Genomic DNA, 57,237 nt, shown 5'->3' on the forward strand with positions numbered 1-57,237 from the left:
TTGTCGCCCAGCGCGTAGTCGGTGCGGAACAGCACATTGGTCGCCTCGGCGTCGTACTTTTGCCACTCGCCTGCGAGGTTGGTGCGGGCGTCCGGGATGCTCGGCAGGGTGATCGTTCCGTCAGCATTCGGGGCCATCACCTTGATCGCAGCCTGCTCGGAGACGTCCTTGCGGTAGTGTTCCACGTCGAGCTTGAACGAAAGCGCGTCGGTGGCCTGCCAGTCGAAGGCTACCGCACCGAGGGAGCGGTCGCCGGAATAGTTGTCGACGCCGATATCCTCGCGCCCGGCGAGCATATTGACGCGGGCGCCGAACTGCTGCGCGCTGCCGAAGCGGCGCGCCACGTCGGCGTGCACGTTCGCGCTGCCGTACTGGTTCGCCGATACCGTCAGATCGGAGACCGGATCCTTGCCGGCGCGCTTGGCCACCAGATTGACGATGCCCGAGGGCGGCACAAAGCCGTAATAGAGCGACGACGCGCCCTTGAGCACTTCGACGCGCTCCTTGTTTTCCAGCGGGACGTCGATCAGGTTGATGATCGGCAATGAGCCGTTGAGGCGGTAATTGCCGCGGTTCTCGACCAGGATGCCGCGGATGGCGATGTTGTCGTAGGTGGAGCCGTTCAGCTGCGAGCGCGTGACGCCGGCGGTATTGCGCAAGGCGCCGAAAAGAGTCGATGCCGCCTGCGCATCGAGCACTTCGCGTGTGACGACGTTGCTGGTCTGCGGTACGTCGAGCGGCGAGGCCTCGCGGAAAGTGCCGATCTGGACGGTATCGGCCTTGAAGCTTCCCGAGTACTCCGAAGCGACGGTCACGGTGGCGAGTTCCTCGGCCGCCTGGGTGTTCCGCGGCGTCTGAGCGTTTACTGACGGGACCGAAAACGCAAGCGAAAGCGCGCCTGCCAGCGCAGATAGACAAAATTTCATGGATCTAACCTTTTTTGTCGTTGGGAAATGGAAGTCGGCCGAAAAGCAAAACGCTGGCTGGGATCCATCCCCGCGGTGGGACGAGGTCAGTGGCTGGCAGGGTGTCTCAAGCGCCCGGACAGTTCAGCTCAGGCAATCGAGGCGATGCGAATAATAATAGTTCCTATTATCTAGGTCAATGCGCTCGGGGGACTTGTGCCGCGTTCCATTCACGTCGGTTGCCCCGCGATCGTGGCCAAACGGGGAGCGGGCACCGCAATGCCCGGGCTTCACTTGGCGAAATATCCCAGCATGATCTCCGGCGGCGGCTCCGCTTCGTGTGCCGTCATTACCTGAACGTCATGAGGTGGGCCTTGAGCGCCCGGAAGCTCACGCCCCGGTCATCTCCCAGCAAATACGCCTGCACTTCGCGCTTCTTCCAGGCGGCCGCCTGGTCGGGGGCTCGCGGGATGGCGCAAAATGGAATATTGTGGCGCCGGCAGCGTGCTGAAATCTTCTTGATGGCGTCTTGCACGATCGGGTGCTGCGCTTGCCCCGGCACGCCGCAGGACTGCGACAGGTCGATTGCGCCTTCGAGCACCATGTCGATGCCTGCGACAGACAGGATGGCATCCAGGTTGTCGACGCCTTCCCTGTCTTCGATCATGGCCACCACCATGATTTCCGAATTGGCGCGCGCGAAATAGGTCGGCAGGTCGAGGGTGCCGAAGCCCGTGGTGCGGCCGCCGCTGATGCCGCGCGTCCCGAGCGGGGAGTAGCGGCTCGCCGCAACGGCCTGCGCGGCCTCCGCGGCGTTGCGCACGTGCGGCACGACGATGCCCTGCGCGCCGCAATCCAGAGCCTGCAGGATGGCTTCGGGCGCAGCGTTCGGCACTCGCACCAGCGGCGTGACCCCGGCGTATTCGGCCGCCCGTACCATGTTTTCGAGCGTTTCCGGATTGACGCAAACGTGTTCCATATCCAGGATGACGAAATCGTAGCCGGCATAGCCGATCATTTCGACCAGTAACGGCGACGGAATCGAATTGAGCAGCCCGAATACGGTTTTTCCCTCGGCCAGCGCGCGTTTAAGTTGATTGGTTTGCAGCATGCTATTGTCATTCCACGGATAAATACCATTGCGCGGGGTGCGGGTGGCGCAAAAAGTCGTGATGCGAAATATGCCAGGCATAGGCGCCCGCATAAGGAAACACCAGCAAGTCATTACAGCGCACCGTTCCGACCGGGGCGTCGAACGCCAGCACGTCTTTCGGCGTGCATAACTGCCCTACTATGCTTACCCTGTCGTTTGAAGTTTCCGGACGGGGAAACGGATACGGCCACGCATCGATCGGTAGCACGTGGAACGGATGGCTGTGGCCTTGCGCATAGGGCGTGCGAAAGTGATGCGAGCCGCCCCGGCCGATCACAAAAGTCTTGCCGTAGCTGCGCTTGATGTCGATGACCTGCATCGCGTAGTAGCCGCAGGCCGCGCTGATATAACGCCCTAACTCGAAGCGCACGCGGATCCCGGGCAAACCGTCATTTCTTAACAACGCCGTCAAACCGGCGCTGAAAGCCGTCCAGTCGAACTGCTGTTCGGGCTGCCGGTAATTGATGCCGATGCCGCCGCCGACATTGATATGATCGATTTCCAGTTCATATTCGTCGCACCACCGCCGTACCTGAGTCAGATACGCCGCCACCAGTTGCAGATGGGCCTGGGCGTCAAGCTGATGCGATAACAGGTGAAAATGAAAACCGCGCAGCCGGATTTCGGGATGCGCACGCAGCCATTCCAGGCATTCGCGCAGTTGCTGGACAGGAATCCCGAACGGCGTGGGTTTTCCGCCCATCATCAAGCCGGTTTCAGCCAGGTTGCCGACGGTCAGGTTGATGCGTAACAACACCGCCGCCGCTTTGCCGGTTTGGCTGACAATCCCGGCCAACCGCCGCAATTCGTTAAGACTTTCGACATGCAGGCAATCGACGTTCTGCTCGATCGCTCCACTGAGTTCGTGGTCCAGTTTGCCGGGACCGCTAAAAATCACCGGCACATCGGTAAAGTGTGCGCGTACCCAGGCCAGTTCGCCGCCCGACGACACCTCGAAACCATCAACGAGCGGTGCCAGTGCCTGCAAAATCGGCAGATCGGAATTGGCTTTAATCGCGTAAAACAGCTCGCAGCCCTCCGGCAAAGTGCTGACCAGATATGCCGCATGTCGGCGCAAGGCCACCAGGTCATACACGTAGGCGCACAACGGCTCATCGACTTTGGCTTGCACCGCCCGAATGCTTTCAAATACTTCAGCTAATCTTAGCTCCACGTACCGTCCTCCCCCAGCGCACCCAGCGGGTTGTTGACAGGCAAATACCCGGAAGCGCGATCCGGCCGCTTGAAGAAGCGGTTGATCAGATTTGCTTTTCCTGGAAACGGCTCGCCGCTAAGCAAGGCGTTAATGCGCCGTGCCGAGACGTCATCCCCGTAATGACTCTGGTAGGCATGCAGATGGTGCCGCACCACCGCCCACAGGCGGTTTTGCAATGCCGGTTTACCCGCACCGATCTGGCTGATCGCCTCGCAGAAGTTGTTGACAAACAGGCAGTAGGCGATCCGTTTCCATCCCTGTTCGTTGCTGTACCAGAGCGCTTCGCGGGCGCGCGGGCTGACGGCTTCCAGTTGCTTTTCACTGTAGCGCTCTTGCACCAGCTTGACGCCCTCGAAATCGCGCAGGAATACCTGTCGCGGCCCACCATCGGCCACGCCGATCACGACGTTCTGCAAGTGTGGCTCGAAGATGACGCCGTGCGCGAAATAGCAGTACAGCACCGGGTACATGAGCTCGGCGACGTAATGCGAAAACCACTGTTCGGCCGTCTCTTCGAGCGGCAATCCGCCATGCTGTCCCATGGCTGCCAGCAACTCGCGGATGCGCGCTTCGCCGTAGATGTGGTTGCCGAACAGCGCGCCGGCCAAAAGCGGCGTTACGCCGGGAAGCAGCACGTCGTCGAAGCCTCGCCGCAGGATCATGCCGAAGCCTTCGGTCACTTCTTTGTCAGCCTGCATCTCGCCCGTTTTCAAGTCTACCGAGATGAACCCCGGCTCCTCCATGACCCGAAGGCTCGGAAATTGCTGTTGAAGCTGCGGCATCAAGCTACGCATGATCCGGGTTACCTGCAGCGCGCCCTCGAGTTCGTAAACCGCGTTTTTACGGACGCAGTTGGTGATGCGGACGTTTAACGAACACTTATAGAAATACGGGTTTTGCGGATGGAACAGGGTGCGGATCGACGAGGTCGGATAATAATGCTCGCCATGCTGCCCAAGATCGCGGATACGGCCGCCTCGAATCGCCGCCGCGACGCTTGGATGGCCGAGCAGATGGCGTGCCTGCCACGGATGCGTCGGAATCAGGGAAAACGCCTCGTCTGCGGCAAGACCGGCAGGCGCCTGCGCCGCGACGATCCGATCGCACGGCTCGGCGAGCACTGATTGTTGCAGCACGTATTCGCGGCGCACCGCGAAAAAATGCAGCGCAAAGCGCGTCCCCATTTCCGGCGAATAGCGCTGCATCTCCTCATGGGATATGCCCTGGCGGCTTTTCGGGGCGGGGTGGAACGGATGGCCGAAAACCAGTGACTGTTCGGATTCGATGAACGCCTGTAACGGTTCCCGCGAAAAACGTCCGGGGCGGGATGCGCTCAGCACAGCCGAGGTGACCGCAACGCTGTCGTGAATCTGTTGCATCAGTTCGCCGTTCGCAGGCAGTTCGTACTTCAAGGACAATTCGCGCAGCAAAAGCCCTGCCAGGGCCTGCCAGTCGAGCAAGCCCCAGGGTTTCCCCGTGGATTTGCAATAGAACGGCGATTGGTAGCGGTAATTGCCCGTGGCGGAAGCGCCGTCGACTACCGTCAGCAGACGTTCGTCCGTAAGCGGCAAGCGAATGTGCATGATACGGCCGCCGCTGCGCTGCAAGGCCAGGCGCACGGATGCTGGACTATCATTTTGGCCGAATAAAGGCCCCACGCTTAACTGCCCCTCCGGGCCTGCCACCTCACGGCAATAACAGTTAAGTAGCGTTTCCATGGAGCGCCGGCCAGCTTCTTGCAGCGCCAACGACTCCGAGTCGGTGGCGCCCGCCAGATTGTGTATGTGCATGATTCCTCCTCTTGCTAAGAATTGCGTAGGCGTAAACGATCAAACACCAGGCCGGCCAGATAACAACCGGCGGCGAGCATCGTCAACGCGCCAATAAAAAAAGGTGCGCGCAAATCGAGCGCCTGCACGCCCGTACCTGCAATCAATCCGGCGATAACAGCGCCCCACTTGGCATTGCTTTCAAACCAGCCGAAGGTACGCCCGGCGTTGTCGCTGTTTACGATGCCCGCGATCAGCGCGTGCAAACCGATGAAACTGACGGTCATGCTGAGCCCCATTAAGACGCGCCAGGCAGCCACGGCAGGCAACGACGGAAACAGCGCCTGACCGAACAGAGAGATAGCGAGCAACAGGTACGACAGCAACAGCATGAACACCAGGTCGCGTTGCCCCAGATAGCGACTCAATGGCACTGCGCACAATAGATAGATCAAGTGCGGGAGCCCGAACAACAGCCCGGCAATAGCTGGCGAAACTGAGCCGGAACCTGCTTGAATGAAGGGAACGAAATAAGGAAAGGTAATCACGGTGGCGAATACGAACGCGAACTGCAACGCGTAGATTTGCATGGGCGTAACTTCTATCGCTTCACCCTTGGCCTGCATCGGCGCTTTGGTCGCCGCTGGCACTTGGCAAGTTGGCAGCCGTCCGATGAGCAGCGCCGCGATGAGCGGCAGCAGCGCCAAGTAGCGGTATAACTCAAGCGGGGATTCAATCGTCATCAACAGGCCCAATCCTACCGGTGCGATCACCAGCGCCGCCCGTGCCGACCATTGCATCAGCGTCAAACTATGGGTTAGCGCTGTGCCGCTGACCACGGTTGCCAAATAAGCGTTGGAGGCTGCGAAGGTGCCGCCGAGCAGGCCTTGCAACGCCAAGGCAACGAAAAACACCCACGCATTGGGGGCAAAGCCGGCGAGCAGGAAACTGCCCGCCAATCCCAGTTGAGCGCGCAGCAATAGCGGCTTCTTGCCGTATTTATCCGCCAGCCTGCCCCACCACGGACTGCTCATCGCGGTAAAAAACGTCGGCACGACATACAACCACCCGGCCAGATAGGCGGCTTCGCTGTGCAGCGATTTATCGAGTATCAACGTAAAAAACGGCGGCATGCCGAGCGCGGCGAAAGCTGCGATAAAGTGGCAAACCATGATGGTGGCGACGATGCGGCGCCGATCAGTGGTCATAGCGCCCTCAAGAAATTAGGCGCGCTGCGGCCATAGAACTTGTTGACGTCGGTAGCGCCCGTCTCGGTTTTTTCAGCCAGGGTGGCGGCGATCAGCAAGTATTTGATATAGAGCCGATCATCTTCGAGCAGCAACCGGCGCGCCAGCGCAATGTCCTCGCCATCCGCCGCCAATTCCGCCAGCACGGCTTCGATTCGTAGCCTGATGCGGGAATACAGCGCAGTGGCAGGCAAGCCGAGAATAGCCGCGAAGCGCTCGGTCAATACCGCGATATTGAGCTGCAAGGTGATCGTCGTGAACATTTGTGCCAGCGGCAACGGGTCTGTGACGACAATGCGCCGATCCTGCAATTCGGCAACATGAGACGCCAGATTCGGCCAACGCCGAGCGAGATAGTCGAGATGGATGCGCGCCGCGTCGTTGTCTTTGAGCAACAAGCGTAGCCGGGGCGCTTCCCGGCTTAATACAACGACGGAGTTCTGCTGGTTCGATTCAAGGGCTATGCCATAGCGCAGCCACAACAGCAAATGCAGGCGCAGTGTTAGATCGAAGTAATCGTTGGAAAACGTTTCAAGATCGCCGCCGTAGAATTGCGCCGCAGCTTCCTCGGCAACCGTGTTTCCAGCCGGCGTTTGCGCCAATAGCGCCGCCACCGGGATCAGCGTGCTTTCGCCCAGCGCGTCGACCGGATAACGGCGCAGGATATAAGCGAGAAACATCCGGTTATCGACGTGTCCGCCGCAATCTTCGGATGTCAGCAGCAGACGGCCGGCGATCGACGGTTCACGCGCGGCAATATCGGCAAGCAGGGTCTGGATGCGATGGCCGTCGTGGATCGTGCTCGGCTTGATGGTGCGAATGTTCTTCGCACCCAGGGTGCGGATCGTCAGCGGCAACTTCACATGCCATTCCGGCGCATCAAGCAGCACAACGGTGCGCACCGACAGCGTCGGCGTCACCGCGAGACAAGGCCGCGGTGCGCGAACCACCTCGCGTAATCCGGCCTCGTCAAGGAGGTCATCGAGTTGCTGCGCCCATACGAACGGATGTACCGGAACCAGGGCATGCGTGTCCGCCATCACGGCAGGCAGGCCGACGGCTTCGAAACTGGGCCATAGCGGCGACAGGCCAGGTTCGTCGCGGCTACTCGGATGGTAAAGGGCGCGCGGTACCGCCAGCCAGCGCAACAGGAAAGGACGCTGAAATTCCGGGCCGTAAGCGGCGAGCGCGTCGGCATCGAAACCGAGCTTGGCGCGCGCGGTCGGATAAAACGGATGATCGAGAAACGCACCGAGCCGGTCGTAGTGCAACAGGCGCGAGTGCCAATTCGGCAACCGGGCGCCGGCCGCCGTGCCATGCAGCGTGCGGAACTCGGCAAACCAGCGTTCGCGTTCTGTTTCGCTGACATGGCGATGCTCGACGGCCACCTGGCATTCCCCGGCAAACGCGTCGAACGGAGCCGCTGCGGCCGGAGGCAGTCCGCGCGCGAAACAGGCCAGAATATCCGCTACTGCATACAGCGCTCTGACCTGCCCATCCGCCTGCCACAGCAGCGGCGATCCGGCCGCGCGCCAATCTTGCATGAAGAAGGATCGGGCTACCGGAATCCACAGGCAGCCGTCGCCGAAATGGCTCACCCTGAGCCAGGCGTCGCCAGGCTCCGCATGCTTGCCGAGTGCTGCCGGCAACGCGGCGTTTGGCATAACCGCCGAACGGCTCACGCACTCGCGTACGTCTTCACGCAACAGGGCATCCACCACGCGACGGCAAATGTAGTCCGCGTGTGCGCCGTCAGCGTGCGTCATGCCGGTATCGACGGCGGTTCCGGGCGCGGTCGCCTTCATGCGCCGATCGTCCATGCCAGGCCGCTGCTGATACGGTCCATCTCCCGGCCCAGGCGGTCCGCATCCGAACCCGCACCGCGCAATACGCCGAGATAGTCCTTGTTGGAATGGGTCAGCGTAACCGTATCGCCAATTGTGCGTAGGGGCTTGAACGTGATCTGGATGTCGTCCGCATGCCGGACAAAGGCTTCGGGCGCGTGGGTCAGGCGGCCTGCAGACTGCGCGGTGAAGTAACGAATCAGGGCGGCACCCGGCGCGATGCTCAGCTGTGGGAGAGGTTCGCCGGAATAGAGGCGCAACACGATTTCGAATAAGGGAATGCCGAGCGTGTCCTGCAGCAGGAACTCGCGGTAATCGCCGATGCTGCGATAGTTGATTTCGACCAGACGGGGACCGGACTCGGTCATGACGAACTCTGTGTGGCATGCGCCGAAGCCGACGCCGAAGCGGCGAATGAGGTCGACCACCCGGGCTTCCTGCTCGGCCGTCAATCCCGTCCCCCAGCTGGCCTCAAGCTCGACAAAATGCGGCGGCGGCGACAATTTCACCTGAAAGCCCCCGAGCACGCAGAGCTTCTCGTCATCACCGAGGGTTTCCAGCGTGTAGAGCGGGCCTGCGATGTATTCTTCGAGGAGTAAGGGCTGCCCAGGCTGATTGCTCCACGCCGCGGCGCATTGCGCCGCGAGTTCGGCGTGGTTGCGGGCCAGGCTGACCTGCTGGCTGGCAACGCCTTCGCGCGGTTTGACGATGCACGGGAACGGCACGCTATCCAGCACGCGCGCGAGCGCCGCCTTATCGCAGACAACGGCGTGCCAGAGCACGTCGAGGCCGCGGGTTTGCAGGTCGTTGCGCATTTCCGCCTTGTTTTTGGCGCGATATGTGACGTGCCAGTCTTTCCGCGGCAACCTGAAATACTCGGCGGCGATCGCCGTGCCGGTCTGCAGGTGGTCACTGTTGGAAAAAATGGCCGCCGGTATCTGTTCACGGCAGGTAATGGCGTCGATGACCGCGAGCGGATTGAATACGTCACACGCGACAATTTCATGGGGATAAGCCGCAAGCCCTGCCTGACTGAAATAGTGCCGATGCGTCTCGGCGTGGTCGGTCAACAGCACGACGGATAAACCCAGGCGTTGTGCCGCCGGAATAAAGCCGACGTTGACCGAATCGGTTGGTACGTGCGCCAGTATCACAATCTCTCGCATGGCGGCTCCTGTTACATGTCCATCTGCAGCGTCACGAGGGCAGCGCGGCCCGGCGCCGGCATCCGGCCCTGGCTGAAGTCGACGCCACGGAAGTAGTAATCCCGGTCGAACAGGTTGTTGATCGCCAGTCCCGCCTTCATTTTTGTGCTGTTCCAGCTGAAGTCACGGGTGACTTGCGCGTTCCATACCGAATAGGATGGGATTTTTCCCACTGAGCCGGATGCATTTTCGGCAACCGTGTTGGCGCCGTCGGAGAATGCCGCGCTCTGGTAGAGGCCATTCACATTCCAGTTCCAGGCGCCGCTGCGGTAGTTGGTCTGGAGATTGACCTGATGATGCGGCGCCAGGGGCAGTTCGTTGCCCTCGAACTGGCCGGAAAGCTGCTCGGTGTCGACATAGGTATAGGCGGTCTTGAATTCGAGCCCGCGGACCTGCTTCGGCCGCCAGGCGAGTTCCGCCTCGATGCCCTGGTGGCGCGCTTCGCCGAGATTGCGGAACCCCGCTGTTGCGCTCACGAATTCGATCTTGTTGTCGAAATCGAAGCGGAAGGCGGTAAGACCGGCGTCGACGTTCCGCGTCGGGCTCAGGCGAATGCCTGCTTCGTAGTTCTTCGCGCGCTCGGCGGCCAGATCGCCACCAAACGTGATTTGCGTGAACTGGACCGGGCGCAGGGATTTGTGGAAATTGGCGAACAGGAACAGCGCGTCGTTCACCTGATAGCCGATGTCCACCCCGGGCAGCCAGTCACGGGTCGGGTTGCTCGTTTCGGCTCCGGTGAGGTTGTTGCGGTAGGTGAGGTCGACCTTCTCATGGCGGATGCCAGGGGTGATCTTCAGCTTGTCGTCGAGCAGGGAAAAGGTATCGCTGACGTAGGCGGCGACAGCATCGTTCTCGAAGCGCCAGTCGCGTGTAACGGCGTAGGCATTTGTCGCGACGTTGCGCGAATCGACGACATAGTCGACTTCTTCACGCATGTAACGTGCGCCGATAGCAATTTTCTGCTTGATGGCGCCGTCGATGTCGAAGGTGAAGCGCGGCTCGCTGCCATATACCCAGAACCCCCGCGGAGACGACATTTCCAGTGTCGATGGCGTGTCGGCGTTGCTGGCGTTGCCGAAGAAAAACTGGCGGTTGCTGCGATGGGCAAAATTGCTCCAGCTCAGTTCAGCGCCGTTATCGAAATACTGGTTGTAGACCAGGTGCCCCCGCAGGGTGTCGCCGTCGAAGCGGTCGAGCGGCCGGGTGGACTGGTCGCGGTCCTGCTCGTAGGACTGCGGCGTCAAGGCGCCGGGCATTTCGTTTTCGGTTTTGTAATATTGCAAGCCGGCCTTGATATCGGCGTTGTCGGTGACGAACCAGTCCGCATCGAGCATCAGGTTGTTCACCGTGGTCGCCGAGTGGTCGCGCTCCGCATTGCCGTCGATGACGTTCGCCTGCGCCTGCAGGCCGAGCCTGTCGCTCACGAAACCGCCCGCGCGCAGGTAGGTGTCGGTCAGCACGCGGCCATTGTCCGCAACCGACAGGGTCTCCTTCGCCGTGATGGCGGTCTTTCGCGGGATCCGCTTGGTCACGAAATTGATCACGCCGCCGACGTTGTTCGGGCCGTAGTGGACGGCGACGCCGCCGCGCGCTACATCAATGGTTTCGACGGTGTTGAGGGTCAACGGAAACAGCGACAAGCCGGTCTGACCGTAAGGCGCCAATGTAATTGGCATGCCGTCGACCAGCACCAGCACCTGCTCGCTGCGCAAGGGATTGAGGCCGCGCACGCCGATGTTTGGCAGGATGCCCGTACCGCTTTCGTCCAACACCCGCACGCCCGGCACCGTGCGCAGCGCATCCTCCACGGTGCGCGCACCGGATTCGGTCAACTCCTGAGAGGTGACGACGGTCCGGGCCCCGGGATGTTTCTTCGCCGCTTCGGGCGTCGGCGCGCCCAGCCAGTCGGCGCTGACCGTCACTTCTTCGAGGGTTTTGACCGGGGATTCTGGTTCGACCGTGGCCGCAGTCTGGGCGTTCGCCTGGGAAACGGAAAACGCCAATGAAATGGCACTGGCTAACGCGGATAAATGAAATTGCATGGATGACATCTTTCAGGGTTGGTGGACAAAATCAGCTCGAAACGGGCCCAGCCCGCCCAGGCGTCGGGCGAGGGCGGCGAGGGCGGCAGAGCAGGCGGCGCTCATGGAATGAATGCTTTCGTGCCGTGGGCAAGGGGCTGCCCGGATACCAGGCTTAAGCGGCGCGCCTGGCCCCTGTCGATGGCGGGCCGGGGCGCAGGCTGCACGCGCGTCCCGGCGGCCTCGGGGCGTTCGCTCTCCAGGTCGTCGGCGAGATTGAGGCAGGCTTCGCGCTCAGCGGGCGTGAGCTCGGCGTGTTCGGCGGCGCGTTCGAGCAGCAATTGGGCGGTGGCCCGGTTTCTGGTGCAGGGGTGGCGCAGCATCACCAGCGCGGCGACCAGGAGCGAGGCGGTGGGGGAGGTTCGCATGGTTGTTCCTTTCTCAGGCGGCAGCGACGAAAGCTTCGCCGGGCTGCCATTCGCAGGCGGTGAGTTCGCCGCTTTGCAGGGCGTGCAGCAGGCGCAGGGTTTCGCGCGCCGAGCGGCCGACGTTGAGGTCGTTTGCAGCCACGCTGACGACGCGGCCTTCGGGGTTGATGATGAAGGTGGCACGCACCGCCACGCCGGATTCGGCGAGCACGCCGAAGCCCTGCGCCAGTGCGCGCGACACGTCGCCCAGCATCGGGAACCTCACTGCGCCGAGGCCTTGCCTGACCCAGGCGCGGTGGGCGTGCGCCGAATCGACGCTGGCGCCGAGCAGCACTGCGCCCGAGACGTCGAAGTCGTGGCTCAGGTCCGAGTAGGCGCGAATTTCGGTCGGGCAGACGAAGGTGAAATCGAGCGGCCAGAAAAACAGCACCAGCCATTTGCCGCGATAGTGAGCGAGCGAAACCGCTTCGATGCGGCCGTCAGGCAGATAGGCCTCACAGGTGACGTCGGGAACAGTATTTCCAATCGAGATCATAAGAGCTCCTTTAGTGGACGGCGGGTTGCGGGGTGGCGTTGACGGCCTCGGGGGTGCGCGAGACCGCGCGCCATTCGAACGACAGGCGCCGGCAAGCTGCGGATTGGACGCGTGGGATTCCATCCAGCGCAGGTGCTGCTCGACCATACGGGCGAGTCTGCGGCAGCCGGTTTGTTGGTAGCGGCGCATCAGCCAGCGCGTGGCGGCAATGACGATATCCGGGGTGTCGTGGAAATACGGTGTGGACATGCCAGTCTCCTTGGGGTTGAGTAGCTGGCTGGCGCGTATGCGCGGGCGGGCGATGCGGGGGGCGGTACTACTTGGTCAGAATCAGTTTGCCGTTCTTGGTGATGCGCAGGCGATAGTGCTCGCCGTTGTGGCTGATCAGTATTTCCTGATTGCCCTGGAATAAAAAATCCGTCGAGATGATGCCCGACGGATAAGTCCGCTCCCCGGGCTTGACCGCAGGACGGGAAGCGGCGGGGGGTGCCGGGCTGTTGCTGCGCGTGGGGTCGGTTGGCATGGCTGCAGGCTTCACGCATATGATCAATAAGAAAAGCGAATGATAACGATTCTCATTAAAAGATCAAGCCTCGACGCAATAAAAAAACCGTCGGATCAGGAAAGCGGGGGATGCGGGGGGTAGGTGGCGCGCAGCAGCGGCTGGCCCGTCAGCGCTTCGGGCTGGAGGGTGACATGACGGATGCCGTGCCGCGTATCCATGGCCTGACTCGCGGCGGCGAGGATGGCCGGCCAGTCGGCCAGATTGCGGATTTCCAGGTGTGCCGACAGTGCGATGGTGCCGGACGACAGCGTCCACACATGCAGGTCGTGCACCCGCAGCACGCCGTCGAGCGTTGCCAGATCCTGGCCGACGGCGTCGAGCCGGACAGTGAGCGGCACGCCTTCCATCAGCACGTGCACGACCTCGCGCAGCAGGCGCAGCGCCGACACCAGGATCAGCGCCGCCACCAGCAGCGACAGCAGCGGATCGATCGGCGTCCAGCCGGTGGTGACAATGACGATGCCTGCGGTGATCGCCGCCACCGAGCCGAGCGCGTCGCCCAGAACATGCAGCAGGGCGGCGCGGCTGTTGAGCGTCTGCTCGCCACGATGCAGCACCCAGGCGACGGCGAGATTGATCGCGAGGCCGATTACCGCGACGCCGATGACGGTGCTGCCGCTGATCTCGCGCGGGGTGCCGATGCGTTCGAGGGCTTCACGCACGATAAAGCCGATCAGCACCAGCATCAGCAGGCTGTTGATCAGTGCCGCCAGCACTTCAGCGCGCACCAGACCGTAGGAATGCCGCATGCTCGGTGGACGCCGCGCCAGCCAGGCAGCAGCGGCCGCCAGCCCCAGGGCGGAACTGTCGGTGACCATGTGGGCGGCATCGGCCAGCAGCGCGAGCGAGCCCGACCACCAGCCGGCCGCAGCCTCGACCCCGGCGAAGGCCAGCGTCAGCAGCAGGGCGACAAGCAGGGTGCCGCTATGGCCGTTGTGCCCCGCGTGAGAGTGGGCGTGGCTGGTGCTGTGATCGTGCTTATGCGCGGCCACAGTAGTCGGTCGGGTCGACCTGCAGGTTGAGGTCGGCGGAATCCTGCCCCAGCCCGGCGAGGTGGTGCAGCGCGTTGACGTAGCGCGCCGACTCGCGCAACTGGACCAGCGTCGGCGGGTGCGGGTGGCCGTGCATGCGCGCCAGCCGTGCGCGGGCGGGGGCGGGCCAGTCGACCTTCAAATTCGCCAGCACCTCGTCCGCCAGGTCGGGCCGGTTGCACACCAGTGCCATGTCGCAGCCGGCGTCGAGTGATGCGGCCACCCGTTCGACCATGCCGCCCGCCACGGCGGCGCCTTCCATGCACAGGTCGTCGCTGAAGATCGCGCCATCGAAGCCCAGTTGATGACGCAGCAGCTTTTGCAGCCACACTTTTGAAAATCCGGCGGGCCGGTCGTCGACCTGGGGATAGATCACGTGCGCCGGCATGACCGCGGCAAGACCCGCCTCGATCATCAGCCGGAACGGCACCAGGTCGGCAATCGCCATGTCGGCCAGGGTGCGCTGGTCCACCGGGATGGCGACATGCGAATCCGCCACCACAAAGCCGTGGCCGGGAAAGTGCTTGCCGCAGGCGGCCATGCCGGCGTCTCTCATGCCCAGCATCACGGCCTGTCCCAACTGAAACACGGCGTGCGGATCGGCATGGAAGGCGCGGTCGCCGATGACCGAGGAAGCGCCGTAATCCAGATCGAGCACCGGCGCAAAGCTGAAGTCGATGCCGTGCGCACGCAGTTCGCTCGCCAGCACAAAGCCGGTTTCGCGCGCCAGTTCGCGGGCGCGTGGCGGGTGTTCGTTCCAGATTTCGCCGAAGCTGCGCATCGGCGGCAGGCGGGTGAAACCCTCGCGAAAGCGCTGCACCCGCCCCCCCTCGTGATCGACGCCGATCAGCAGCGGCGCCGACTTGAGCGCATGGATATCGGCGGTCAACGCGGCCAGCTGCGCCGGGTCGCGGTAGTTTCGGGAAAACAGGATCACGCCGCCGACGAGCGGGTGGGCGAGACGGTGGCGGTCGTCGTCGGTCAGTTCGGTGCCCGCCACGTCGAGCATCAAGGGGCCGAGCGTCATGAACGCTCCTGATGGAAACGTAGCGTCATGGGTGCTCCAGATGGAAAGTTGGCGTCATGTTGCCTCCAGAATCACATAAGCCAGGACGAGATCGCTTTCGTCCGACAAGGACACATGATGCGCGGTCACCCCGCGTGCCGCCAGCCAGGCATCAAGCTCGGGTGCGCATTGCAGGAAGGGCTTGCCGCGCGCGTCACGCAGCACGGCGATGTTGCGCAGCGACACCGGCGCGCGCAGCCCGGTTCCCGCCGCCTTGGCAAACGCCTCCTTGGCGGCAAAGCATTTAGCCAGAAAGCGCGCCGGATCGCGGCTGGCGTAATACCCCGCGTGCTCGGCGGGCGCGAGGATACGGTCGGCAAAATGCTCGCCAAACCGCGCCAGCCCGCTGCGGATGCGCCCGGCGTCCAGCAGGTCGGTGCCGATGCCGTGGATCATGGCGACACCTTTACCGGCAAGCCGGCCGCGCGGATTTTCTCGGCAAACGCTTCGAGCCATTCGCCGGGCAGCGCGGACAGCCGGCTGGCCTGCGGCTGCATCGATGGCCGTGCCAGGCCATACAGCAGCACGCCTTGCACCGGGATGGATTGCTGCCGGATACGTGCAGCTGCAGCCAGGTACGCCGCCTGCTCCGCGTCCGAAGGCGGCGCGCCGTCCAGCGCGAACACGCAGGTTTGCAGCCAGGTCGGGCACAGTCGCGCGGCCATGGCCAGGCGCTCGAACTGCTTGTCGGGTGAAATGCGTGTCTGGTTGATGCTGCGCATGCCGGCGGTGGTCGCGCTGTCGAACTTGAACCAGACCTCGCCGTTCAAGGCCGCCATTTTTCTGAGGCCGTCCTGCACGCGCGGGCGGTCGGTCAGGCTGCCGTTGGTGATCAGTAGCAGCTTGATCTTGCCAACCAGATCGAAATCCGCCATCACCCGGCCGATCAGCTCAATGACTTGCGGAAAGGCTTTGGCGCTGGTCGGCTCGCCGTTGCCCGACAGCGCAATGTCGTTCAGCCGCCGCGCCCCGTCGGGAACGCGCGTTTGCATGAAGTCGCCGTGGAGGATGTCGGTGAGCATCGCGCGCAGTTCGGCTTCGAGTTGCGCCAGATCGATGTCCGGCGCCGTGCCGCGCGTCAGTCCCGGCACCTGGCAATACACGCACGCCCAGTTGCAGGCGTTGTTGGGATTGAGATTGATCCCCACCGAGACGCCACCCGCACGACGCGAGACGACGGGATAGACATAGGTCATCTCCGCGCTGTCGCGGTCGTGGTTGACGGGGGTGAGCAACACGGCTTTGTTCATGGGGCACCTGCCTTATGCGGCTTTCCTGCCATCGCCCGCCTCATAGGGCTGGATCAGCACTTCTGCGGGAAGGCCGAGGCCCGTGGACAGGTTGCGGATCATGTCCAGCGACAGCGGCCGCACCCGATTGAGGATTTCTGCCACGCGCGCCCGGCTTCCAATAAAAGGTTCCAAATCCTTGCGGGTCAGTCCGCGTGCCTCCATCACGTGCAGCAGGAAAGCGATGGGATCGGGATCGGGGATGGGGTGATGACGGGCCTCGTAGTTCTGAATCAGCAGGCTGAGTACTTCCAGCCGGTCGGCCTCGGGGCTTTTTTCCGGGGCATCCCACAGGGCTTCGGCTTCGGCCAGCGCCATTTTGTATTCCGCCTTGGTACGGATCGGTTTAAGTTCCATCGTGTGTCCTTTCATATCGTGCTGGCGTCTATGCGGTCATATTCCGCGTGGGTGCCGACAAAGCGTATAAACATCATGCCCCGGTTGTAATGCACGGCCACGATCAGCCGGTAGTCATTGCCCTTGATGTTGAATGCCACGCGGTTGTTGGGCAAAAAACTGGCATTGCGATAGGCCGCCTTGATATCCGCCGGGCTTTTCCAATCGGCACGGCTGGCATCGGCGTACCAAGCCCTGAGCGGCATCTCGGCCTGGGGATGCTTGTTCCAGAACGCCCGTAGCTGGCTGATCGCGATGATGCGCATGGCACAATGTAGCACGCTCCCATACCGGGAGCAAGCCGTTCTTATTGCACTGCGGGCGCGTCAAGATTGTGGTGGGAAAGCACGCCGCCGTCGATGCGCTGCCGATACGCCAGAATCCAGTCGCGGGTGCGGAAGCTACCAAACGCCGCCAGGTCTTTTTCGCGCACGATGGGGAAGGTCGACAGGATGTAATCCGCGTCGGCGGCGGACAAGCCATAAAGGTGCATGAACAGCGCATCCAGCCGTGCCATGCGGTGGGCGCGGTCGTCGGCATCCCACACAAAGGGCGGCTTCACTGCGCCGCTTGCATCCACATAGCCCAGGTCGCGCGCAAAGCCCGCCATGTCGTGCGCGGTGTAGGTCAGCGCCAGCACCTCGGCGCGGATGAAGTCGGCGATGCTCACGCCGCCGATGGACTGCTCGAAGTCGGCGGGGGCGATGACGGGGAGTTGTTCGACGATGTACCAGTTGAGGTGCGTGGTTTGCGCCTTCTGGCGTGTGATGTAATCGAACACAAGTGAATTGAAGTTCGCAAGCATCAGACAAGTTTCACTTGCTTCCAGCCCTGTCAAGAAAGGCAGGGTATTGCCAGCCGCAAGCGTCGGGACAATAGCGCCAATCATTGTACGAAAGTCAGTAGCGCGAGCAATGTCGCGAAATGCAAGTGCCCAAGCATGCACGCTGGCCGGAACGTCAGAATCAGCCACCCAATACTGCGGTTCGGGAAAAACGCTGGGGTCAGCCTTCGCGCCCGCTGTTAGGTTTTCGCTCAGTGCAGCGTTATGCAGGTTTTCTTCGTTCACCGTTACGCTGGAAGCACGATGATCGTAGTGGTAAATCATCCGGCCTACATACAGCGGCACCGCTTGCGCCTCGCCCTTCGTCCAGCGATTCAGCGGCGCGCGCTGCCAGCCCTGTTTCTCCAGTTCGACACGGGTGATGAACTTGTCCGAGTCGTTGGTCATGTGGAACATCGTCACATAACGCAACGGCCAGACTTTCTGCTCCACGCCGGATGAGCGATTCACCAGCACCGGGTGGCGGGCATAAATCTGCGTGGTGAGTTCGGCATCGCGCCGGGTGCGGAAGATGGGCGCGGCGCCGGTGTTGGGGTTGACGCGCAGGAAGTCGGTGCCGGAAAGCCGCAGCACGCGTTCGGGGTCGGCGAGTTCGTCCACACGGTGCAGGAAAAAAGCGCACTCGGCCTGCGCAAAGCGCTGCGCCGCGCCGCCAAACACCAGGGCGCAGAATTTGAAGCGTGAATCAATGTCAGGAAAGAACACCTTTTTGTTCTCGAAATCCAGCAGCGCGGCGAGGCGCGCACCGTCACCTGTTTCGGTTTCGACCAGGGTGCGGAAGAATTCCGATGCGCCTTTGTCCGCCGCAATGCCCGACGGCGTGATCAGCCCGACAATGCCGCGCGGCTGAACCAGCGCGGTGGCGCGCTCGACGAACAGGCTGTAGAGGTTGACATCGCCGCCGCCGAGCAGCGGATAGTCGCCGCTGTCGCGCACCACGCGGGCTTGCTGCACGGCGCGTTCGCTGGCCGCGAGATAGTCCTGCCACAAAGGGGCGCGCTTTTTTTCCAGTTCGGCGATCAGGCGCTTGCGGTCGGCGGCGCGCGGCTGGCGCGCAATCGCGAGGTCACGCTCGGCCAGCCATTCGACTTCCTGCAGCTTGATGCGGTCCCACGGCGGGTTGCCGATCACCGCATCAAAGCCGCCGCTGCTGCCACGCCACACGGTGGGGAAGGCGGTGTGCCAGTGGAAGAAGCGTTCTTCGCGCGCGAGCGTGGCGGCATCTTTCAGCAGTGCGTTGACCGCTGCGATGGTCTCGCTGTCGCCGTTGATATGGCCTGTCTGGATAACCCCCACCAGGTTGTAGCGATCCGAGAAAAGCTCGGATATGACGCGCTGCGTATCCGAAAGCCCTTCCACGGTGGAGCGCCCCACGGCTTTGCGCTGCTTGTCCGGCCAGCCTGGAACCAGCCAGCGCAAGGCACGCCAGAAATTCAGCAAGCCATGAATGGGCGCGACCTGTTCGCGGGCGCTGTCGGCCAGACGTTTGGATTCGTGCGCTTCGGCGATGCTGGTGTCGGTGAGGTCGGCTACGGCTTCAAGGCTTTTGGCGGCGATTTCGAGGCGGTCGAGTTCCGCGCCTTGAAACATGACACCAAATGCCAGCAAGCCCTGACGCACCGCGTCGAGCTGTTCGCCGTGCAGCGAGTCGCCGCATTGCAGATGATGATCGAGGAAGGACAGCGGCGCGCCGACGGTGAAGGTATGCAGCCACAAGGCGACTTTGGCGAGTTCGACCGCCATCGGGTTTTTGTCCACGCCGAAGATGACGCGCTTCAGGATCATGCGGCGCACGATGTGGCGGTCGTCAAGCTGGCGTTCGTCGAGTGCCCAGCCGTGTTCCAGGCCGGTGGCGAGGATGCGGCGGCGGATGTCGGCGATGCGCGCCACCACCGGCGAGGCGTAGGGGCGTTTCTGATCGACCAGATGCGCCGCCCACGGCATGGCGTTGACGCGGTCATCCACCTCCTGCATCGCCAGCAAGACCCGGTCCGCCAGCCAGTCCACCAGCGCCACCAGAAAATGCCCGCTGCCCATGGCGGGGTCGCAGATTTTCAGTTCGAGCAGTTGGGCAGCGGGATCGATGGCTTCGAGCGCATCCCACTCGTAGGGCTTGAGCGATTTACGTTTACTGTAGGTGTCGAGCAGTTGCTCAAGCGTGGTCGTCTGTTCATCGACCAGCCGCCCAACTGACTGATTGAGGATGAGTCGCACCAGATCGTCGTGGGTGTAATAGCTGCCGCTGACCTTGCGCGCAAAGCTGGCGGGGCGGGCGATGAGCGTGCCGCCCTCATCGGCCAGGCTGTATTCGAGCAGGCGTTCGTAAATGCCGCCCAGGTGCGAGACCGACAAGTCGCGGTAGTTGATCGGCGGGCGCAGCAGGTCTTCGGTGCGTCGCGCCAGCGCGTCGATGACCGGCGCGAGTTTGGCGTCGGCCACGCGCACCCGCGCCAGCAGCGGCGCCCGCGCCCGCTCGAACAGGCCGCCGTTGTAGGCTGGCATGCCGACGGCATCGTCGCCGTCGCTGATGATGATGAAGAGCTCGGTCAGCCGCCCCCAGTAATTGCCCGCCGTGCTGGAAAACACGCCGCCCTTGTCGCGCTTGTCGGCGATGTCGTCGCGGATCACGCGCAGGCTGTAGTCGCGGTAGCGCGGGTCGTGGATGGGCAGCAGCGCGCGGTCTTCGGCATACAGCACGAACAGCATGCGGTAGAGCAGCACCAGGGTGGCTTCGCGTACCTCGTCGAGATAGGCGCGGGTGTACTGGCCGCGCGCGGTTTTCTGCGCTTGCAGATCGCTGGCGGCGAGCGCGTTGGCCAGCGCGGGAAACACCTCGTCGAACACGCGCTGGCCGAGGCTTTGCGACACGGCTTCTTCGTAACGCCGCGCTTCGGACAGGGCAATGGCGTGATATGTGCGGAACTCGCCATCCCAGGTTTGCTTCAGGAAAGCGGCACGACCAAACAGCAGATAAAACAGTTTGAGGCCATGATCGGATTCGTAGCCGTCAAGCTCGGGTTGCGTGCCGGAGATGCCGAGCAGGGCGGCCAGATTAATCTCGAAAAAGTCTTCGGCGCGCGAACGCGCATCCTGCCAGTACAAACGCCACACCGCGCCGTTGGTGAGGATGCCCCATTTCACGGCGCGGTCGCTCATCACGTCGGCGCGGGATAAATAGCGCAGCATTTGCGAGGACGGCGCGCCGAAGTCGCGCGGTTTGCGCGTGCCAGTCAGCCCCGGCTCGCTTCTATCCAATACGCGCAGCCAGCTTTTGGCTTCGAGCAGCGCCACACCATGACGCACCCGGCGATCATCCGAAGGCTCTGCAAACGCACGCGCTTTGGCGGCGGCGTCGGCGAACAGCAGAAAATCCGGCACGTCTTCGCGCCCGGATTGGGACATGTTGATCTGCGGCAAATTCTCCCAGCCCAATAAGCCCAGGACGGGCTCGATCAGTTCACTTTCGGTTTGTGCTTCGTTGAGTGCGGAGTCGGCGGCAACGATGCCGTATGCGCGGCGCAGTTCAGTGGTAAAAGCATCCAGTTGATTTCTGTCGAATGCCTGCCACGGCGCGGTTTCGAGAATTCCGCGTGTAAGGAAGTCGTGACTGAAAAGCTGACCTTGCATGAAGGAGCGGTGCCATGGGTTAGGGATGGCGGAGGCGGTGAGCTGCGCTCCCCGAGGCCGCCCGATTCAGGGTTTAGCGCCTGGCCTGCGCCCGGATCGCTGAAACGGATTATCTGGCGGAGGCGGTGTCCGCCATATTGTAGTGCACTACAGTTCAATTTAATTCAGCAAGAGAAAACGCCATCCCAGCAGCAGCGAGGACTGGCGCGATTCATAGTTCACTACAGTTTCACTTGATTCTTTAAAATTCATCGCCATAATGGTGGGTAGAGTGGTGGGTAAATTGAGTGTGACGGGAGGGTGAAAGATGCTTACTGAACTGAAAATAAAACACGCCAAGCCTGGGTATTGGCTTGACGCTGATGGACTATACCTTCAGGTGAGCGATTCGGGGGCGAAGTCCTGGATCTACCGGTTCCAGATCAACGGCAAGCGCCGCGAGATGGGGCTGGGGTCGCTCGGGCATGTGGCGGCGAAGGAAGCGCGGCGGCGCGCTGCCGAGGCTCGCGGCATGGTTCACAACAAGGTCGACCCTCTGGAGCATCGCAAGCAGCAAGCGCAGGCAGCAGCCGCGCGTGCGGCGCAAGTCGCCGCGGGGGCCATCACCTTCAAAAAGGTGTCACTAGAGTACATCGAGGCCAACCGGGCCGGCTGGAATAACGTCAAGCACGTCAGCCAGTGGGAAAGCACACTCGCGACCTACGCTTATCCTGTCATGGGCGACACGCCGGTTTGCGAGGTCAACACCGCAATGGTGCTGGAACTGCTCAACCCGATATGGTTCACCATAACCGAGACCGCCACGCGGCTGCGCGGTCGAATCGAACAGATACTTTCATACGCCAAGGTAAAGGGCTACCGGGAGGGCGAGAACCCCGCAGCTTGGCGTGGCCACCTCGATAACGTGCTGCCCGCACCGGGCAAGATTGCGCCGCATAAGCCACAGCCCGCATTGCCCTATGACCAGATGAGCGAGTTCATCAGCAAACTGCGCCAGCATGAGGGTGCCACCTTACTCTGCCTGGAGTTTCTAATCCTTACTGCATCCCGCTGCGGCGAAGCTAGTGCGGCGAAGTGGGACGAGATAGACATGGAAAAGGGTGTCTGGACCGTCCCGGCGGACAGAATGAAGGGTCGAAGGGAACACCGGGTGCCTCTCTCGGCTGCTGCGCTGGCGGTTCTCACCAAGGCGAAGGAGATGCGTCAGGGGGAATATGTTTTTCCCGGCAAGATCATCGGCGAGCCCGTCAATACTGGCGGCCTCGGCCAGCCGTTGAAGAGAATGAACGCGGGCAGGGTAAAAGCGGGCCTGGCGAAGTGGGTGGATGCACAATCCGGCAGGGCTATAGTGCCCCATGGTTTCCGGTCGTCTTTCCGGGACTGGGCCGCCGAGACTACGCACTATGACCGTGACATGGTGGAAATGGCGCTGGCGCACGTAGTCGAGAACAAAGTAGAGGCGGCTTACCGCCGTGGCGACATGTTTCAGAAGCGGCTGCAGATGATGGATGACTGGGCGACCTGGTGCGAGCCGAAGAAAGCGGCAACCGTGACGCCGATCAAGAGTAAAGCCGCCGCCTGACGGTATCAGGCAAAGCGGGCCGGAAGGGTGTTCGAGCACCCGACCAGCCCTGACCGCAAAGCAACCTGTTTAGGAGATTGCATCATGGCTGTAACGAATCTTAGACCGCCCAGCGTACTTGAATATAACCAACTCCCATGGGGCGACCTCATCTACGGTACGAAGGAGCAGTTGCAGGGTATCGGCATCGCTGCCGGAATGGCGTTCCCTGGCGAACCCAACGGGCCGAAGAAAAGCCTTCGAGTTGCAGACCCGCGCGGACTCAAGGCTCGTGTGGAAGCGTCTAACTTCAGAGGGGGTGGGATTTTCAATGCAAGCATTTCATTCCCGGGGCGCGATCGCCCTGAGCACGGGCACGTCACTGATTCTGCTCCTGGAGTCAGCAAGAGTGAAGCTCCGTGGGGCGACGTCTTCACTGGCACGGCTGAATCATTGAGTTCCGCCGGACTTGTGCGACGCGACCAATTGCCGGGCCAGCCAGGCATGCGCAAGGTGACCGTCACAATACTGGCTGACGGGTCCTTGCCCAAGGGATCGCCCACAGCAAATTGCCGAGAAGCGGATGAACCAGGGGCAATAAGAATTTCCAGAAAATCAAAGGCGCTCTACGAGGTATGTATTCGCGTGTCGGATGAGGAAGAGCAGCGCCGCCGTGATGAGCGTTCTCGTGCCGATCGAGAATGGGAAGCCCGGATGATGTCTTTGCCCCGCCCGGCACCATTGTGTTGCACCAGCCAGGAACGTAAGGAAATTGAGACCGCAAAAGCCCTTGTTGCCTCATGGCCCAAGTCCGCCGCGGCATTCCGTGAGAGGGCCGCCGGGCGGGTTGATACGTTGCTACAGTTTGTCAAGGCGCACTGCACGGACGGGATGCCGGGCGCCTGGGCTGGCGAACAATACGGGGGCTACAGGTTCGACGACGCCACCGTTGCAAGGGTCAATGCGCTCTCCGATGAACTGCTCGAGATAGTGAAAGCTGGGGGCGTCGTATTGGACATCGAACTGCGTAAGAAGCAGACACCTGCCTGCATTGCAGAAGAAGTGCCCGAGTCTGATGCCTATGCTGAAAGCCCGATTCAATACGGTGGCAATGTGGTTCCCTTCCGAAAGCCGTGCCACCTGGGACCGAAACCTTTATGAGAGGAAATGACATGACCAGCAAAAAACAAACTCGGAAAGCCCGCGGCAAGCGCGGTCAGACGATCCGTGTAACCACCAGCGGCAAGCCGCCAATATCGGGGGCTGTGGCGTTCGCGCACTTACTGGCCAAAGTCAGCGCAACGAGTCCTTGACGCTCTACAGGTAGTCGAATCAGTTTGAAAGGCCCGCCCTGTGCGGGCTTTTCTCTTTTGTGCCGGGGGGGGGTGTGCGTACCTAGGAAAATGGAAAATAGTCTTTGTACTCCCTTGAATTTAACGGAGTACAAAGATGGTCAACATAATCCGCCTCCCTGACGTGATGGCCCGCACTGGCCTTTCGCGGTCCTCAGTCTTTCTGAAGGTCAAAACCGGCGACATGCCGCCGCCCATCAAGTTGGGTGTTCGCGCGACTGGCTGGGTTGCCGAGGAAGTCGACAACTGGATCAAACAGCGCGTGGCGGCGAGCCGTCCGACCCCGCGCGCCGAGGGCTGAGTCATGCGGCCCGATGCAGGGTTGGCAACGCTCCGCCCCTACCAGTCCAGCGCGGTGGAGCAGGCCCGAGAGAATGGACGTGCCGGCGTCCTGCGCCAGATCATCTATTCCCCCACGGGGAGCGGCAAGACCGAGATTGCCATTGCGCTGATCCACTCGGCCAACAGTAAGGGCAGGCGCGTGGCGTTCGTCGCCAACCGGATCGGGCTTGTGGAGCAGGCTGCGCGCCGCCTGCGCGAGTCCGGCCTGAGTGTTGGCGTGCTGCAGGGTGACAACACCCACCGGCTGGATGCGCCCGTGCTGGTGTGCTCGATCCATACCGTGGCCAGGCGAGGCTTGCCCGTCGACATCGACGTGATCGTGATCGACGAGGCCCACGGCGTCGCCGGATCCAGCCACTACCGCGATCTGCTGTTCCGCTACAACGCCCTGCCAGTGATCGGACTTAGCGCCACGCCGTTCGCCAAGGGCCTGGGCAAGCATTACGACAAGCTGGGGGGGGCGTTGTTCGAGCGCATCGTGCAAGCGGCCAGCATCCGGGAATTGATCGACATGGGCTTCCTGGTCGACTGCGACATCTACGCGCCGACTGAACCTGACCTTTCCGGCGTCGCCATGGTGCGCAACGCATTCGGTGAGCAGGATTACAACGAGCGCCAACTGGCCGCCGCAGTCGATAAGCCGTCCCTCGTTGGCGACATCGTGGCCCACTGGAGACGGCTGGCGCGCGACCTGCCCACGGTCTGCTTTGCGACCAGCATTGCCCACAGCAAGCACATCGCCAGCGAGTTCAACGCCGCCGGCATCTCCGCTGAGCACATCGACTGCTACACCGACGAGGAAGAACGCCGCGGCATCCTGGCGCGAGTCACCAGCGGACAGACGAGGGTGATCAGCAACGTGGGGATTTTGGCCGAAGGCTGGGACATGCCGGCCTGCGGCGTGATGATCCTGGCGCGGCCGACGCGAAGCCTGACCCGCTGGATTCAAATGGCGGGCAGGGTGCTACGTCCCTATCCGCGGAAAGGGCGAGCCATCATCCTCGACCACTCCGGCAGCGCTGCACGCTTGGGCTATCCGACCGACGATCTGCCGCTTGAGCTGGATGACGGCGCGGCGAAAAAGCCAGGGGCCGGCAAGGAGAAGGAAGAGCCGAAGCCCAAGAAATGCCCGTCATGCAGCTACATGAAGCCGGCGAGGGTTCACACCTGCCCGGCGTGCGGGTTGGCGCCCGAGCGGCCGTCCGAGGTCGAGGTGGAGCCCGGCGAGCTCGTAAGGCTCAAACGTGACAGGAAGCCGACGCGCGAAGAGAAGCAGGCGTTCTATAGCCAGTTGCTTGAGCTGTCCGTCGATGAGAAATGGAGTCCGCATCGCGCGGCGTGCGTGTACAGGGACAAGTTCGGCGTCTATCCCAAGGGGCTTGAGAAGGTTCCAGAGCCGGCAACGCAGGAGGTGCGCAACTTCGTGACCTCAAGGCAAATCGCCTACATCAACGCCAAGCGGAAGGAGGCCGGCAATGCTGCAGCCCGTCCGTGAGGTAGCACAAGGCCGCTGGACCGGCATCCTGTCCAGTTTCGGCCTGACCGACAAGCAGCTATCAGGTAAGCACGCGGCTTGTCCGGTGTGTGGCGGGAAAGACAGGTTCCGCTTCGATAACCAGGATGGACGCGGGACGTTCTTCTGCTCGCACTGCGGGGCTGGTGATGGCGTCCAGTTGGTGATGAGCCTCAAGGGCATCGACTTCAAGACGGCCGCCCATGAGATCGAGTCCATTGCTGGGGTGGTGCAGCAGGTTCAGGTCGCCAAAGTGCCCGACGAGAAGCAAAAGCTGGATGCGCTACGCCGGGTGTGGGCTGAATCCAAGCCCCTGGCCATAAGCGATGAGGTGATGCGCTACCTGGCAGGGCGCGGTCTCGATCTGACGACGTCACCCGACAACCTGCGACTGCACCCAGCCCTTCCGTATTACGAGGGCAAGACGCTCGTCGGCAAGTTCCCGGCGATGGTTGCGCTGGTCCATGCACCGGACGGCACGGGCGCAACCCTGCATCGGACCTACATCGCGGACGGCCACAAAGCACCGGTCGAGTGTCCGAAAAAATTGATGAGCGGGAAACCCGTCACAGGCGGCGCCATTCGCTTATCGGGCGTCGGTGAAGTGGTAGGCATAGCCGAGGGCATAGAAACGGCCCTGGCGGCTTCCATTCAGTTCGGCATTCCGGTTTGGTCATGCGTCACGGCGCACGGCATCGAGACATTCGAGCCGCCCGCAGGCGTGAAGCGCATCACGATCTTCGCCGACAACGACGCGAGCTTCACCGGACATAAGGCCGCATACATCGCTGCTTTCCGGTTGGTGCAGCAGGGGTTTGATGTCGAGGTGAAAGTCCCGGCAGCTGTCGGCGACTGGCTCGACGTGCTGCCGGGTGCGCGTACTGGCACGACAGAAGCCGACACTGGACGCATCCAGACAAACAAGGGGTATCGATGAAGCTGATTTCATACGAGAGCGTGCTGCGCAAGCTGGGCGGTGATGAGGGGCCGTGTCAGCGAACTGTCGAACGGATGGTCGATCGCGGTGAGTTCGTTCAGCCGGTGCAGGTTGCACCCAGGCGGTTGATGTTCATCGAGGACGAAGTCGATGCATGGATCAAGCAGCGGCAGCGGAAGGGAACGGCATGACAATCGATGCCCTTGCGCATTCGCCACCGAGGATTTCTGCCCAAAAAGAAGCCCCACCACAAGGGCGGGGCGCACAAGGTAAAACACTCTTTGAGCATGGTAGCGCACAGAAAAATCAAAGCCGCATGACGGCTGACCCGTTCGGTGATGCGGCGCCAATGCGATTCAAGCTTCAATCCGGGGCGGACCTATGCAACGCCCCGTTGATGCGCTGGATGGTGCGCGGGGTGCTTCCAGCGGAAGGGCTAGCCGCACTGTACGGCGCCAGTGGAAGCGGAAAAAGTTTCCTGATGCTGGCCATAGCCGCCGCTGTTGCCGAGGGGGCCGAATGGTTTGGCCGCCGGGTAACACAAGCCCCTGCCACCTACGTTGTGCTGGAGGGCGAGGCCGGGATGGGCAAAAGGGTTAGAGCATGGAGCCAGCACCACAAAAGGCCCGTGCCCGACGAGCTGCGCTTCATAGCACAGCCTTTCGACATCTTGAGTAACGACGTGATCGAATTGGCCAAGGCGATTATTGCCGGTGGCGGGGGTGGCGGGCTGGTGATCGTCGACACCTTGAATCGTGCCGCACCCGGAGCCGATGAAAACTCAAGCGTAGACATGGGTAACCTGATCGCCGCATGTAAGCGCCTGCAAGGGCTGATTGGCGGCCTGGTGCTCCTGGTGCACCACACTGGCAAGGACACAACGAAGGGGCTGCGCGGGCATTCGAGTCTTTATGCCGCCCTTGATGGTGCGATCGAAGTAAGCGCCAGCGACACCCGCAGATCCTGGAGCGTGGCCAAGTCGAAGGATGACGTCACCGGAGAAGCGCACCCGTTCAAGCTGTCAGTCGTGCAAGTTGGAACCGATGACGAGGGCGAGGCCATCACTTCTTGCGTGGCCCTATCGGATGAATCGGCTGACGCAATCAAACAGGCCAAGAGGCCGACGCTGCGCAGTAACCAGAAGATCGCAAACGAAGCCATAGGGGAAGCGCTACGCAATTCTCCGCACGCTGGCAAGGAAGGCGCACCAACAGGAAGGCCGTGCATTCAATATGCCGATGCCGTGGCGATTGTTTCCGAGCGCATCCCCGCCGATGCCAGGCATAAAACATCACGCGCCAAGGTGGCAATCACTGGACTGGTAGAGCGTGGCTTTCTCGCAATCAAAGGGGACTGGTTATGGGACAAGTGACCGCCTCCCCGTTTCGCCCCCCCCGTTTCGCCCCCTTCCCTAAAGGGAGAAGGGCGAAGCGGGAAGCGGGGCCCTTTTCCCGGTTGAACCGAAATAACACGAAACGGGCGAAGCGGGAAGCGGGGGAAGCCCGTGCCTTAAGGCTTGCAGACGTTTCCCAGCGATTCCCGAAATGTCCCGAAACGGGAATGGCAGAGACAGGTGCGAACTGATGCGAATTGGTGCGAATCACCAATCGGCACCAACCCCGCACCTGATGCTGATGAAGGCCCTAGCCATGAGAGATGGTGGTTGGAACTTGAGCCCACGCATCCAATCCTGGCTGGGTAATGGGGGAGGCAAGCAGCGGCGCATATCTGAGCGCAGCGCGGGGTGCTGGCGTCGCGTTGAGGCAATCGGCAGCCGAGTATGGCGGAACCATGCTCCGCTTGACGGCCTTGCTGGATGCGGTGTTTCGTCTGTTTGTGTGTTGATACCCACCGCGATACCCATCATTTACCCGACAGAAAGGCTCGCGTGATGATCCAGCCCGACCATGTTGAACTGCTTACCCGCACCCGCGAGATGGTCGAAACGATGCGCCACCACCCGCCTGGCTCGCCGGCCGCGCTTCTGCTCAGCAAATTCTTACCGGGTGGATAGGACTACGAGGGCGTAGATCAGTTTCCCAACATACCACGCCAGCACCAGCGCGACCGGCAGGCGCATGCCGCTGCCGTAGGTGAGCCAAGCCCACACGTCGCGCCAGGTGGCGCCGCGCACCTTGTACCTGATCTCCCGCATCAGTTCGCTCATGACTTAACGCAGTTGAATGCGTCGGTAAAGGCATTGGGCTTGCCGGCGAACTGCGCGTGTCTGCCGTGTTTGGCGCAGTGCGCCTCGGCAGCGGGCAGGGTGAGCGCGGCTTCCGAGTTGGCCCAATTCACCGAGACGGCATGTTCGGTGCCGGTGACGCGCGGCGGCTGGGCGGCGCAGCCTGCAAGCAGCAGGGCGGCGATGATGATTGTTCTCATGGGCGACTCCTCCTGCCGGGAGTTTAGCCGAGGGTGCGCGTACAGCAGTAGCCCGCGTATAGATTCAGGCTACAGCAACAGCCATCACGCCACCCTATGAAGCTTCTGTCCTACAGCGACCTGGTTTACCGGCTGAGGCTCAGCCGCAGCACTCTCGAGCGCATGGTTGTTCGCGCAGAAATACCGCCACCGGTACAGGTGTCATCGGGAGCAGTTCGCTTTGTCGAAGACGAGATAGAGGCGTGGCTCACGACCTGCCCACGCACGAAGACCACCCCGGCAAGTTGAAACAACCCACCCTCACCAAGAGGATATGACCATGACCAACCACATTCCCGCCGCCGTGCCATGCCCTGATCCCGGCAGCACGTTTATGGAAATCGCCGCGAAGATCATCGCTGCGGAAGAAACAGCGCGCAAGGAAATAAGGAGGGCACGGGCTCAGATTGAAGCGTCCAATAACGAACGCTGGCTGGCAGAGAAAAGGCTTGATTTTGCGAAAGACGAGCTGGCCGACGTGCTGGCGTCCATCGATGCGGCCAAAGCAAGACTCGCCAGTATTCAGGCGCTGACTGCCATAGAGGCAGATCGCGTCCTGCAAGCGCTTAATCAGGAAGAGTTCCATGCCTAAAGTTCCGACGTACGATTCATTCCAGGCCACGCCGACCGCCCAGCCGCAGACGCGTTTCGATGCTCCTGCGATGGTCGACACCGCGGGCAAGCAGGCGCAGCAGACCGGCCAGGCGCTGATGCAGTCCGGCGGGCAGCTCGGCCAGGTCGCGCTCGACATGCAGCGCGATGCCAACAAGACGCGGATCGACGACGCCACCAATCAGGCGGTCAAGCTCGATACCGACCTGCGCCTCGACATGCTCAAGCTGGAAGGCCGCAACGCGCTGGAGCGCCCGGACGGCCTGAGCCTGGCCGACGAGTACGGCAAGAAGCTCAAGCAAGGGCTGGACGGCATCACCGCCAGCCTTGGCAACGAGGCGCAGAAGCAGGGATTCGCGCATGTTGGGTCGCAGATCAGCGGCAAGCTGTACGCGCTGGCCAGTGGCCACATGGTCAAGCAGCAGGAAACGCACCAGAAGGAAATCTGGCAGACCGGCATCGAGACGGCGACCGAGCGCGCCACGCTGCTGTACGCCGACACCGAAGAACGCCTGCGCTCGCAGGAGGCGATCAAGACTATCACCGCCGAGATGGCGCAGAAGTACGGCTTGGACAAGGATGTCGCCGACCGCGCCTATACCGAGGCGGTCAGCCCGATGCACTCGGGAATCATCAAGACTCTGATCGCCGACGACAAGGCCGACGTGGCGAAGGCCTACTACGACGAGAACAGCGCCAGCATGACCCTGCAGGCGCGCGCCCAGGTGCAGGGGCATATCGCCGAGGCCGGCAGCACCAAGATGGCCGAGACGACCGCCGATGAAGTGTGGTCGCGGATCGGCCCGGCAGACGCCAATTCACCGGTGCGCCTGTTCGATATGGAAAAGCAACTGCGCGCCGAACTGGCCGGCAGCCCGGACGCCATGAAGAAGGGTGTGTCCGCCCTGCGTGAGCGCGCCTCCGCGTTCAATGCCCAGCAGGCCGAAGTGCTGGCCGGCGGCATCAATGGCGTGTGGGGCATGATCGACGCTGGCGCCGGCATGCGCAAGGTGCAGAACGGCCAGGCATGGCTTGAGCTTCCCGAGAAGGACCGCCACGACATCAGGAAGACGCTTGAATCCGAAGCCCACGCCCGAGAGAGCCGCGCCTATACCGCAGAAAGCCGTTCCCTGGTGCGCTCACAGCGCAACGAGAAATCCTTGCTGCTGCAGAACGGCGACCAGTACCTGACCGACACCGACCCTGCCGTGCTGGCGCGGATGAGTCGCGCCGAGGTCGAGGCCAAGCGCAGCACCTTCGGCCTGGAAGCGACCAAACAGCTTTTGTCCAAGTGGGACACCTTGCAGAAGCCGGGCAAGCTGTCCGAAGCCAAGATGGACAAGCAGGACTTCGACATGGTGGCCGACAGCCTTGGGCTTTCTCCGTATTCGAGAGGGATCAACGAGGACAAGAGGCGCGCGCTGGGCACCCTTCAGTTCCGCGTCGAGCAGTTGATTAATCGCCAGCAGCAAGGCGGCATCACGCTAACCCGCGAACAGAAGATGGACCTAATGAAGAAGGAAATGGCGCAGGAGGTCATCGTCGACGGCGGGATGTTCAGCCGCGATCGCAGCGTTCCGGTGATCGCGCTCAACCCCGACCAGATCGGCGACGTGGTAATCCCGCAGGCCGACCGCTCGACCATCGCGCAAAAGATGGCCGAACGCTACCGGCGCAATCAAGACCCGCTGTTCGCCCCCACCGAAGACAACCTGCGCCACTGGTACTTGATGAGCAAGAGCCAGTCCGCAAACCTGATTAAAGGCCCGTAATGGATCTCGACGAGTTGATGGACCGCAGCACCCAACCTGTGGCCGCGCCTGATACGGTTGACGACGCCATGGACGCCTACAGCGGCGCGCAGACCGGGGCAGTCCGTGCCGGCGCCACCCTGGCGCTCGACAGCAACCCGGACGAGATCGCGCGCCAGAAGCGCATCGCGCAATCGCTCGGCGTTCCTTTGGCCGCAGTCGAGGCCGACCCAGAATTCGCCACCCGCGAGCAGCGCGTGCGCAGCATCGAGCAGGCCACCGCCAATTCCCCGGCGCTGCGGCAGAAGTTTAGCGATGCCGACTTTGCCAAGCTGGCTGCTGACAACGTGGATAACCTGTCTGGTATCGAGCAGCTTTTGCGCTCGGCCAAGCGCGGATTTACGGCAGGGTTGCGCGGGATGGATGCCGCGGCGGTCGACGATTCGGCGCGCATTCTGACCGCCATCGACACCATCGAGCGCGGCGGCGCATTGTCGCCGAACGATCCGCTCGCCTCCATGTTTGCCGGTTCCGGTCGCTCGCCTGACAACCTGGCGCAGATGCGCGCGAAGCACCAGGGCCGCGTGACCGAGAACGTCGGCGAGTACGGCAAACGCACGCAAGCGTTGACGAAACTGCAGCCGACCGGCGCCACGGCCGACTTCTACCAGGCGAAGGGCTGGGGCGATTCGCTCTCGGCCCTGCTGTCTGACCCGTTCGAGATCAGCGCCAACGTCGCCACCGAATCGCTGGGCCTGATGGCGCCGGCTTTGCCGATGATTGCCGGCGGCGGATTGGCGGGCGGCGCGCGCGGGCTGGCCGGCATGGCAGGCGCCACCTCGACCAACGCCGAATACTCTACCGCCATTGCCGAGGCGCTGCAGGCGTCCGGCGTGGACCTGAACAACCTGGAAGCGGTGCAGGCGGCAGTTGCCACCCCCGAATTTGCCGAGACCCGACGCCAGGCCACGATCAAGGCGGCAACCATCGGCGCGTTCGACGCTGCCACCGCGGGCATGGCCGGCGTGCGGCTGCGTCCGTCGATGGCGGGCAACCTTGCCGCGCAGACCGGCGTGCAGGCAACCGGCGGGGCGGCGGGCGAAGTCGCCGGCTCGGTCGCATCCGGGCAGGAAGTCAATGCCAGCTCCGTGCTGGCCGAGGCCATCGGTGAAATGCCGAGCGCCATGATCGACGTGGCCATGATGGCAGGCAAGCGCACGCTCGAAGGCCAGCGCAAGGCCGACCAAGCCGAGCAGCAGGGCGCCTTCATCAAGAACCTGAACAAGCTCGCCGCCGCCGACAAGCTGCTGGCGCGCGACCCCGAAACCTTCCAGAGCTTCATCGCCGCCGTCGCCGAAGACGGCCCGGTGCAGAATGTCTTCATCGACGGCCGCACCCTGATGCAGTCCGGCATGGCGCCGCGGCTGGCCGAACTGTCGCCGGCCGTGCTCGAGCAGCTTGACCGCGCCATCCTCACCGGCGGGGTCATCGCCATCCCGGTCGACGAATACGCCGCCCGCATCGCGCCGACCGAATTCGCGCCGCAGCTACTCGACCACCTGAAGACCGACGTTGAAGGATTCAGCCGCGCCGAAGCTGCCGACTTCATGGCGAACCAGGGCGCCGAGCTGAAGGCCGAATTCGAGCGGGTGATTGGAACACAGTCAGACGCCGACACATTCCGCGCCTCACATGATGTTGTGAAGCAGGACATTATCGGGCAACTCAACACCGCAGCACGCTTCACCCCGCAGGTCAACGATGCCTATGCCACGCTGGTGGCCGCGCGCACAGCAGTTCGCGCGGCGCAGATGGGGATGACGCCCGAGGCATTCCACCAGAAGTATGGGATGAATGCGCGCGGGGCGGAGGTTGCCGGGGACAAGTTCGATCAGGCCGGCGTATCATTCAAGGAGGGGTCGCGCGGGTCACGCAGCGGCCAAACCGACATGACGCTTACGGCTGACGCTGGTGGAGAATCTGTCGGGCGGATTGACTACTCCGTTTATCAGGGCCGTCCGTCGGTTCAAATGATAGACGTTCCAGAAGGAAAGCGCCGCAAAGGCTATGCGACCGAGATGGTCAAGCAGTTGCAGCGGCAATTCCCTGGTGTCGAGATTGACTTTGGCGGACTCACTGAAGAAGGGGCTGCGTTGTACAAGGCGCTCGCCAAAACAACCGAGCCGAGCGAGTACGCGCCTGCATTCGATGAACTGGCAGCGGCCATCGCTGAACGCACGGCACTGGAAGAAAAGAATGCGCAACTCGAAGGCACGGCTGAACGCGGCGCATGGATCGCTCAGGTTGGCGACCGCTGGAACGAGTTACACGACATCATCAGCGACCTTGAAGGCGAGATTTTCAACAAGTCGCCCACCAAGAATCTTATCAATACCTTCGACCCCGCCGACCCCAGCATCCTGAATCAGTCGGCCAACCGCAGCCTATATGAAAAGGCCTGGAAGATGCTGGCCGGCAACGAGGCGATCTTCCAGAACCCGATGCCGGATTCATTCGACATGGAAGGCGCGGCCAGAGAGATCGATCCCGGCATGAGCGCGGTCGCGGACAAGCCCGACCTGGACGAGCAGAAAACCGGCATCACGAAGAAGTGGTACGTGACGATGCCGGACGGCACCCACGCCTATGTGATGGAGAACAAGCAGGGCGAAGTGTGGCTAGACGCCTCGCGGCTGGAAGAGGGCGCGAGTGGCGGCGCCAAGCTGTACCTGTTGGTTGGCAGCTATGCCGAGGGCAACGGCAAAGTGTTCATCGGCGACCCGGCAGGATTGTCCGACGTGGCCTTGATCCGCCGCACCGAGAACATGCTGTCGCTGGCGCTGCGCTTCGGCAAGACCAGCTTCATGCGCCCGCACGAATACCAGATGAACCCCGACGCAAAACAGGGAACAGTTCTTGCTGGTGTTGTGAAGCCGCTTGAGTGGGTTGAAGGCAACGATGCCAACAACATTGAAGAATTGATCCGAACAAGCTATGCTAACACCGTCAAGCTCGTCGCGGAGGTCAAGGATGTCACATTCAATTTCGACAAGCAGCGATTCGAGCAGGATGGTGTTGAGTTCACAAAGGACGGTTTCAAGCGACTTGTCGACGGACTCCCTGGAGCACTTCGCAAACGGGGTCTTTCCAAGATCGTTACGACACGAAACCCCGGAGGAAAGGGGGGCGCGGCTGAAGATTTCGCGCCAATCGGAATCGCTACGCTTAAAAGAGCGGCTGTCACAAATACCCTGGCACGCGAAACGCGCGCAGGCCGAGGGGGAGACTTACTGGCTGAGATTGGCCGGTTCGTATCAGGGGAATTAACCGGCCTCGCCGGCACGCTGTATCAGCCTGGCGGCGGCAACACCGCCCCGCGCGGCTCGTTCTCTCCCGCCACCAACACCGTCACCCTGCTGCAGAACGCCGACCTCTCGACCTTCCTGCACGAATCCGCACATTACTTCTTCGAGTCCGACATCCAGCTTGCCAGCGAGCTGGCCGGCAAGGCCGAACCGACCCCGGGCGAGCAGCAGATCGTCGACGATGTATCCCGCCTGTTGACTTGGCACGGCATCAATGGCGACGTGACCGAGCAGCTGCGCACCTGGCACACGATGGACTTCGAAGAACAGCGCAGCCACCACGAGCGCACCGCTGAGTCGTTCGAAGCCTACCTGTTCAGCGGGCAGGCACCGAGCCTGGAACTGCAGCCGATGTTCCAGCGTTTCCGCGCTTGGATGGTCAACGTCTACAAGTCGATCAAGGATTTTCTTGCCAAGAACCCCGAGGCCGGCAAGCTGAACAACGAGGTGCGGTCGGTGTTCGACCGCATGATTGCGACCCAGGAGCAGATCCAGCTGGCTGAGCAGGCGCGCAGCCTGACCGCGCTGTTTGCCAGCCCCGAGACTTCCGGCATGACTGCGGACGCCTTTGCTGCCTACCAGGCGCTCGGAACCGACGCGACCAACACCGCCATCGAGCAACTGCAGGCCAAGGGCTTGCGCGATATGCAATGGCTGACCAACGCGCGCGGCCGTGAGATCAAGAAGCTGCAGAAGGAATCGAAGGCGGCAAGGGCCGAGGTGACGATGGAAGCCCGCGGCGAGGTGATGCGCCAGCCGGTCTACCGGGCGTGGGACTTCCTGACCCGCAAGCTGTCCGACAACGACAAGCTGCCGCCGCTGGAAAGGAAGTCAGACCCGGATGTGCTCGACCCGACGCTGGATTCGCTGTTCGTCGCCATCGCCAAGCTGGGCGGCATCCGCAAGGACCAGGTGTTGTCCGAGTGGGGTGCCGACCCCAAGGACATCCCGCAGTCGGGCCTGTTCGGCAAACCGGTGTGGCGCGTCACCGAAGGCCTGCCGATCGACAGCATGGCGTCTGCCTTGGCCGAGCACGGCTATCTGCCGCTGAACGAGCACGGCCAGTATGAACTGAACGACCTCGGTGACCGCTTTCTGGCCGAGCTGTCAGGAGACACCCAATATTCGCACGCCTACCAGCCGCAGGACTTGCTGCCTGGCGAGCAGATCGCCACCCCGGACGGCTTGATGGCGGGGCGGATCGAGTTCGCCGGCCTTGCCGCCATCGGCATCCCTGAAGAAATCGCCGCCCATCTCAAAACGCTGAAGATGACCGCGACGGACGGGCTGCACCCCGACCTGGTGGCGGTCCTGTTCGAGTTCAGCTCGGGCGACGAGCTGGTGCGGACGCTCGCCGCCGCGCCGACCCCGAAGGACGCCATCAACGCGCTGGCCGAGCAGATGATGCTGGAACGCTTCGGTGAACTGTCCAGCCCCGACGCCATCGAGCGCGCCGCCGACCAGGCCATCCATAACGATGTGCGGGCGCGGATGCTGACCACCGAAGTCAACGCGCTGGCGCAGGCCACCGGCAAACCGAAAATCCTCGCGTCGGCCGCCAAGGCCTTCGCCGCCGACATGATCGCGCGCCTGAAGGTGCGTGATGTTCGTCCAGGTCAGTACGCCAACGCCGAAGCGCGCGCAGCGAAGGCCGCGGCCAAGGCCAAAGGCGACATCGCCACCGCTGCCGCCGAGAAGCGCAATCAGGTGATCCAGCACTATGCCACCAGCGCGGCCTACGACGCACAGGACGAGGTGAAGGCAACGCTGCGCGCGTGGTCGAAGCTGGTCGCGCGCAAGGACAGCACGAAGTCGGTGGACATCGACCTGCTGAACGCCGTGCGCGCGATTCTCGGCGAATACGGCATCGCGCCGAAGCGCGCCGAGCGCGCCAGCGAATACCTGAAGTCGGTGCAGGCCTACGATCCCGAAATGTATGCCGTCATCCAGGCGTCGGTCGAGCGGGCTGAGGCCAACGCCAAGCCGGTCAAGGAATTGACCCTGGACCAATTCCGCGGCTTGCGTGACGAAATCGACAGCATCATGCACCTGGCCAAACGCTCGCGGCAGATGGAGATCGACGGCGACCTGCTGGAGATTGCCGACATTCAGGACGCGCTGGTCGAGCGCATGACCGACTACGGCATCCCGGAAACGATCCCCGGCGAAGGCCAGGCGGTGACCCCGGCCGAGCAGCGGATGAACAAGTTCAAGTCGCTGCTGGCCTTTGCGCGCCGCGTCGAATCGTGGGTCGGGCAGATGGACGGCACGCAGCAGATGGGGCCGTTCCGCCGCTTCGTGTGGAGCCGGATCAGCGATGCTGCCGTGGCCTACCGAGTGGACAAGGCCGCGTACATGAAGCAGTTCCGCGCGCTGGTCGAGTCGATCGCGCCGACGCTCAAGCCTGCGCTGATCCATTCGCCCGAACTCGGCTACACCTTCGGCAAGGACAGCGGCGGCTCGGCCATCAACGAGATCCTGCACGCCGTGCTGCATACCGGCAACGAGTCGAACAAGCGCAAGATGCTGCTCGGCCGTGGCTGGGCGGTTGAAGTCGCGCCGGGCCAGCTCGACACGACGCGCTGGAACGCCTTCATTGCGCGCCTGGTGGCGGAAGGCAAGCTCACCCCGGCGCATTATGACTTCGCACAGGGCGCGTGGGACTTGCTGGAGTCGATGAAGCCGCTGGCGCAGAAGACGCACCGCGACGTGTTCGGCAGATACTTCAACGAGGTGACGGCGAATCCGTTCACCGACCCGTTCGGCGTGACCCGTGCCGGCGGCTACGTCCCGGCGATGGTGGACTCGAGGATCGTGAAGGACGCCGAACTGCGCAAGCTGGCCGACGAGGACAACGCGGCGATGAGCTACGCCTTCCCGACCACGCCCAAGGGCTTCACCCAGGCGCGCACCGAATACAACAAGCCGCTGATGCTCGACCTGCGTACCTTGGGCCAGCACGTCGACAAGGTGCTGCTGTTCTCGCACATGGAAATGCCTGTGCGCGAGGTGCAGCGGGTGCTGTCGAAACGGGTGGGGGAAACGCTCAACCGCATCGACCAGACCGCCATCTCCGGGATGCTGCTGCCGTGGCTCAACCGTTCGGCCAAGCAGCAGGTGGAAACACCGATTGCCGGGTCAGCCGGGACCATGCGCTTCTTCTCCGTGCTGCGCTCGCACGCCGGCATGGCCGCGATGTTCGGCAACCTGGCCAACACGGTGCAGCAGTTGACCGGCTTTTCTCTGGCCGCCATCAAGGTCAAGCCGAGCCTGTTGCTGGCGGCGACGGTGGACTTCACCAAGGCGCCGCGCGAGTTTGCGCAGGCGGTTTCGGAAACGTCCGCCTACATGAACACACGGATGGCGAACGAGGTCTATGCCATGACCGACGCCATCAACGACATCCTGCTCAACCCTTCACTACTAGAGAAGGGGCAGGCGTGGACGATGCGCCATGCCTATTTCCTGCAGTCAGCTTTCGACAACAGCATGAGTCCGATCATCTGGACGGCGGCCTACAACCAGGCAAAGCAGGGCGGCGAGACTCACGCCGACGCGGTGCGGCTGGCTGACGGCACGGTGCGGGAGACGCAGGGCGCGATGCAGGCCGAGGACATCGCTCGCTTCGAGGGTGGCAACGCCTTCGTCCGCATGTTCACGCAGTTCGCCGGCTACTTCAACATGAACGCCAACCTGCTCGGCACGGGCTACGCCCAACTGATGCACAACGGCGGACTGCGCAAGAACGCGGGGCGCGGCGTGTTCCTGTTCGTGTTCGGCTTCATGATCCCGGCCGTGGTGGGGGAACTCATCATCCAGCTTTTCCGGGGCGGGCCGGGCGATGACGATGACGACGGCGAGTATCTGGACGACTGGATCGCCGCAGTGTTCGGCTGGGCGCCGCTGCGCTATGCGACGGCGATGGTGCCGATCGCCGGGCAGGTGGTCAATGCGGCGGTCAACTCCTGGAACAGTAAGCCATACGACGACCGCCTCGCCTCATCGCCCGCCATCTCCATGCTGGAGTCAGCGGCGCGTGCGCCGGTATCGGTCTACAAAGCGATCGATGGCGATGGCAGCGCACAGAAGGCGGTACGCGACGTGGCCACCTTGATGAGCATGACGCTTGGACTTCCAGCCAACCTTGCAGCGCGCCCGATCGGCTACGGCGTCGGCGTGATGGACGACGCCACCGATCCGACCAGCGGATTTGACTTCGCACGCGGGATATTGACGGGTCAGGTCAGCCCTGACAGCAAGCAGTAATGGTGTGCGTATCGCACACCCGAGTGCACAGCCCACGCAGACACTCAGGAGTCGCAATGACGATCAGCAGCACCACCCGCAAGGCGGGACCGTTTGATGGCAACAACGTCTTGGACGCTTTTCCGTTCGCCTTCAAGGTGTTTGCCGACTCCGATGTGGTCGTGGTCAAGACCGACCCGGACGATATTGAAACCACGCTGACCCTGACCACCGACTACACGGTCAGCCTCAACGCCGACCAGGACACCAGCCCCGGCGGCCACGGTTACGCTGCCCTCGGCGCTGGCGACCACCGCCGGCAAGTTGAAGACGAGGAACGGAAATGACAAGCGCTGACCTGCAGCACGACCTCAACCTCACCATCGCCCATGTTGTTGGCCAGGGCGTGGTTGCCATTTCTGCCGGCTTCGAGATTCACCTGGCAGTCAATTGCCACCCCGGCGGGCAGTCCTTCGATGGAAGTTGCTGGGTGCGTAATCCTGCAGGCGATCTGCCCGAGTCCCTTCGGCGTTCGGTAGCCGTCGCCGGGTGCCTGTCCTCGCTGGCATTCAATCGCGGCGCGCCGGAAGAAATAGAACCGGTGGAGGCGTTCGGCAAATTGCAATCAGGTGAGCTTGCACTGTCGGAGACAGACGCCGCCATGGCGGAGGGCCTGACTCTGTCCGACGTGGCTTTCGCCCTCGATGTGCTGAACGGTCGCTGGGCAATCGTCGTCGATGAGGTGGAGCGCATGTCGCCCCACATTCTGAACAACACCATTCAAACTCACTAAGGGGAAAACCATGAGCGCAGCCAATATATCACTCGGAATGCAGACTGCCGGCGCTGTGTCCGGCGCCATCGGTGGCTTCTACTCGGCCAAGATGAGCAAGAACCAGCTCGCGTTCGAGGCCGACATGTCGCGCATCAACGCGCGCATCGCCGAACTCGGGGCGCGCACGGCGCTGGACAACGGGCAGAAGCAGGTCGCCGGCCTCACTATGCAGGCCGGGCAACTCAAGAGCCGCCAGCGCGCATCAATGGCCGCCAACGGCATCGACCTGGGCGAAGGCAGCGCCGCCGAGATCCAGGCGTCGACCGAGATCATGAAGGAAATCGACAAGAACACGCTCGAAGCCAACGCCGTCAGGAGCGCGTGGGGCTACCGCACCGAAGCCGCCAACCTGCAAAGCAGCGCGATGATGAAGGAAGGCAGCGCCGCCGGCATCAGCCCGGCAATGGTAGGCGCGTCTTCGCTGATGACCGGCGCCAGCAAGGTGGCGTCTTCGTGGTACGGGAAGTCTACTTCGGATCAAATCAGAGCGTTTCTGGCCGAGAAGTGATGGCGCAACTTCGCACCATTGCCGTCAACGAGCGCGGTCTCTGTATAGGCGACTCACACCACAACGCGCGGTACTCTGATCGAGAAACACTTCATGTGCTGGAAATGCGGACGAAGGAAAGAGTTGCGGTGATGGACATGACTAAAAGTACGGTTGCCTGCGTGTGTAAGGCGACCAGGCGCTGCCAGATTGCGGCGGCATGGAAGAAGATCGTGAGGGGGTTAGACATGAAGAAATCAACAAAGGCGCTTGTGTTTTGTTTTTTTGCTGGACTAGTCGGATATGGACTGATGCCGTTTTTCACTGATAGCGGGTGGGACATTGTTCCGTTCATCTTTGCTTGGGTGTGTCTGGCGGCTGCTGGTGCCAATGAATGGCGGGGCGGGTGAAGCAAATGCTGACACCAAAACAGGCGCGATTCGCCGACGAGTACATCGTGGATTTAAACGCAACGCAGGCCGCGATACGGGCCGGGTATTCATCCAAGCGGGCAGATGCGACCGGATATGAAAACCTGAGAAAACCCGAGATAGCGGCGGCTTTGAAGGAACGCATGGATAAACGTGCAGAGCGCACGCAGATCAACGCCGATTGGATGCTCAAGCGCCTGGCCCAGGACGCGACCGCCGACCTTGCTGAGATTTACGACCCGAACGGCAACCTGCTGCCGGTCGGGTCTTGGCCGATGGCCTGGCGCACTGGTCTGGTGGCCGGCATAGACACGGCGCATGAGCGCGACGGGACGGACGACGAAGGCAAGCCCACCTTCGTCACCGTGCGCAAGGTGAGGCTGGCTGACCGCACCAAGCTGCTGGAACTGATCGGCAAGCACATTGATGTCGGCGCGTTCAAGGATAGGATCGAACACAGCGGCAAGATCGGGTTGGAGTCACTGATAGCCGATGGCGAGTAAGGCCGACGAAGCCCGCGGCTCTGATGTGGGCCGGCGCTGCGGACGCCCTGGCGATCACCTCCGCCATTCCTGTGCTGGTGAGCGAGCGAGTTGAGCCGCGAAGCAGTGATCGATGTTCTGGTGTTGGATGGGTGAAGGGTATCAACCGGGTGGATTTATCGCCGTGGCGGCCATCCTGACGGGGCGCTAAACTGGCAGCGGGCGATGGTAAGGACGCGCCCATCTTTTGGAGCGATCTATGACAACTGGCACGCCGAAGAACGAGCTGAGATTGGCCGGTTCGTATGGGGGAAATTGACTGGCTCGCACGAGAGCGCCCGCCCCTGGCTGAAAAAGTGCTACTCAAGTGACATGTTTCCCCAGCGCGCCGACAGTGGTGGGCGTGATGGTGGGTTTTTACACGCTACACTTTTAAGTTATTGTTTTTATTGATGTTCTGGCGGAGGCGGTGAGATTCGAACTCACGGATGGCTTGCACCATCGCCGGTTTTCAAGACCGGTGCCTTAAACCGCTCGGCCACACCTCCACGGCGCGAATTGTAGCGGGTTCGCCCCGCCTTGTGAGAGACAAGCTGCGCGCCGGGAAGGATTGACGCGGCTTCAACAGGGGGTGTCGGGTTTTCGTTAATCCGCCAGGACGCAGCTGCAGGCAGGAATTGCAAACCCGAACAAAACCAATGCGTTGAAATAAACGCGCTACGGGCATGGGTTTGGCACAAATGGTGCTGGTCAGCAGTCATCCGCAACAAGTTGATGCCAGCCATGCCCGATCTTTTCGATATGTTGAGTACGATCGCCCGCCGCAGAAAAGCCGCAGGGGGTTCGCCATTTTCCACGGTGAAAGCCACCGAGAAATGGCTGGAAGCCTTGCCTGCGGATTCGGATTACGACGCACATCATGTGCTGGTCGAAGGGCTGGAACGCTTTAATGCGGAAAATGAAGCGGCCTCGCTCAGCCGCATGAAATCGTTGATGAAGATGGAAGAGGCGGGCCTGCCCTTGCAGCTGCGCATCGTCGAACAATATGTGCGCAACCAGGCATCGTTTCGCCTGGCACGTCAGGCCTTGTGGCGCGAATCGTGGGTGTTCTGGTCGCTGCTGGCGGAGGCCTGGCTTGGCATGTTGAAGGGGGCCTATCGTGGTCCGGCCAGTGCGGAAATCAAGCCCTTTGCCGCCGAGATTGCCGCCCGCGCGCTGCGCTACGCCGGTCTGGTCATGCGCTGGGACTATCATCAGGCGCGCGATCCGGCCGGGTCTGCCTGGCGCCGTGTGCACAAGATCTACCGCCTGGCCGAGCGCGATGGTTTTGCCACGCAGACGGTGCAGATCAATGCGCGCTCCACTCACTGCGCACGCGAATACACGCTGGTGGTGCTGATGGGGCTGGCGCATCCGCTGGGCTACCGCACGCAGGAAATCGAAACCATTGCGCAGATTTTCGAGGGCTACGAGCCGTTGTCCCTGCCCGCAGCCGTGCCGCAGCGCGAGGTGCACACGCACGTGGTGGACCTGTCGCTGAGCGAGGGGGCCTGCGTGCTGGACGATGACTGGGTACAGGGGCGTCGTCTGCGTTACCTGGCCCTGCGTCCGCTGATCGATTATCTGAAATCGCTCGATCGATCCTCGGCTGCGGAGGGGGATAACGGACTCACCCAGCAGGTGGCGAGCCTGATCGAACGCGGCGGTATCCGCCGCAACCGTCAACGCACGCACCGCTTCGGCCGGGTGTGGGTGGCGGCGGGGATGGACAACATCCTGGCAGCCCTGGCCCACCCCGATGCGGCCAGGTCATACCCGGCCCTGGAGCCGTGGATGCTGCGCGACGAGAGCACGGAGGGCATGGGCTTTGCGCTGCCTGCGGCGTCGACGCTGCCGCATGGCCGCCTGGTGGCCGTGACTTGGGATCCGTCGGAGAATATCTGGCAGTTGCTGGCGATCCGCTGGAATCGCGAGGAAGACGGCCAGCACCTGGTCGGCGCGCAGCGCCTCTCACGCCACCCCAAGCGGGTGGAAATCTATTTCGAGCCGGATGGGCAAGGTGGGGCGCAGGACAAGACCTGGGCCGTGTTCATTCCGATGACCCATCTCGACCAAGGGGGGAGCAACCTGCTGATTCCAAAGACGCATTACCGCCTGGGCGCGCCGCTGATGCTGCGCGACGGCGACATGCTCTATCGCCTGCGGCTGGGCGAGGTGCAGGAAAGCCACGAAGGCTGGCTGCGCGTGAGGATGGATGTGATGGGGCGGGAGCAGTTCGCCGTCGCCGCCTGAGGCCGCACTTGATTGAACCTGAATTCCTCACCACAGAGGCACAGAGAAAGGCGAGAAAATAATGGCTTGTCCGTGGACGGACATTCACCAAAGGGTGTGGCATCAAACTGTGACGCCCCCTTGTTTTTCCTCCGTGTCTCTGTGCCTCTGTGGTTCCAGCTTGAAAGTTCAGCGCGTGCGGATATCGCCGAAATGAAAGTCGAATGAGCCGGTGCGGCGGTCGCTGAAATACTGCTCCAGCGTGGCGCGCACGGTGCGGAAGGCGATTTCGTCCCAGGGGATTTCGGCTTCGGTGAACAGCCGGGTTTCCAGCGATTCGATGCCGGGCTGAAAATCAAGATCCAGCAACCGGGCGCGGAACATCAAGTACACCTGATTGATGTGCGGCAGGTTGAACAAGGTATACAAGCCGCCGATTTCGATGCGCGCCCCGGCTTCTTCCCAGGTTTCGCGCGCGGCACCCTCGAGCGTGGTTTCGCCGTTTTCCATAAAGCCGGCAGGCAGCGTCCACAGCCCGTACTTGGGTTCGATGGCGCGGCGGCACAGCAGCACCTTGTCTTCCCATTCCGGGATGCAGCCGACCACCATTTTGGGGTTCTGGTAATGGATGGTGCCGCAGCCGGGGCACACATGGCGCGGCAGGTGGTCGCCTTCGAGCACGCGCAGCGCCACGGCGCTGCCACATTCACTGCAAAATTTCATGCTGCTTCCATTTCAGTCCGGGTCGCTCCACGGTAACAAAATCCCCCCACCTCGATCAAGGACGATACCTTCCGGCTGGAACCCAAGCGCGCGAGCGATTATCATTCAAGACCCTACCGTTGTTCTGATTGTCCATGCGTCCCTCTCACATCGAAACCATCCTTGACCGCGAATTTGAAAGCGCCGCCGACGGCTACCACACGCCGGTGATGCTGTGGGGCCCGCCAGGGGTCGGCAAGTCGCAGATCGTCGCCAAGATTGCCCAGCGGCACGGCGTGCCGCTGATCGACATCCGCCTGTCGCAGATGGAGCCGACCGACCTGCGCGGCATTCCTTTCCGCAGCGGCCAGTTGGTCGAATGGTCGATCCCCTCGATGCTGCCCGATGCCGAACGCCATGGCCCGTCGGGCATCCTGTTCCTCGATGAAATCACCTCGGCGCCGCCCACCGTGTCGGCCGCGGCCTACCAGTTGATTCTCGACCGCCGCCTGGGCGAATACACGGTGCCCGACGGCTGGGTGATCTTCGCCGCCGGCAACCGCCAGGGCGACCGCGGCGTGACCTACGCGATGCCGGCACCGCTGGCCAATCGCTTCACCCATTATGAAGTCGAGGTGAATCTGGACGACTGGGTGGACTGGGCGCACAGCGAGGACATCGACCCGCGGGTGATCGCTTTCCTGCGCTTCCGCCCTGATCTGCTGTTCAGCTTTGACCCGGCGCACACGCCGATTGCCTTCCCCAGCCCGCGTTCCTGGGAATTTTCCCACCGCGCGCTGCAGAAATTCGACCGCACCGAATTGCTCGCCGACGCGCTGATGGCCTGCGTCGGCCAGTCGGCCGGGCTGGAGCTGAAAACCTTTGTCGACAACATGGCGCAGATGCCGGACATCGACGCCATCATCGCCGGCGAAATGGCCGAGGTGCCCAATGGCATCGACTTGCAGTACGGCGTTGCCGCCGCGCTGGTTCGGCGCGCCCTGCAGGCCGCCGACAGCGGCAATGCCGTCGCGGTGTACGGCAACATCCTCAGATACGCGCAGCGCTTTCCGCAGCGTGAAATGGGCGTGATGCTGGTGAGCGACCTCCACCGTGCGGTAGGCCGTCCGCTGTTCGCCGTGCCGGCGTTTGCCGAGTGGGCCAACAGCATCACCGACCTGGTTCTGTATGAGCATTGATCCTGAAAACCGAAGTTGAACCACAAAGACACAGAGGAAAGCCAATGAATTGCAAGACGTTGAAGGCCCATCCGGCAGATGAAATGAATGCCTTTGTTTCATCGGTTTTCTCCGTGTCTCTGTGCCTCTGTGGTGAGGAATTTGGGTTGATCAATGGCTGAGCAACCTGACGCCCTGCAGCCGATCCTCACCAAGCTTTCGGCTGCGCGCACCCGCCTCATCATGGAGCGCCCCTTCCTCGGCGCGCTGGTGATGCACCTGCCGCTGAAGGTCGGCGGCGAGTGGTGCACCACCACCGGAACCGACGCGCAGGCGTTCTATTTCAATCCCGGCTTCGTCGAGAATCTGTCGCTGGCGCAGACTCAGTTTGTGCTGGCGCACGAGGCGATGCACTGCGCCATGGGCCACCCGCACCGCCGCAACCACCGGGTGAAGCGGCGCTGGGACGTGGCCTGCGACCATGCAGTCAACCTGATTTTGATCGAGGAAGGCCTGAAGCCGCCGCTGCACGGCATCCTCGCCGACCAGAATTTCATGACGCTGTCGGCGGAGGAAATCTACCCGCTGATTCCCGAGGACACGCCGGAAGAATCTTTCGATCAGCACCTGTTCGACAGCGACAACGAATCGGGCGCCAGTCCCGACAAGAACCAGCGCCAGGACGATCCCGACGCCGGCGAAGCGGGTGGCCAGGGCAAGGAAGGCCAGAGCGAGGCCAAGGAGAAGCAGGGCAGCGGCAGCCAGGCCTCGCAGAAGCCGAACGAACTGTCGCCCGCCGAACGCGAGGAACTCGCCGAGCAGTGGAAGAACCGCCTCGCCGCCGCCGCCCAGGCCGCGCGCCAGGCCGGCAAGCTGTCGCAATCGATGATGCGCTGGGTCGACGGCCTCCTGGCGCCCAGCCTGCCGTGGCGCGCGCTGCTGGCGCGCTTCTTCGCGGTCAACCAGCGCGACGATTATTCGTGGCGGCGGCCGTCGCGGCGCGAAGGCGACGCGCTGCTGCCGCGCCTGTCGAGCGAAGGGCTGGAAGTCGTCGCCGCGATCGACACCAGCGGTTCGATCAGCGACGACGAACTGCGCCAGTTCGTTACCGAGCTCGACGCGCTGAAAGGCCAGGTGCGCGCGCGCGTGACCCTGCTGGCGTGTGACAACCATGTGGCCGAAGCCGCGCCGTGGGAGTTCGAGCCGTGGGACACCATGGAGCTTCCCGCCGAACTTTCAGGCGGCGGCGGCACCGATTTCCGCCCGGTGTTCGACTGGGTCGAGCATGAAAACCGCAGCCCCAACATGCTGGTGTATTTCACCGACGCCGAAGGCGATTTCCCCAAGATCCCGCCGAATTACCCGGTGATCTGGCTGGTCAAGGGCAAGGGTGCGGTGCCCTGGGGCGAACGGGTGCAGCTCAATTGAACGCAAAAACAGCTTTGAACCACAGAGAACACAGAGGAAAACCAATGGGTCGCAGAATACTGAAGCCTCACCCCGGTAAGCCCTTTTTTCTTTTGTTTTCTCTGTGCCTCCGTGCCTCTGTGGTGATGGGTTTGGTTTGAAGCCTGCCGACCCCCAGCCCAACCGCGTGCGCAGTTTTTTGTTCGAACAACTCGACATCCGCGGCGCCTGGGTGCAACTGGGCCCCGCCTGGCGCGAGATGATCGCGGGGCGCGATTACCCCGAACCGGTCGTCGAGCTCCTGGGCCAGCTGGCGGGAGTGGCCACGCTGATCACCGCCAACCTCAAGCAGGCGGGGCGCCTGACCTTTCAGCTGCGCGGCGAAGGGGCAGTGTCGCTGCTGGTGATGGACTGCGACGAGCAGCTGCACCTGCGCGGCATGGCGCGCACCGCCTCGGAACTCTCCGCGGGCAGCCTGCCGGCCCTGCTGGGCGACGGCGCGCTGACCCTCACCCTCGACACCGCCGGCATGCGCCAGCCCTACCAGAGCCATGTGCCGCTGCAGGGCGATACCGTGGCGGCGGTGTTCGAGCATTACCTGACACAGTCCGAGCAGACCCCCACCCGCCTGTGGCTGGCCGCCAACCACGAGACCGCTGCGGGCCTGTTCCTGCAGGCGCTGCCGGGCGCTGCCGAGCGCGATGCCGATGGCTGGAACCGGGTGCAGATCCTGGCCGATACCGTGCGGGCGGATGAGCTGCTCGGCCTCGGCTCGATCAAGCTGATCGAGCGGCTGTTCCCCGAAGAGGGCGTGCGCGTGTTCGATCCGCGCCCGGTCAGCTATCACTGCCCGTATGATTCGGGCAAGATCGAGGCCATGCTGCGCGGCATTGGGCGCGCCGAATGCGAGTCTATCCTCGCCGAGCACGGCGAAATCCGGGTGCACGACGATGTCTGCAACCATGAATATGTGTTGGATACGGAGGCCGTGGCCGCGCTTTTCAAGTGACACGATCCCGGCGTGTCTCCTGGAATGCCCGTTTAGGAATGTAGGAGCGGTTGGTGCTGGTGGACAATTCGGGTTGCATGAAAGGATGCATGATGCGGACAGGATGGATGGCGTTGGGACTGTTGGCTTTGTCGACCGCTGCGCTGGCCGATGAGGGGCGCGCAGCGGTCGGACGGTACGAGGCCCTGCCGCTGGCCGGCGCAGACGGGGGCAAGGGCGGCGCGCGGGCGTTCATCCTCGATACCCGCGACGGCCATGTCTGGATCTGGAGCGAAAACGAACTCATCACCGCGCCGGATGGCCGCCGCCGCTACGGCGCCGGCTTTATCTACCAGGGCAAACTGCGCCCCGGCAGCCAGCCTGGCGAAATGATCGAACAGCAGGGCCGATGAGCTGATCTCCCGTCCCCTTTTGCCCGGCGTGATTACGGGCGCAAATCGCGGCGAGGGCGCCGGTGCGTGGTTGTTGCCGCTTCAGCGGCTTTACAACCACGGCCTACCCCTTGCGGGTGCTCCTACAACGGCGTTTTGCCCCCATGGACTATCAGTTTTAAAGCTGGCGCCCGATAAGGCCGATAAGTGCTCATTCTTACGAGCCGCCCCGAGAACAACATGCTGACAGAGTCCGCCACGCCCACCGAAACCAAGCAGCCAGCACGCCAGAAAATCCGCCTGGGCGACCTGCTCGTCGAGCAGAAAGTCATTTCCAGCGCTGATCTGGACATTGCGCTGACCGCGCAGAAAAAGAGCGGACGGCGGCTGGGCCGCATCATTGTCGAAAGCGGGCTGGCGGGAGAAAACGACATTGCCCAGGCGCTGGCGCGACAACTCGCGATTCCGTTCGTCGACCTCAGAAAATTCAGCCCGGACGCGTCCATTCTGCAACTGCTGCCGGAAACGCAGGCGCGGCGTTTCCGTGCCATGCCGCTGGCGCGACGGGACGGCAGCATTTTCGTCGGCATGGCCGACCCGACCGACCTGTTTGCCTACGATGAGGTGGCCCGGCTGTTCCAGGAAGGCATCCAGCTCGCCGTGGTCGCGGAGGGCGACCTGCTGGCGGCCATCGACCGGCTCTACCGGCGCACTGACGATATCCATGGCCTGACCGAGGAACTCGCGCGCGACATGGGCGAGAGCGAGGCCAGCATCATCGGCCTGGAGGCGCTGGGCGAAGGGCAGGCCGATGCGCCGGTGGTGCGCTTGCTGCAGACGGTGTTCGAGGATGCCCTGCAGGTGGGTGCATCCGACGTGCACATCGAGCCGCAGGAAAAGCACCTGGCGATCCGCTTCCGCATCGATGGCATGCTGCATCCACAGACCCAGGCCGATCTCAAGATTGCGCCGGCGCTGGCCTTGCGCCTGAAGATCGTGTCCGGGCTGGATATTTCGGAAAAGCGCCTGCCGCAGGACGGGCGTTTTGCGGTCAAGGTGCGCGGCCGCACCGTCGATGTGCGCCTGTCCACCATGCCGACGCAATACGGCGAGTCGGTGGTGATGCGGCTCTTGAGCCAGGGCGACACCCCCCTGACCCTCGATACCCTGGGGATGCCGCCCGCCATGCTCGAGCGCTTCCGCGCCATCCTGCATCGGCCCAACGGCCTGGTGCTGGTCACCGGCCCCACCGGCAGCGGCAAGACCACCACCCTCTACGCTGCGCTGGGCGAACTCAATGAGCCGGGCACCAAGATCATCACGGTGGAGGACCCGGTGGAGTACCGACTGGCTGGCGTCAACCAGGTGCAGGCCAACGAAAAGATCGACCTCAGTTTTTCCCGGGTGCTGCGCGCCATCCTGCGCCAGGACCCGGACGTCATCCTGGTCGGCGAAATGCGTGATCCGGACACCGCGCAGATCGCGCTCAGGGCCGCCATGACGGGCCATCTGGTGCTGTCCACGCTGCACACCAACGACGCGGCATCCACCCCGGTGCGCCTGCTCGACATGGGCGTCCCCGCCTTCATGGTGGCGACTTCGGTGCAGGGCGTGCTGGCGCAGCGGCTGGTGCGCAAGGTGTGCGGGAACTGCAAGGCGCCGCATAGTATTACGCCGCAGGAACGGGTCTGGCTCGGACGGGCGCATGCCGACGATCAAACCGAAGCAGCGTACGTCGCGGGACAGGGTTGTGATCGTTGCCATGGCACCGGGTATGCCGGGCGGCGCGCCATTCATGAGTTGCTCGAAATCAATACCGTGCTGGCCGAAAGCCTGGCCCGCAACAGCCCCGCCGAATTCGTCGCGGCCGCGCGTTCGTCCATGGCCGGCCATGGCCTGCGCGATCAGGCCATTGCGCTGGCACGCACCGGCGTGACGTCACTGGCCGAGGCCATGCGGGCAAGCGCCCAGGATGAGACAAGCTGATGCAGCGCTTTGCGTATACCGGCCGCACCCAGGGCGGCGAAAAAATGCAGGGCTTCCTCGAGGCCGACAGCGCGGCCGATTGTGCGACCAGCCTGATGCGGGGGGGTATTTCGCCCGTCACCATCCAGGAAACCAGCCAATCCGAGCGCCGTAATGGCGGATCAGGCGGCCTGAGCCTGTTTGCACCCACCGTCAAGCCCATCGACGTGCAATTGTTCTCGCGCCAGCTCTATACGCTGATGCGTTCCGGCGTTCCCATCCTGCGGTCGCTGTCGGGCCTCATCGAGTCGACCACCAACGCCGCGCTTGCGCGGGTGATCACCTCCCTGAAGGAATCGCTCGAAGCCGGGCGCGATCTGTCGACCGCCATGCGCCAGCATCCCGAGGTATTCACCCCGTTCTACGTCGCGATGGTGCGGGTAGGCGAGGCGACCGGGCGCCTGGATGAAATCTTCCTGCGGATGTTCGAACACCTCGAATTCGAACGCGAAACCCGCGCCCGCATCAAGGAAGCCTTGCGCTATCCGAGCTTCGTCATGATTGCCATGGTGGTCGCAGTCGCGGTGATCAATGTGTTCGTCATCCCGGCCTTTGCCAAGGTCTACGCCGGCCTCGGCGCCGAACTGCCGCTGATGACGAGAATCCTCATCGAAACCTCGCGCATCACCCTGGCCTATGGCTGGTTCATGCTGGCGGGCCTGGTGCTGGCGGTGGCAGGGTTCCGCGTGTGGTGCGCCACCGACGCTGGACGCCTGATATGGGACCGCTTCAAGCTCAGATTGCCGCTCACCGGTTCGATCATCCAGCGCAGCACCCTCGCCCGTTTTGCCCGTACCTTTGCGCTGTCCCTGAAAAGCGGCATTCCCGCGGCGCAGGCGCTCTCGGTGGTGGCCGAAGTCACCGACAATGCCTGGATCGCCTCGCGCGTCGAGCAGATGCGCAACGGCATCGAGCGCGGCGAATCCATCCTGCGAACCGCGCAGACCGCGGCCGTGTTCAACCCCGTGGTGCTGCAGATGATTGCCGTCGGCGAGGAAACCGGCAGCGTCGACGAACTCATGCAGGAAGTCGCCGACATGTACGAGCGCGAGGTGGACTACGAAATCAAGACGCTCGCCGCCCGCATCGAACCCATCGTCATCGTCGCCATGGGCGGCATCGTCCTGGTGCTGGCGCTCGGCGTGTTCCTGCCGATGTGGGATCTGGCCAGCGTGGCCATCAAATAAATATTTATCAGAAATTTGTCTTTTTATTCAAGACTCGGCGCTGTGCGCCGTAATAGCTTCCGTGGGTCGCCGCGGCGACGCTGGCAGACAAACCTCATTCCAATAAGCAGGGGAACGCAATGAAAACAAAACAGCACGGCTTCACCATGATCGAACTCATCGTCGTCATCGTCATCCTCGGCATTCTCGCCGCGGTGGCGCTGCCGCGCTTCACCAACATCTCGAAGGATGCGCGCATCGCCAAGCTCAATGCTGCGCGCGGCGCGGTGCTATCGGCTGCAGCCATGGTGCACGGTAGCGCGCTCGCGCGTGCAAGCTTGGTGGATACTGCAATCTGCGCGGCCAACGTAGGCCCTAATCCAGCTATTGCTAATAACACGTCCAACCTGTGTACCGAATCCGGCCGCGTGGCAATTGTAAACACCTATCCTGCTGGAACCTTGAACGGGATTGTTGATGCTGCTGGGTTGAGCTTGGTTTTCCCGGCCACCGCAGCGACGCTTGCTCAAGAAGGTTACGCTGCGACCGCGGTTGGGGGTGTGGCGACTATTCAGGTCACGGGTGGTACAGACGCGCCAACCTGCTCGTTTACCTATACTGCTGCAGCTGCGGGGGCTGCGCCTGTTGTAAGTGTGATAAACCGTGCGGGCTGTTGATGCACGCTGATCATGCCTAACTTGAACCGCGGCTTTAGCCGCGGTTTTACCATGGTGGAACTGATCCTGGTGATGGTCATCGCCGGCATCCTCGCGGCGGTGGCCGTGCCGCGTCTGATCGGCCGCACCAGCTTCGATACCCGCGGGTTTGCCGACCAGCTCGCCGCCACGGTGCGCTTCGCGCAGAAGCTTGCTGTTTCCCAGCGTCGCGATGTCTCCGTGCACCTGACAGCGAACGATGCCACCCTTTGTTACGACCCCATTGCCCCCTGTGCGGCCGCAAGCCAGGCACCCGGGCCGGGCGGCGAAAAGCCCTACACGGTCACAGTGCCGGGCGGGGTGACGATTGCCCCGGTTACGGTGCTGACGTTCGACAGGGGCGGGCGCCCGAACATCGCGGCCCAGCTCGATATCCAGGTCAACGGCACCGGCACGCACCATGTTCTCGTCGAGCAGGAAACAGGCTATGTGCATGACTGATCAGCGCGGCCTCAGCCTGATCGAACTGCTGGTGTTCATCGTGGTGGTGGGCATCGCGGTGACCGGGGTGTTGTCGGTCTACAGCCTGAACGCGCGTTCCAGCGCTGACCCCATGGTGCGGAAGCAGGCGCTCGCCATCGCCGAATCGCTGCTCGAAGAAGTGCTGGCCAAGCCCTACACCTATTGCGATCCGGATGATGCGGACGCCAACACGGCAAGCAGTCCTGCAGGCTGCGCGACGACGCCTGAAGGCATGGGGGCGGAAGGCGTGGAAGATCGCTATTCCAACGTCACGCCTTACGATAACGTCAACGATTACAACGGTTTTTCCATGACCGGCATCGATGATCTCACCGGCACTGCCATCGCAGGGCTGGCCGGCTACACCGCGTCTGTCCAGGTGCAGCCCGTTGCGGACTTTAATGGCATCGTCCCGGTTGTGCCCGGAGACAACGAAACCCTATTGGTGACCGTCACCGTCACCGGTCCGGGCAACCACAGCGTCAGCCTCTCCGGCTATCGCACGCGATATGCGCCCAACCTTTAATCACACCGGCTTCAGCCTGATCGAGATGATCATCGTCATCGCGATCACCGCCATCGTCGGTTCGATGGTGGCGGTATTCCTGCGTGTTCCGCTGGAAAGTTATGTCGCCCAGGACCGCCGCGCGCGCCTGACCGACACCGCCGACACCGCGCTCCGTCGCATGGCTCGGGATATCCGGCTGGCACTGCCCAACAGCGTGCGCGTCACCACGGTGGGCAGCGTGGTCTACCTGGAGTTTCTCGGCACCCGCAGCGGCGGGCGCTATCGTGCACAGGGCAACGACAATCTCGATTTCACGAATCCCGCCGGCGACGGCAGTTTCGACGTGCTGGGTCCCCCCATCGACATGCAGGCCGGCGACCGCATCGCGGTGTACAACCTCGGCATTCCCGGCGCCGACGCCTGGGCGGTTGGCACGCCTGGCGACACGCTCGCCGCCTACACCGGGCCGACGGGCAGCGTGTCCAACATCGCCATCGCGTCCAAGCAGTTTCCCCTGGCCTCGCCCGGCAACCGCTTCCAGGTCGTCGACGGGCCGGTGAGCTATGTCTGCAATCCGGGTGCCGGCACGCTCACGCGCTACTGGGGCTATGCCATTGCCGCGGCCCAGCCCACCGTGTTCGCCGCCGCCACCCCGCGGGCGCTGCTGGCCAACCGTGTCAGCGTCCCTGTCGGCTCCCCCTGCAGCTTCGACTACCAGCCCGGCGTGACCGAACGCGGCGGCCTGGTCAGCATGACGCTGAACCTGAGCCAGGCGGACGAAACCGTGCGCCTGGTTGCCACCACCCAAGTGAGCAATCAGCCATGAACCGTGTGCCGCGCACCGAGTCCGGTTTCGTCCTGCCCACCGCGATCTTCCTGCTGGTCATCCTGGCCGCGCTGGCGGCCTACATGGTGTCGCTGTCGCGCACCAGTCAACTCAGCAGTGCGCTGGACATTCAGGGGAGTCGTGCCTACCAGGCGGCGCGTGCGGGGATGGAGTGGGCGGCCTGGCAGGTGGTCAACTTTCCTGTTCCTCCGCTTAACCCTGTACCCACACCGTGTCCTCCGCCTTTTCCCGGCGCGGTTGCGCTCACTGGCACACTCACTTCATTTAATGTGGCCGTAACGTGTACTCAGACTGTGGTGCTTGATGGCGCGACTACAGTCGCGATCTATCAGATTACGTCCACGGCGACATCGGGCTTGGCCGGAGAGGTGGATTTTGTGAGTCGGCAGATTCAGGCGAGTTTTTCGAAATGATGGCGACCTGCATCATGCCAAGTGCTAAGAACTGCTTCGTGGAATGGAAGCTGACAGCCGCGATTTCACACTGCCACCAAGGGGGATGAGGAATATGTTGAAACGTATCTTGGTCTGCTTTTTGGTTTCGCTGGTTCCAGGCGTGGCGGCGGCGGCCTGCGGTTCGGTTCCGTCCAGTTATCCCGTATTGTCAGGCAGTCAGCTTGAGGTGGGCAAGGATTCCACAGTCAACAACGGCACGTCCATCAGCAACATCAACGGTGGCGCGAAGTACGACGGAGCGCTCGATGCCATCAACCCCAACACCGGTGCCGTTATCAGCGCAAGCTCGAGCTTCCCAAGCCTGGAGCCGACCACCTTTCCCGGCACCGGCACCACCGACACCAGCGCCACGACAGTGGCCGCAGGCTCGTATGACGATGTCACAGTGGCCAACTCGTCCTCCACGACATTTTCAGGAGGTTCTTACTATATCGACAAGCTGGATATCGGAAAATTCGCTACGGTCAATTTGGCGGCGGGTAGTTATTTCATCAAGACCTTATCTTTGGGAGAGGAGTCCAGGATTGTGGTGTCCCCTTCCGGGACGGTGCGTCTTTACATCGGCAGCAAAGCCACCCTGGATAAGAACACTTTGATCAACGCCGCCGGCACGGTGGCTGACTTGCAGGTGTTTCTTTACCCGGGAGCTGATTGGGACGCAGCCAACGATGTGACGTTCGTCGGGATAGTTTATGCGCCGGGGACAAGTTCAAAAATAGAGTTCGGCAAGGATTCCAGTATCAGGGGCGCGCTCGTCACGGCGGGGGAGGTCAAACTTGGTAGGGACGCAAACCTCATTTTCAGTGCCGCAGATCAGGCCGCAGCAGGCGGCGTGAGCACCTGTGTTGCCTCTGCCTCCCCCGGCAGTTTCAATGCTTTCGAGACAGCTACGGTGCCCGGCGCAACTTCCGGCGTCATCAAGACAAGAGTTGCAGCCAGCGCGTTTGGGCTGGACGTGGTTGCGGTCAGCGGCGGTGACCAGGAGAGCGCTTTTTCCGACACGGTTAAAGTTGAACTGCTGGGCAACGCCACAACCGGCGTCGGACTGGATGCCAACAACTGCCCCACAAGCTTCACCCTGCTGCAGACCGTTTCCCCTACCCCAACGATCAGCGGCGGCCGTTCTTCCGTCGGTTTTGCCGCGGTCGGCAATGCCTGGAGGGATGTGCGGGTGAGAATCAGCTATCCCGCCGGTTCACCGACTTCGACTTCCTGCTCGACTGATAATTTTGCCATCCGGCCGGCGCGTTTCGGCGGCGTGACGGTGAGTGATGCCGACAGCGTGACGGCTGGCACCGCCTCCAACACCCGCACGCTCTATAACACTGCGGCAGCCGGCGGCAACGTTCACAAGGCCGGCCGGCCGTTTCGCATTGCGGCGACGGCATTGAACGCCGCCGGCGCCGCCACCTCGAACTATGCCGGAACGCCCGTGGCCAGCCTGACTGCATGCGTGCTTCCCGCCGGCTGTACGCTCGGCGCGCTCACGACCGGCACCTGGTCGGCCGCCTCCGGCACGGTGACGACCGACGGCGCCAGCTATTCCGAGGTCGGCGCTTTCGCCATGAAACTGGTGGACGCCAGCTTCGCGGCGGTGGATGCCAACGATTCCAGCGCAGCCGAAAGGACGATCGAATCGGCTGCCGCCAATGTCGGCCGCTTCGTTCCCGATCATTTCGAGCTGACGACCGCCATTGTTCTGCCCAAATTCAAGACCTTCAACGACACCACGTGTGCCACGCGCTCGTTCACCTATGTCGGTCAGCCTTTCGGTTATCTCACGTTGCCGGAAGCGGCCATCACGGCTAAAAATGCCGCGGGCGCCACCACGCTCAACTACGCGGGCGCGCTGTGGAAGCTTGCCCCCGCCGGGGTCATACAAAGCTACACGCACACTCCCGTTACCAACACACTGGATATCGGTTTGGTGGGTACACCGACTGTTACAGCGACCGGCAACGGTGCGGGATCCCTGATCGCCAATGCTGCGGATGTAATTGCGTTCGTGCGCACCACCCCGGTCGCACCTTTCAACGCCGATATCAGCCTCTCGATGAGCATTCAGGATACGGCCGAGAATGGCGTTCCCGGCAACGGCGTCATCGATACGGCCATGCCCGCCGTGTTTTCGAGCATTGCGTTCGATTCCGGCAATGACATCCGCTTCGGCCAGCTGGTCTTGACCAATGCTCACGGCTCGGAACTGCTCAACTTGCCGGTGCCGATCGAGACCCGGTACTGGAATGGCGCCGGGTTTGTCCGAAACGCGGCGGATTTCTGTACCCGGCTTGCCGCTGACAATGTGTCGCTCTCCAACTGGCAGCGTGATCTCAACGCCTGCGAAACTTCGGTGTTACTACCAGCGCCACCTGGCCGCTTCATTGCCGGCCAGGGCAACCTGCGGTTATCCGCGCCGGGGTTATCCGCGCCGGGCGCAAGCAACACCGGCAGCGTCGACCTCACCCCGCAACTGGGCGCCATAGCCGGCGGCACCGCGTGTGTGGGGGGCGTGGCGACTGCCGCTGTGGCGGCATCGCAAAGCTGGCTGCAAGGGCGCTGGACAGGTGGCGACTACGATCAGAATCCCGCAGCACGGGCAAGTTTTGGCCTGTATCGCGGCAGCAAATCATTGATCTACCTGC

General features: G+C 62.6%; 51 protein-coding genes and 1 tRNA gene (2 of these 52 cut by a window edge). 30 read left to right on the top strand and 22 right to left on the bottom strand.

The window, feature by feature from the left end:
* The 18 genes from ABW22_RS14350 to ABW22_RS14435 all read right to left on the bottom strand — a co-directional run.
* A protein-coding gene (locus ABW22_RS14350) for a TonB-dependent siderophore receptor (RefSeq protein ID WP_059758189.1) crosses the window boundary here: on the bottom strand, positions 1 to 926 show its 5' end (the start). It extends 1,174 nt beyond the left edge of the window; only the first 926 of its 2,100 coding nucleotides appear in the window; its start codon is at positions 924 to 926; its stop codon lies off the left edge, out of view.
* A gap of 328 nt (positions 927 to 1,254) precedes the next feature.
* Positions 1,255 to 2,016, bottom strand: a complete 762-nt coding sequence (locus tag ABW22_RS14355) for an HpcH/HpaI aldolase family protein (RefSeq protein WP_059758192.1) — start codon at positions 2,014 to 2,016, stop codon at positions 1,255 to 1,257.
* A 7-nt stretch (positions 2,017 to 2,023) separates the two neighbouring features.
* The gene (locus ABW22_RS14360; protein WP_237763361.1) at positions 2,024 to 3,154 is read right to left on the bottom strand and encodes a type III PLP-dependent enzyme; all 1,131 of its coding nucleotides are present in this window, start codon (positions 3,152 to 3,154) and stop codon (positions 2,024 to 2,026) included.
* A 68-nt stretch (positions 3,155 to 3,222) separates the two neighbouring features.
* Complete coding sequence (locus tag ABW22_RS14365) at positions 3,223 to 5,064, bottom strand: IucA/IucC family protein (RefSeq protein ID WP_059758198.1); 1,842 nt, start codon at positions 5,062 to 5,064, stop codon at positions 3,223 to 3,225.
* Positions 5,065 to 5,078: 14 nt separating this feature from the next.
* Entirely contained in the window at positions 5,079 to 6,251 is a 1,173-nt protein-coding gene (locus ABW22_RS14370) for an MFS transporter (protein WP_059758201.1), read from the bottom strand.
* On the bottom strand, positions 6,248 to 8,110 hold the full coding sequence (locus tag ABW22_RS14375; protein ID WP_088178795.1) for an IucA/IucC family protein: 1,863 nt from the start codon (positions 8,108 to 8,110) through the stop codon (positions 6,248 to 6,250). Before ABW22_RS14375 ends, ABW22_RS14370 begins: the two co-directional genes overlap by 4 nt.
* Positions 8,092 to 9,300 (bottom strand): ATP-grasp domain-containing protein, encoded by a 1,209-nt coding sequence (locus ABW22_RS14380; RefSeq protein ID WP_059758205.1) that lies wholly within the window; start codon positions 9,298 to 9,300, stop codon positions 8,092 to 8,094. Before ABW22_RS14380 ends, ABW22_RS14375 begins: the two co-directional genes overlap by 19 nt.
* An 11-nt stretch (positions 9,301 to 9,311) precedes the next feature.
* The gene (locus ABW22_RS14385; RefSeq protein WP_082708900.1) at positions 9,312 to 11,381 is read right to left on the bottom strand and encodes a TonB-dependent receptor family protein; all 2,070 of its coding nucleotides are present in this window, start codon (positions 11,379 to 11,381) and stop codon (positions 9,312 to 9,314) included.
* A 101-nt stretch (positions 11,382 to 11,482) separates the two neighbouring features.
* Complete coding sequence (locus tag ABW22_RS14390) at positions 11,483 to 11,788, bottom strand: hypothetical protein (RefSeq protein ID WP_059758208.1); 306 nt, start codon at positions 11,786 to 11,788, stop codon at positions 11,483 to 11,485.
* Between the two features lie 13 nt (positions 11,789 to 11,801).
* Positions 11,802 to 12,572, bottom strand: coding sequence for a peroxiredoxin (locus ABW22_RS14395; RefSeq protein ID WP_237763362.1), 771 nt, complete (start codon positions 12,570 to 12,572; stop codon positions 11,802 to 11,804).
* 67 nt (positions 12,573 to 12,639) lie between these two features.
* The gene (gene hemP / locus ABW22_RS14400) at positions 12,640 to 12,846 is read right to left on the bottom strand and encodes a hemin uptake protein HemP (protein WP_059758214.1); all 207 of its coding nucleotides are present in this window, start codon (positions 12,844 to 12,846) and stop codon (positions 12,640 to 12,642) included.
* 95 nt (positions 12,847 to 12,941) lie between these two features.
* Positions 12,942 to 13,880 carry a cation diffusion facilitator family transporter gene (locus tag ABW22_RS14405; protein WP_059758217.1) on the bottom strand — a complete coding sequence of 313 codons (939 nt, stop codon included), beginning with the start codon at positions 13,878 to 13,880 and terminating at the stop codon, positions 12,942 to 12,944.
* The gene (nagZ, locus tag ABW22_RS14410; RefSeq protein WP_059758220.1) at positions 13,867 to 14,946 is read right to left on the bottom strand and encodes a beta-N-acetylhexosaminidase; all 1,080 of its coding nucleotides are present in this window, start codon (positions 14,944 to 14,946) and stop codon (positions 13,867 to 13,869) included. The genes ABW22_RS14405 and nagZ overlap by 14 nt, the downstream gene beginning before the upstream one ends.
* A gap of 54 nt (positions 14,947 to 15,000) precedes the next feature.
* Positions 15,001 to 15,381 carry a holo-ACP synthase gene (gene acpS / locus ABW22_RS14415; RefSeq protein WP_059758223.1) on the bottom strand — a complete coding sequence of 127 codons (381 nt, stop codon included), beginning with the start codon at positions 15,379 to 15,381 and terminating at the stop codon, positions 15,001 to 15,003.
* Complete coding sequence (locus ABW22_RS14420) at positions 15,378 to 16,235, bottom strand: radical SAM protein (protein ID WP_059758226.1); 858 nt, start codon at positions 16,233 to 16,235, stop codon at positions 15,378 to 15,380. The genes acpS and ABW22_RS14420 overlap by 4 nt, the downstream gene beginning before the upstream one ends.
* Before the next feature lie 12 nt (positions 16,236 to 16,247).
* A complete protein-coding gene (locus ABW22_RS14425; RefSeq protein WP_059758229.1) occupies positions 16,248 to 16,631 on the bottom strand; it encodes a helix-turn-helix domain-containing protein in 384 nt (127 codons plus the stop codon).
* An 11-nt stretch (positions 16,632 to 16,642) separates the two neighbouring features.
* Positions 16,643 to 16,936, bottom strand: a complete 294-nt coding sequence (locus ABW22_RS14430; RefSeq protein ID WP_059758232.1) for a type II toxin-antitoxin system HigB family toxin — start codon at positions 16,934 to 16,936, stop codon at positions 16,643 to 16,645.
* A 41-nt stretch (positions 16,937 to 16,977) separates the two neighbouring features.
* Entirely contained in the window at positions 16,978 to 21,141 is a 4,164-nt protein-coding gene (locus ABW22_RS14435; protein WP_059758235.1) for an Eco57I restriction-modification methylase domain-containing protein, read from the bottom strand.
* A gap of 307 nt (positions 21,142 to 21,448) precedes the next feature.
* Here ABW22_RS14435 and ABW22_RS14440 point away from each other — a divergent pair, with 307 nt between their 5' ends.
* The 8 genes from ABW22_RS14440 (at position 21,449) to ABW22_RS14470 (ending at position 28,218) form a co-directional block, all read left to right on the top strand.
* Positions 21,449 to 22,723, top strand: a complete 1,275-nt coding sequence (locus tag ABW22_RS14440) for a tyrosine-type recombinase/integrase (protein ID WP_059758238.1) — start codon at positions 21,449 to 21,451, stop codon at positions 22,721 to 22,723.
* Positions 22,724 to 22,807: 84 nt separating this feature from the next.
* Complete coding sequence (locus ABW22_RS17455) at positions 22,808 to 23,863, top strand: hypothetical protein (RefSeq protein ID WP_157648661.1); 1,056 nt, start codon at positions 22,808 to 22,810, stop codon at positions 23,861 to 23,863.
* An 11-nt stretch (positions 23,864 to 23,874) separates the two neighbouring features.
* A complete protein-coding gene (locus ABW22_RS17460) occupies positions 23,875 to 24,015 on the top strand; it encodes a hypothetical protein (protein WP_157648662.1) in 141 nt (46 codons plus the stop codon).
* 136 nt (positions 24,016 to 24,151) lie between these two features.
* Positions 24,152 to 24,355, top strand: coding sequence for a helix-turn-helix transcriptional regulator (locus ABW22_RS14450; RefSeq protein WP_059758244.1), 204 nt, complete (start codon positions 24,152 to 24,154; stop codon positions 24,353 to 24,355).
* A gap of 3 nt (positions 24,356 to 24,358) precedes the next feature.
* On the top strand, positions 24,359 to 25,891 hold the full coding sequence (locus tag ABW22_RS14455; protein ID WP_059758246.1) for a DEAD/DEAH box helicase: 1,533 nt from the start codon (positions 24,359 to 24,361) through the stop codon (positions 25,889 to 25,891).
* Positions 25,872 to 26,846 (top strand): DUF7146 domain-containing protein, encoded by a 975-nt coding sequence (locus ABW22_RS14460; protein WP_082708902.1) that lies wholly within the window; start codon positions 25,872 to 25,874, stop codon positions 26,844 to 26,846. The genes ABW22_RS14455 and ABW22_RS14460 overlap by 20 nt, the downstream gene beginning before the upstream one ends.
* Positions 26,843 to 27,037, top strand: a complete 195-nt coding sequence (locus tag ABW22_RS14465; protein WP_059758249.1) for a helix-turn-helix transcriptional regulator — start codon at positions 26,843 to 26,845, stop codon at positions 27,035 to 27,037. The genes ABW22_RS14460 and ABW22_RS14465 overlap by 4 nt, the downstream gene beginning before the upstream one ends.
* Complete coding sequence (locus ABW22_RS14470; protein ID WP_157648663.1) at positions 27,034 to 28,218, top strand: AAA family ATPase; 1,185 nt, start codon at positions 27,034 to 27,036, stop codon at positions 28,216 to 28,218. The genes ABW22_RS14465 and ABW22_RS14470 overlap by 4 nt, the downstream gene beginning before the upstream one ends.
* A gap of 627 nt (positions 28,219 to 28,845) precedes the next feature.
* Here ABW22_RS14470 and ABW22_RS17465 read toward each other — a convergent pair.
* Positions 28,846 to 29,013: a hypothetical protein gene (locus ABW22_RS17465; RefSeq protein ID WP_157648664.1), complete on the bottom strand. Its 168-nt coding sequence runs from the start codon at positions 29,011 to 29,013 to the stop codon at positions 28,846 to 28,848.
* A complete protein-coding gene (locus tag ABW22_RS14475) occupies positions 29,010 to 29,231 on the bottom strand; it encodes a hypothetical protein (protein ID WP_059758253.1) in 222 nt (73 codons plus the stop codon). The genes ABW22_RS17465 and ABW22_RS14475 overlap by 4 nt, the downstream gene beginning before the upstream one ends.
* 96 nt (positions 29,232 to 29,327) lie before the next feature.
* On the opposite strand from ABW22_RS14475, the gene ABW22_RS18460 reads away from it, so the two are divergent.
* The 9 genes from ABW22_RS18460 to ABW22_RS14515 are packed head-to-tail and all read left to right on the top strand — an operon-like array spanning position 29,328 to position 41,499.
* Positions 29,328 to 29,519, top strand: coding sequence for an AlpA family phage regulatory protein (locus tag ABW22_RS18460; protein WP_082708906.1), 192 nt, complete (start codon positions 29,328 to 29,330; stop codon positions 29,517 to 29,519).
* A 31-nt stretch (positions 29,520 to 29,550) separates the two neighbouring features.
* The gene (locus ABW22_RS14480) at positions 29,551 to 29,862 is read left to right on the top strand and encodes a hypothetical protein (protein ID WP_157648665.1); all 312 of its coding nucleotides are present in this window, start codon (positions 29,551 to 29,553) and stop codon (positions 29,860 to 29,862) included.
* Positions 29,855 to 31,654, top strand: a complete 1,800-nt coding sequence (locus ABW22_RS14485; RefSeq protein ID WP_059758258.1) for a hypothetical protein — start codon at positions 29,855 to 29,857, stop codon at positions 31,652 to 31,654. The genes ABW22_RS14480 and ABW22_RS14485 overlap by 8 nt, the downstream gene beginning before the upstream one ends.
* Positions 31,654 to 39,264 carry a hypothetical protein gene (locus ABW22_RS14490; protein WP_059758262.1) on the top strand — a complete coding sequence of 2,537 codons (7,611 nt, stop codon included), beginning with the start codon at positions 31,654 to 31,656 and terminating at the stop codon, positions 39,262 to 39,264. The genes ABW22_RS14485 and ABW22_RS14490 overlap by 1 nt, the downstream gene beginning before the upstream one ends.
* A 56-nt stretch (positions 39,265 to 39,320) precedes the next feature.
* Complete coding sequence (locus ABW22_RS14495) at positions 39,321 to 39,590, top strand: hypothetical protein (RefSeq protein ID WP_059758268.1); 270 nt, start codon at positions 39,321 to 39,323, stop codon at positions 39,588 to 39,590.
* Positions 39,587 to 40,036, top strand: a complete 450-nt coding sequence (locus ABW22_RS14500) for a hypothetical protein (protein ID WP_059758270.1) — start codon at positions 39,587 to 39,589, stop codon at positions 40,034 to 40,036. The genes ABW22_RS14495 and ABW22_RS14500 overlap by 4 nt, the downstream gene beginning before the upstream one ends.
* Positions 40,037 to 40,046: 10 nt before the next feature.
* Complete coding sequence (locus ABW22_RS14505) at positions 40,047 to 40,586, top strand: virion core protein, T7 gp14 family (RefSeq protein ID WP_059758273.1); 540 nt, start codon at positions 40,047 to 40,049, stop codon at positions 40,584 to 40,586.
* Positions 40,586 to 40,975, top strand: a complete 390-nt coding sequence (locus ABW22_RS14510; RefSeq protein WP_059758276.1) for a hypothetical protein — start codon at positions 40,586 to 40,588, stop codon at positions 40,973 to 40,975. The genes ABW22_RS14505 and ABW22_RS14510 overlap by 1 nt, the downstream gene beginning before the upstream one ends.
* Before the next feature lie 5 nt (positions 40,976 to 40,980).
* Positions 40,981 to 41,499, top strand: coding sequence for a terminase small subunit (locus ABW22_RS14515; protein WP_059758638.1), 519 nt, complete (start codon positions 40,981 to 40,983; stop codon positions 41,497 to 41,499).
* Between the two features lie 437 nt (positions 41,500 to 41,936).
* Here the strand turns inward: ABW22_RS14515 and ABW22_RS14520 are convergent.
* Positions 41,937 to 42,026 (bottom strand) — tRNA-Ser (locus ABW22_RS14520).
* 235 nt (positions 42,027 to 42,261) lie between these two features.
* Here ABW22_RS14520 and ABW22_RS14525 point away from each other — a divergent pair.
* Positions 42,262 to 43,770, top strand: coding sequence for a hypothetical protein (locus tag ABW22_RS14525; protein WP_237763363.1), 1,509 nt, complete (start codon positions 42,262 to 42,264; stop codon positions 43,768 to 43,770).
* A 168-nt stretch (positions 43,771 to 43,938) separates the two neighbouring features.
* Here ABW22_RS14525 and ABW22_RS14530 read toward each other — a convergent pair whose 3' ends face one another.
* Complete coding sequence (locus ABW22_RS14530) at positions 43,939 to 44,472, bottom strand: NUDIX hydrolase (protein WP_059758278.1); 534 nt, start codon at positions 44,470 to 44,472, stop codon at positions 43,939 to 43,941.
* 134 nt (positions 44,473 to 44,606) lie between these two features.
* Here ABW22_RS14530 and ABW22_RS14535 point away from each other — a divergent pair, with 134 nt between their 5' ends.
* The 12 genes from ABW22_RS14535 to ABW22_RS14590 form a co-directional block, all read left to right on the top strand.
* Entirely contained in the window at positions 44,607 to 45,650 is a 1,044-nt protein-coding gene (locus ABW22_RS14535) for an AAA family ATPase (protein ID WP_059758280.1), read from the top strand.
* A gap of 153 nt (positions 45,651 to 45,803) precedes the next feature.
* Positions 45,804 to 47,057 (top strand): DUF2201 family putative metallopeptidase, encoded by a 1,254-nt coding sequence (locus tag ABW22_RS14540; RefSeq protein ID WP_059758281.1) that lies wholly within the window; start codon positions 45,804 to 45,806, stop codon positions 47,055 to 47,057.
* Between the two features lie 136 nt (positions 47,058 to 47,193).
* Positions 47,194 to 48,045: an Hsp33 family molecular chaperone HslO gene (locus tag ABW22_RS14545; protein WP_059758284.1), complete on the top strand. Its 852-nt coding sequence runs from the start codon at positions 47,194 to 47,196 to the stop codon at positions 48,043 to 48,045.
* Positions 48,046 to 48,134: 89 nt separating this feature from the next.
* Positions 48,135 to 48,437 (top strand): hypothetical protein, encoded by a 303-nt coding sequence (locus ABW22_RS14550; RefSeq protein WP_237763364.1) that lies wholly within the window; start codon positions 48,135 to 48,137, stop codon positions 48,435 to 48,437.
* A 219-nt stretch (positions 48,438 to 48,656) separates the two neighbouring features.
* Positions 48,657 to 50,402 carry a GspE/PulE family protein gene (locus ABW22_RS14555; RefSeq protein ID WP_059758287.1) on the top strand — a complete coding sequence of 582 codons (1,746 nt, stop codon included), beginning with the start codon at positions 48,657 to 48,659 and terminating at the stop codon, positions 50,400 to 50,402.
* Positions 50,402 to 51,628: a type II secretion system F family protein gene (locus ABW22_RS14560; protein WP_059758291.1), complete on the top strand. Its 1,227-nt coding sequence runs from the start codon at positions 50,402 to 50,404 to the stop codon at positions 51,626 to 51,628. Before ABW22_RS14555 ends, ABW22_RS14560 begins: the two co-directional genes overlap by 1 nt.
* A gap of 119 nt (positions 51,629 to 51,747) precedes the next feature.
* Positions 51,748 to 52,284 (top strand): type II secretion system protein, encoded by a 537-nt coding sequence (locus ABW22_RS18355; RefSeq protein ID WP_059758294.1) that lies wholly within the window; start codon positions 51,748 to 51,750, stop codon positions 52,282 to 52,284.
* A 12-nt stretch (positions 52,285 to 52,296) separates the two neighbouring features.
* A complete protein-coding gene (locus ABW22_RS14570; RefSeq protein WP_082708910.1) occupies positions 52,297 to 52,764 on the top strand; it encodes a pilus assembly FimT family protein in 468 nt (155 codons plus the stop codon).
* The gene (locus tag ABW22_RS14575) at positions 52,757 to 53,311 is read left to right on the top strand and encodes a prepilin-type N-terminal cleavage/methylation domain-containing protein (protein WP_059758301.1); all 555 of its coding nucleotides are present in this window, start codon (positions 52,757 to 52,759) and stop codon (positions 53,309 to 53,311) included. The genes ABW22_RS14570 and ABW22_RS14575 overlap by 8 nt, the downstream gene beginning before the upstream one ends.
* Complete coding sequence (locus ABW22_RS14580; RefSeq protein WP_059758303.1) at positions 53,295 to 54,119, top strand: prepilin-type N-terminal cleavage/methylation domain-containing protein; 825 nt, start codon at positions 53,295 to 53,297, stop codon at positions 54,117 to 54,119. The genes ABW22_RS14575 and ABW22_RS14580 overlap by 17 nt, the downstream gene beginning before the upstream one ends.
* Entirely contained in the window at positions 54,116 to 54,553 is a 438-nt protein-coding gene (locus tag ABW22_RS14585) for a hypothetical protein (RefSeq protein WP_059758306.1), read from the top strand. Before ABW22_RS14580 ends, ABW22_RS14585 begins: the two co-directional genes overlap by 4 nt.
* Before the next feature lie 94 nt (positions 54,554 to 54,647).
* Positions 54,648 to 57,237: the 5' portion of a DUF6701 domain-containing protein gene (locus ABW22_RS14590; protein ID WP_157648666.1), read on the top strand. Its footprint extends 14 nt past the window's final position; only the first 2,590 of its 2,604 coding nucleotides appear in the window; its start codon is at positions 54,648 to 54,650; its stop codon lies beyond the right edge, outside the window.

Source organism: Thiobacillus denitrificans, from assembly GCF_001530125.1.
GTDB lineage: Bacteria > Pseudomonadota > Gammaproteobacteria > Burkholderiales > Thiobacillaceae > Thiobacillus > Thiobacillus denitrificans_C.

What these genes read in the sequence shown, in the direction of transcription:
- ABW22_RS14380 (WP_059758205.1), bottom strand. Translation starts at nt 9,300, where the DNA reads ATGCGAGAGATTGTGATACTGGCGCACGTACCAACCGATTCGGTCAAC.
- acpS (WP_059758223.1), bottom strand. Translation starts at nt 15,381, where the DNA reads ATGATCCACGGCATCGGCACCGACCTGCTGGACGCCGGGCGCATCCGC.
- ABW22_RS14510 (WP_059758276.1), top strand. Translation starts at nt 40,586, where the DNA reads ATGGCGCAACTTCGCACCATTGCCGTCAACGAGCGCGGTCTCTGTATA.
- ABW22_RS14570 (WP_082708910.1), top strand. Translation starts at nt 52,297, where the DNA reads ATGCCTAACTTGAACCGCGGCTTTAGCCGCGGTTTTACCATGGTGGAA.
- ABW22_RS18355 (WP_059758294.1), top strand. Translation starts at nt 51,748, where the DNA reads ATGAAAACAAAACAGCACGGCTTCACCATGATCGAACTCATCGTCGTC.
- hemP (WP_059758214.1), bottom strand. Translation starts at nt 12,846, where the DNA reads ATGCCAACCGACCCCACGCGCAGCAACAGCCCGGCACCCCCCGCCGCT.
- ABW22_RS14495 (WP_059758268.1), top strand. Translation starts at nt 39,321, where the DNA reads ATGACGATCAGCAGCACCACCCGCAAGGCGGGACCGTTTGATGGCAAC.
- ABW22_RS14385 (WP_082708900.1), bottom strand. Translation starts at nt 11,381, where the DNA reads ATGCAATTTCATTTATCCGCGTTAGCCAGTGCCATTTCATTGGCGTTT.
- ABW22_RS14575 (WP_059758301.1), top strand. Translation starts at nt 52,757, where the DNA reads ATGACTGATCAGCGCGGCCTCAGCCTGATCGAACTGCTGGTGTTCATC.
- ABW22_RS14580 (WP_059758303.1), top strand. Translation starts at nt 53,295, where the DNA reads ATGCGCCCAACCTTTAATCACACCGGCTTCAGCCTGATCGAGATGATC.
- ABW22_RS17455 (WP_157648661.1), top strand. Translation starts at nt 22,808, where the DNA reads ATGGCTGTAACGAATCTTAGACCGCCCAGCGTACTTGAATATAACCAA.
- ABW22_RS17465 (WP_157648664.1), bottom strand. Translation starts at nt 29,013, where the DNA reads ATGAGCGAACTGATGCGGGAGATCAGGTACAAGGTGCGCGGCGCCACC.
- ABW22_RS14375 (WP_088178795.1), bottom strand. Translation starts at nt 8,110, where the DNA reads ATGGACGATCGGCGCATGAAGGCGACCGCGCCCGGAACCGCCGTCGAT.
- ABW22_RS14450 (WP_059758244.1), top strand. Translation starts at nt 24,152, where the DNA reads ATGGTCAACATAATCCGCCTCCCTGACGTGATGGCCCGCACTGGCCTT.
- ABW22_RS14505 (WP_059758273.1), top strand. Translation starts at nt 40,047, where the DNA reads ATGAGCGCAGCCAATATATCACTCGGAATGCAGACTGCCGGCGCTGTG.
- ABW22_RS14540 (WP_059758281.1), top strand. Translation starts at nt 45,804, where the DNA reads ATGGCTGAGCAACCTGACGCCCTGCAGCCGATCCTCACCAAGCTTTCG.
- ABW22_RS14425 (WP_059758229.1), bottom strand. Translation starts at nt 16,631, where the DNA reads ATGGAACTTAAACCGATCCGTACCAAGGCGGAATACAAAATGGCGCTG.
- ABW22_RS14490 (WP_059758262.1), top strand. Translation starts at nt 31,654, where the DNA reads ATGGATCTCGACGAGTTGATGGACCGCAGCACCCAACCTGTGGCCGCG.
- ABW22_RS14535 (WP_059758280.1), top strand. Translation starts at nt 44,607, where the DNA reads ATGCGTCCCTCTCACATCGAAACCATCCTTGACCGCGAATTTGAAAGC.
- ABW22_RS14555 (WP_059758287.1), top strand. Translation starts at nt 48,657, where the DNA reads ATGCTGACAGAGTCCGCCACGCCCACCGAAACCAAGCAGCCAGCACGC.
- ABW22_RS14440 (WP_059758238.1), top strand. Translation starts at nt 21,449, where the DNA reads ATGCTTACTGAACTGAAAATAAAACACGCCAAGCCTGGGTATTGGCTT.
- ABW22_RS14455 (WP_059758246.1), top strand. Translation starts at nt 24,359, where the DNA reads ATGCGGCCCGATGCAGGGTTGGCAACGCTCCGCCCCTACCAGTCCAGC.
- ABW22_RS14355 (WP_059758192.1), bottom strand. Translation starts at nt 2,016, where the DNA reads ATGCTGCAAACCAATCAACTTAAACGCGCGCTGGCCGAGGGAAAAACC.
- ABW22_RS14560 (WP_059758291.1), top strand. Translation starts at nt 50,402, where the DNA reads ATGCAGCGCTTTGCGTATACCGGCCGCACCCAGGGCGGCGAAAAAATG.
- ABW22_RS17460 (WP_157648662.1), top strand. Translation starts at nt 23,875, where the DNA reads ATGACCAGCAAAAAACAAACTCGGAAAGCCCGCGGCAAGCGCGGTCAG.
- nagZ (WP_059758220.1), bottom strand. Translation starts at nt 14,946, where the DNA reads ATGACGCTCGGCCCCTTGATGCTCGACGTGGCGGGCACCGAACTGACC.
- ABW22_RS18460 (WP_082708906.1), top strand. Translation starts at nt 29,328, where the DNA reads ATGAAGCTTCTGTCCTACAGCGACCTGGTTTACCGGCTGAGGCTCAGC.
- ABW22_RS14585 (WP_059758306.1), top strand. Translation starts at nt 54,116, where the DNA reads ATGAACCGTGTGCCGCGCACCGAGTCCGGTTTCGTCCTGCCCACCGCG.
- ABW22_RS14525 (WP_237763363.1), top strand. Translation starts at nt 42,262, where the DNA reads ATGCCCGATCTTTTCGATATGTTGAGTACGATCGCCCGCCGCAGAAAA.
- ABW22_RS14530 (WP_059758278.1), bottom strand. Translation starts at nt 44,472, where the DNA reads ATGAAATTTTGCAGTGAATGTGGCAGCGCCGTGGCGCTGCGCGTGCTC.
- ABW22_RS14485 (WP_059758258.1), top strand. Translation starts at nt 29,855, where the DNA reads ATGCCTAAAGTTCCGACGTACGATTCATTCCAGGCCACGCCGACCGCC.
- ABW22_RS14420 (WP_059758226.1), bottom strand. Translation starts at nt 16,235, where the DNA reads ATGAACAAAGCCGTGTTGCTCACCCCCGTCAACCACGACCGCGACAGC.
- ABW22_RS14370 (WP_059758201.1), bottom strand. Translation starts at nt 6,251, where the DNA reads ATGACCACTGATCGGCGCCGCATCGTCGCCACCATCATGGTTTGCCAC.
- ABW22_RS14470 (WP_157648663.1), top strand. Translation starts at nt 27,034, where the DNA reads ATGACAATCGATGCCCTTGCGCATTCGCCACCGAGGATTTCTGCCCAA.
- ABW22_RS14460 (WP_082708902.1), top strand. Translation starts at nt 25,872, where the DNA reads ATGCTGCAGCCCGTCCGTGAGGTAGCACAAGGCCGCTGGACCGGCATC.
- ABW22_RS14430 (WP_059758232.1), bottom strand. Translation starts at nt 16,936, where the DNA reads ATGCGCATCATCGCGATCAGCCAGCTACGGGCGTTCTGGAACAAGCAT.
- ABW22_RS14465 (WP_059758249.1), top strand. Translation starts at nt 26,843, where the DNA reads ATGAAGCTGATTTCATACGAGAGCGTGCTGCGCAAGCTGGGCGGTGAT.
- ABW22_RS14550 (WP_237763364.1), top strand. Translation starts at nt 48,135, where the DNA reads ATGATGCGGACAGGATGGATGGCGTTGGGACTGTTGGCTTTGTCGACC.
- ABW22_RS14395 (WP_237763362.1), bottom strand. Translation starts at nt 12,572, where the DNA reads ATGTCCACACCGTATTTCCACGACACCCCGGATATCGTCATTGCCGCC.
- ABW22_RS14435 (WP_059758235.1), bottom strand. Translation starts at nt 21,141, where the DNA reads ATGCAAGGTCAGCTTTTCAGTCACGACTTCCTTACACGCGGAATTCTC.
- ABW22_RS14390 (WP_059758208.1), bottom strand. Translation starts at nt 11,788, where the DNA reads ATGCGAACCTCCCCCACCGCCTCGCTCCTGGTCGCCGCGCTGGTGATG.
- ABW22_RS14480 (WP_157648665.1), top strand. Translation starts at nt 29,551, where the DNA reads ATGACCAACCACATTCCCGCCGCCGTGCCATGCCCTGATCCCGGCAGC.
- ABW22_RS14475 (WP_059758253.1), bottom strand. Translation starts at nt 29,231, where the DNA reads ATGAGAACAATCATCATCGCCGCCCTGCTGCTTGCAGGCTGCGCCGCC.
- ABW22_RS14515 (WP_059758638.1), top strand. Translation starts at nt 40,981, where the DNA reads ATGCTGACACCAAAACAGGCGCGATTCGCCGACGAGTACATCGTGGAT.
- ABW22_RS14365 (WP_059758198.1), bottom strand. Translation starts at nt 5,064, where the DNA reads ATGCACATACACAATCTGGCGGGCGCCACCGACTCGGAGTCGTTGGCG.
- ABW22_RS14500 (WP_059758270.1), top strand. Translation starts at nt 39,587, where the DNA reads ATGACAAGCGCTGACCTGCAGCACGACCTCAACCTCACCATCGCCCAT.